Origin of the sequence: Streptomyces sp. NPDC015532, assembly GCF_043078065.1 — a bacterium.
Classification (GTDB): Bacteria; Actinomycetota; Actinomycetes; order Streptomycetales; family Streptomycetaceae; genus Streptomyces.
In genome coordinates this window covers 995,118-1,052,788 of the sequence record NZ_JBIBSY010000002.1, presented here as the reverse complement: position 1 = coordinate 1,052,788, position 57,671 = coordinate 995,118, and the positions used below count along the sequence as shown (strand labels likewise).

The following is a 57,671-nucleotide window of genomic DNA, read 5'->3' as shown; positions in this document are numbered from 1 at the left end:
CGCGTCAAGATCCGCACCGCCGAACCCCTCCCCCTGGACTCCTACGCCGACTCCCGCCGCACCGGCGCGTTCATCCTCATCGACCCCGCCGACGGCACCACCCTCACCGCAGGCATGGCGGGGCCGGGGACCACGACACCACCGCACCGCCCTCCGACGAGCTCAACCGGACTGTGAGGAAAGGGAATCGCCGTGCCAGCCCCTCTCGCCCCGCGCTCCGCCGGACGACGTCACCCGGTCGTCGCGTTCTCCGTACTGTCCGTGCTCTCCTTGCTCGGCGCCACGGGCTGCGGATACGGCTCCCAGGCCAAGGACATGGGCCGGCCGGCCGTCCTCGCCACCGGAGCGAAGACCGGCGGAGTGGACCAGGTCCGGATCGGATACTTCCCCAACATCACCCACGCCACGGCACTGGTCGGCCTGCAAGAGGGCTTCTTCCAGAAGGAGCTGGGCGGGACGAAGATCCGGACACAGGCGTTCAACGCCGGCCCGGCCGAGATCGAGGCGCTGAACGGGGGCGCGATCGACATCGGCTGGATCGGCCCCTCGCCGTCGATCAACGGCTACACGAAGTCCGACGGGACCAACCTGCGCATCATCTCGGGCTCCGCCTCGGGCGGTGTCTCCCTGGTGGTGAATCCGGGGAAGATCGGTTCCCCGGCCGCGCTGAAGGGCCGGACGATCGCCTCGCCGCAGCTCGGCAACACCCAGGACGTCGCCCTCCTCGACTACCTCGCGCGACAGGGCTACAAGGTCGACGCCAGGAGCGGGCGGGGCGACGTGAAGGTCCAGCGCGTCGACAACAAGGAGATCCCCACCCTCTTCGAGCGCGGTGATCTCGACGGGGCCTGGGTGCCCGAGCCCACGGCGGCCCGGCTGGTCGCGGCCGGCGGCAAGGTCCTGGTGGACGAGAAGAAGCTCTGGAAGGACGGGCGGTTCGTCATCACGAACATGATCGTGTCCCAGCGGTTCCTGAAGAAGCACCCGGATGTCGTCGAGGCCCTGCTGCGCGGCTCCGTACGGACGAACGCCTGGATCAACGCCCATCCCCGGCAGGCGAAGGCCTCCGTCGACCGGAAACTGCGGGCCGACTCCGGAACCCGACTGCCGCCGAAGGTCCTGGACATGGCCTTCGCCCACGTCCAGGTCCTCGATGATCCGCTCGCCGCGACCCTGCGCGACGAGGCGGCCCACGCGGTCGCTGCCGGTCTGCTCCAGGACCCGCTGCTCGACCGCATCTACGACCTCCGGCCTCTCAACAAGGTCCTCCAAGCCGCGGGACGGCCCGCGGTCGACGACGCCGGCCTCGGCGCCGACTGACCGGAAGGCGACAGTCATGGCCACCCACCTCGTCCGACGGACCCCCGAATCCGCCCGGGACGCGACGCCGCCCGCCGCGCGGCTCGACCGCGTCTCGAAGTCGTTCGGCCGTCCGGCGGACCGCCCCGTGCTCGACGACATCACCCTCGACGTGGCGACCGGCGAGTTCGTCACCCTGCTCGGCGCCTCCGGGTGCGGCAAGTCGACGCTCCTCAACCTCGTCGCGGGGCTCGACGAGCCGACCCTCGGGACGATCGACGTGCCCGGCGGCCGCCCGGCCCTGATGTTCCAGGAACACGCCCTGTTTCCCTGGCTGACCGCGGGCAAGAACATCGAACTGGCCCTGCGCATGCGCGGGATGACCAGGGCGGAGCGCCGCCCCGAGGCGGAGCGGCTGCTCGAACTCGTCCGGCTGAAGGGCGCGTACGGCAAGCGGGTGCACGAACTGTCCGGCGGCATGCGCCAGCGCGTGGCGCTCGCCCGGGCGCTCGCCCAGGACAGCCGCCTGCTGCTCATGGACGAGCCGTTCGCGGCACTGGACGCGATCACCCGGGACGTGCTGCACGACGAACTGACCCGCGTCTGGGCGGAGACGGGACTGTCCGTCCTCTTCGTCACCCACAACGTCCGCGAGGCCGTGCGGCTCGCCCAGCGCGTGGTCCTGCTCACCTCCCGTCCCGGGCGCATCGCCCGCGAATGGACCGTGGACATCCCGCAGCCGCGCCGCATCGAGGACGCCGCCGTCGCCGAACTCTCCGTGGAGATCACCGAGGAACTGCGAGGGGAGATCCGCCGCCATGGCAGGCAGTGACACCGAGGACACGAGCGATCTGGCCGGGCTCGAAGCCGGACTCGACGCGCTGGAGAGGCCGGCCGCCGCGGCCCGGACGTCCTTCGCGCGCCGCGTCCTGGCCACGGTGCTGCCGCCGCTGTGCACCGTCGTTCTGATCGTCGGCGCCTGGCAGCTCGCCGCGGCCCTGGACCTGAAGCCCGATCACGTCCTGCCCGGACCACTCGACGTGGCCCGGTCCATCCGGCGGATGTGGCTGGAGGGCACCCTTCTCGGCTATGTGTGGACCAGCGTCTCCCGCGGCGCGTTCGGCTTCTGCCTGTCGATCGTCATCGGGACGCCACTGGGTCTGGCGGTCGCGCGGATCAGAGCCGTCCGGGCGGCGATCGGGCCGATCCTGTCCGGGCTCCAGTCGCTGCCGTCGGTGGCCTGGGTGCCGGCCGCGATGATCTGGTTCGGGCTCACCGACACGACCGTGTACGCGGTCGTCCTGCTCGGCGCGGTGCCCTCCATCGCCAACGGCCTGGTCGCGGGCGTCGATCAGACCCCGCCGCTGTACCTGCGCGCGGGCCGGGTCGTCGGTGCCACCGGGCTGGCCTCGGTCCGGCACGTGCTGCTGCCCGCCGCGCTCCCCGGCTTCCTCGCCGGACTCAAACAGGGCTGGGCGTTCGCCTGGCGCTCCTTGATGGCGGCCGAACTCATCGCCAGCTCACCCGATCTCGGCACCGGGCTCGGCCAGTTGCTGGAGAACTTCCGCACCTACAGCGACATGCCGGGAGTGCTGGCCACGATCATTCTCATCCTGCTCGTCGGCATCGGCATCGACGTGCTGGTCTTCTCCCCGCTGGAGCGGCGCGTCCTGCGCAGCCGCGGCCTGGCCGAGCGGGCGGGGTGACACCGATGCCACCGGTGCTGCTCGCCGTGGCGCACGGCAGTCGCGATCCCCGGCACGCCCGGACCCTGCGTGCCCTGGTACGACGGGTGCGCGCACGGCGGCCGCGACTGCGGGTGGAGATCGGGTTCCTGGACTTCACCGCCCCCTCGGTGCCCGGGGTACTGGCGGAGCTGGCGGCGGACGTACGGCGCGGGGGGGCACGGGGGCCGGAGGAGGTTCGTGAGGTCGTCGCCGTACCCCTGCTGCTGAGCCGTGCCATCCACGCCAGGGCGGACATCCCGGCGCTGCTGCGCCAGGCGCCGCCGGAGCTGCGGATCGAGCGCGCCGGCGTCCTCGGACCCGCGCCGCTGCTGTCGCGGGCCCTGGAACGCCGGCTGTACGAGGCCGGGCTGGTGCCCGGCGACCTGTCCTCGACCGGGGTCGTCCTGGCCTCGGCGGGAACCTCCGATCCGGAGGCGAACGCGGTGATCGCGGACATCGCGCGGGAGTGGCGGCACACCGGCTGGTGCGCCGTGCGGCCCGCGTTCGCCTCCTTGCCCCCCGATGAGGCGCCGGCCGGTGGCGGTGCCCGTCCGGCCGTGTCCGGTACGGCCTGGGCCGTTCGCCGGCTGCGCGCCTCGGGCTGTGCCCGGGTGGCCGTCGCCTCGTACGTCCTCGCCCCCGGATTCCTGGCCGACCGCATCGTGCGGGGTGCCGCACGGGCGGACGTCGTCGCGCCGGTTCTCGGTGATGCCCCCGAGGTGGCGGACCTCGTGCTCCACCGTTTCGATCAGGCCTGTTCACGTCTGCGCGTCACGGTGACCTTGCCGTGACGCGGCGTGGCTCACATCCCCATCCGGCCGCCGTGTCCCACGGGTTCGCGGAGCAGCTCGGGGTCGTGAGTGAGGATGGCCTTCTCGTACCGGCGCAGCGTGGGCGTGGGTTCGACTCCCAGGTCGTCGACCAGGGTCCGCCGGCACTTCCGGTAGACGTCGAGCGCGTCGCGCTGGCGCCCGCAGCGGTAGAGCGCCCCCATGAGGAGCATGCAGAGCTTCTCGTTCGTGGGGTTCTGCTCGTAGGCCTCCGCGAGTTCCGGAAGGATGCGGTCGGGCGGGCCGGTCCTCAGCTCCAGCTCGAAGAGCAGGGTGAGTGCGGCGTTCCTGGCCTCCACGTACCGGGCCGCGACGGCCTGGCACAGCGGTCCGACGCGAAGACCGCCGAACACCGGGCCGCTCCAGAAGGACAGTGCCCTGCGCAGTTCACGGATGTCGTGGGCCGGGTCGGCCTGCGTACCGTCCGCGGCGGTGCGGCGGACACGGTCGACGGTGTCCATGAAGACATGCGCGTCGAGTTCCTGCCTGGTGACCGAGAACAGATAGCCCGAGGGCGTCGTGATCACCCGTGATCCGGGCCGTTCGGGTTCGAGCAGCGCCAGACTCCTGCGGACCCGGCTCACCTGTGCCTGGAGCGCGTTCTGCACTTTGGACGGCGGTTCGCCGCCCCACAGTTCGAGAATGAGTGAGTCGACGGTGACGAGTTCTCCTCTGGAGACGAGAAGCGCCGCGAGCAACAGCTGCTGCATGGCGCCGGCGAGCTGGAACACCCGGTCACGGGCCCGTACTTCGACGTGTCCTAGCACGGAGAAAAACAACACGGAATGCCCCTCGCCGCGAAAAAGCTGCTGCCTGCGACCTGCCCGCAGATCAATGGACGGACATACCTGTGTTTGTCTTCCGGGAATTCTCCCGAAATTGAATGTGCCGGATGAATTCCGGCAGCCTCGATCACTGATACCACGATTCCCCCGTTTGAGCAGTGACGTTCGATTGTCACGGAAAGGGGCCGGATCGACCCGGATTGCGAGACTTGCAGATCAATCGACCTCTAACCGAACTTCTGAACGATGATATTTAGCCACTGTTTGGCACGTCAACGGAGCAGGAGAACTTGGCGAGTTATGGCACCCGGCGCCCTCCGATTGTGAGGGTCGGCGCGTTCCCACGCGTATTGAAGCCGCAGGGTTCTTCTTCCCGGGGCCCGGCGTCCCGGCGCGGGAGAGGGCCGACAGAATGGTGAACAGTGCCAAGTCGTTGAATGGGCGAGTAATCCCGCGTCAGGATGCGTGGGCTGTGCACGGGAGCGCGCCGCTCGTTGTCCGGGGCGGGACACCGGGCATGCCACGCGTCCCGGGGAGCCCGCCGGGCGCTTCCGTGCCCGCCGCCGCGGCGGCGTGAGCCTCCGGACGGTCGCGGCACGGTGAATCCCAGGTGAAGCGATGGCGTACAACCATTCGCCTCGCGTGCGGGTCTTGTGGGGCACCGGGCGTCGCGACGCCCGTCGCGCGATCACCGTCCTTAAGGGGTATGCCTTGTCCTCGCGAAAGCTCCGCCTGCCGGTGGCCGCAGCGGCCGCCGTCGTCCTGTCCGCCACGGGCGCCGCCCCCGTCGTGGCCTCCCCCCAGAACGCCTCCTCGGGCGCCCCCGCCGCCGCCGTACCGGGGTCGGTGCGGGCCGACTTCGACGGTGACGGATACCCCGACGTGGCGATCGGCGCCCCCGGCGGCACCGTCAACGGACGGGCCGGCGCGGGATACTTCACCGTCATCTACGGCATGGGCAACGGCCCCGACGGTGTCAAGCGCCAGGTGATCAGCCAGAACCGCTACGGAATCCCCGGTACGGCGGAGACCGGCGACCGCTTCGGCAGCGACCTCACCGCGGCGGACCTGGACGGTGACGGTTACACCGACCTCGTCGTCGGATCTCCCGGCGAGGACGTCGGCAGCGCCCGTGACGTCGGACGGCGGACCGTGCTGTGGGGCAGCGTGGGCGGACTCATCGCCGCCGCCGTCGTCGGCGAGGGCCGGGCGGCGACCCGGGCCGGTGACTTCGACGGGGACGGCCACCTGGACCTCGCGACGGCGTACGAGACGCGGTACGGGCCCATCAGCCGTACCGGCGTCCCGGCCCGCACCGGCCCCCTCGTGGACCTGGACGTCCGTGTCTACGCGATGGCGGCGGGCGACGTGGACGGCGACGGCAGGACCGACCTCGTCGTCAGCAGCGGATCGTGGGACTCCGACGACGGAGGAGCGCTCCCGCCGCCCCGTCTGCAACTGCTGCGGGGTACCAGGGACGGTCTCGTGGCGGGCCCGCTCATCGCCGCCGCCGACACCGTGTCCGCGGACAGCATCGCCCTCGGGGACGTCGACAACGACGGACGCCAGGACGTCGTCTTCGGCCGCAGCACGGCCGCCGGCGGCGGGCTCGTCGGTGTCGTACGGGGCACGGCGGACGGATTCGCGGCGCGGGCCACCCTGATCGGCCAGGACACTCCCGGCGTCCCCGGCACGGGCGAGAGCGGCGACCGGTTCGGCACCGACGTCTCCGTCGGCGACGTCACCGGTGACGGCTACGCCGACGTCGTCGCCGGGCTGCCCGGCGAGGACCACGCCGGGCGGACCGACGCCGGCACCTTCGCCGTCCTGCGCGGGAGCCGGACAGGCCTCTCGGGCAGCGCGGTCCAGGTCTTCAGCCAGAACACCGCCGGGGTGCCCGGCACGGCGGAGAACGGCGACGCGTTCGGCGGCCGCACCGCCGTCGTCGGCGGCCACGTGGTCGTGTCGGCGCCCAAGGAGAACAGCGGTTCCGGGGGCGTCTGGGTCTTCGCGGGCACCGCCTCGGGCATCACCGCGACCGGCTCGGTGAGTTACGGACCGCGCACGCTCGCCGCGCCCGAGAGCGGCGCACAGCTGGGGGCCGCCTTCCAGCGCTGATCGCGGCCCGCGACCTTCTGGCCCCCACCGGCGTCACCCCGCCGCGTCCCCGTAAGCGGCCCTGCTGGCCTCGATCTCGCCGATGTGCTCGATCGCCCAGCCGGCCAGCGCGAGGGCCGGCGGGATGAGGCTCTCTCCGGTGGGGGTCAGCGCGTACTCGACGCGGGGCGGGACCTCCGCGTACACCGTCCTCGACACCAGGCCGTCGCGCTCGAGGTTGCGCAGGGTCAGCGTCAGCATCCGCTGCGAGATGCCGGGAATCTGCCGCTGCAGATCCGTGAAGCGCAGCCGGCCCTGATCGAGGGTCGTCACGATCAGCAGCGTCCACTTGTCGCAGATCCGGTCGAGGACGGTGCGGATCGTCCGGCCGCCGTCCCCGCGGATCATGCAGGTGTGCTCGTACTGCGACACGACAGCTCCCTGTGGGTAGCGCACATCCATGTGCCTTTTGCGGGCCCCCCGACGGTGACTCATCATGGGGCAACTTACGCCTGGTAACCATTGTGCGAGGAGCCGTCATGAATGTCGCCTACTGGATCGTCGCAGGGCTGCTGGCGGCCTTCTACCTCTATGCCGGAGGCATCAAGACGGTGCGGAGCCAGCAGCGGTTGCGGCCCATGATGGGATGGGTCGACCGCATTCCCATGCCGGTGGTCAGGCTCATCGGGACGCTGGAGGTCCTCGGCGCGGCAGGGCTGATCCTGCCGCCGCTCACCGGGATCGCGCCCGGGCTCGCCGTCGCCGCCGCCACCGGTCTCGTCCTGATCCAGGTCGGCGGGATATCCGTCCACCTCTCGCGCGGCGAGGCACGGCTGATCGGACTCAACATCGTCCTGCTGGCCGCCGCGGCGGCGGCCGTCTGGCTGGGGACCACCTGGCTCTGACCGGACCGGACCTGGCCGTGGACCTGACCGGACAGGTCCGCCGTGGGCGACACCCGCCGAACGCAAAGGGCGGGAGCCCGGCACGTGGTGCCGGCTCCCGCCCCAGGAACGCGACCGCTCAGGTGCGGTAGGCGTAGTACGCGGCGTTCGGGTACGACGCGATGATGCTCGCCAACGACCGGTTGTAGGTGTTGGTGGAGTGGTACGACAGGTACGGCACACCCTGCGGGCTGCGGTACGTGACGATCATCGTGTGGTCCTTGGACCCGTCCTTGTTGAAGTCCATCTGGACGACGTCACCGACGTCGGCCTGATAGACGTTCGCGAGGCTGGTGACCCGCTTCGAGGACAGGGCGAACCACGAGAACTCGTTGACGCCGACGAACGAGTCCGACTGGATGTCGGCGTTGCCGAACCACTTGTGGAAGTCGTACACGTAACCGGGAACGTGCTTCCAGCCGCCCGCCTTCAGGGACTGGCTGACGAAGTTCGTGCAGTCCCCGCCGGCGCCCTCCCCGTTGAAGTCCGGGTACGCCGAGTTGTAGTTCTTCCAGTACTTCGCGGCGTACGCGGCCATGGCCTTGTAGTCGTAGCCGGTGGCCGAGAAGTTCTTCGGCTTGGCCGGCGCCGGCTGCGTGATGGCGGCACGGGTCGCCGAGGGCGGCGTGCTGTCACCGGTCATGGGCGTGGCGACGAACGTCGTGGCCTCGACCTGGTTGACCGCGACCCCGTCGTCCGTGTCACGGACGCCCGTGAGCTGCCAGTCGCCTTCGCGGTCGGCCTTGAACGTCAGCGTGTGGTGCGCCTCGAAGCCGGTGGTCTTCGGCTCGGTGCCCGTGGCCTTGTCGTAGGCCAGCGTCGTCGTCTCGGTGACGTCGACCGTGGCGTGACGGCCCTTCACCCGCGTACGGTCCAGCGACACCGTGGTGTTGGCCGAACGGTACTTCTCGCCGAGCTCCGCCAGACGGGCCTTGCGGCTCTCCAGCTTCGTCAGCGCGGACTTCTCGGCACGCGACTGGGCCGAGGACAGACGGACCTCGCCGGAGAACCGCGACGTCTTCTGCTTCGTTCCGTCGTCGCCCACCAGGGCGTCCGTGCGGTCGGTGAAGACCGCGTCCGCCAGGCGCTGGAACGTCGCCTTGGTGGCGGCGTCCACCTTGGGGTCGGCGACACTCGCCGCGCCCGCGGACCAGTTGGGCAGCAGGGCTGCGCCGGCGACGACCGAGGCGGCCGCCGCCGTGACTATGGTTGCGCGTTGCCGCTTACGGCTCAGTTTCCTTGATTTCAATGGGGATCCCCTCTACACCGGTATTCGCTACCGGAGCCGCATCCTCGCACGGCGTGTGTGTCTCCTGTGAAGGGGGTTGCCGAAGCGATATCGAGCCGCCGAGACGGAAAGCCGCAGCTCCGCGCTCGCGCGGGCAATCCCGGCGGCCCACCGGTCCTGCCGACGGCCGTCGGCCGCCCACGGGACTGCGGGACCGTGGCGACGGACTTACGCCGGTTGTGGTGGTGGGGCGTCACATACGGGTGTGAGAAGGCGTACTGGAGGGGCCCGCGCGCGAGCGATCCCGACGCAACGGCCCACGAGACCGAACCGCGCGAACGGCTCGCGTGTCCGAACCGCGTGAACGGCCCGCACAACGGCTCGCGTGACCGAACCGCGTGCACAGGCCCGTACAACGGCCTGCGTGACGGAAGGCGCGAACGGCCCGCGTGAACGAACCGCCTGAACGGCCCGCGTGAACGAACCGGGCGAGCACGTCGAGCGGGCGGGAACCGCCGGCTCACGTACCCTTTTCACCGTGCCGGCATCCCCCTTGCATCGCGTCGCCGTTCTCGTGCTCGAGGGTGCCAAACCACTCGATGTCGGTATTGCCGCGCAGGTGTTCACCACCCGGGCGAGCATGCCGTACGAGGTGAGGGTGTGCGGCGCGGAACCCGGCCTCGTGACCGGCGGCGACGGCCTGTCGTACCACGTCGCCCACGGCCTCGAACAACTCGCGTGGGCCGAACTCGTCTTCGTCCCCGGCTACCGGTCACCGGACCGCGAGGACCCGCCACCCGCCGTCGTCGACGCGCTGATCGGGGCCCATGAGCGGGGCGCCCGGCTCGCGGCCATCTCGACGGGCGCGTTCGCACTCGCCGCCACCGGACTGCTCGACGGCAGGCGGGCCACGACGCACTGGCACTACACGCGGGCGCTCGCGGCGAAACACCCGCTCATCAACGTCGACGAGAACGTCCTGTTCGTCGACGAGGGCAGTGTCCTCACGTCGGCCGGCGCCGCCTCCGGGATCGACCTGTGCCTCCACATCCTGCGCGGCGACCTCGGAGTGGCCGCGTCGAACCACGCGGCCCGCCGTCTGGTCGCGGCCCCCTACCGCAGCGGCGGCCAGGCACAGTACGTCCCGCGCAGCGTCCCCGAACCGCTGGGCGAACGGTTTGCCGCCACCCGCGAATGGGCGCTGCACCGGCTCGGTGAGCCCCTCTCCCTGGAGACCCTCGCGGAGCACGCGGCCGTCTCGCCGCGCACCTTCTCGCGGCGCTTCGCGCAGGACACCGGATACACGCCGATGCAATGGGTCATGCGTGCCCGCATCGACATGGCCCGCGAACTCCTGGAGCGCTCGCAATGGAGTGTCGAACAGATCGCCGCGGGCGTGGGCCTGGGCACCGGCGCCAATCTGCGCCTGCACTTCCACCGGATCCTCGGCACCTCCCCGAGTGAGTACCGGCGCACCTTCACCCAGGGCGAATAGTCCGCCGCGGACCGTCCGCGGAGGGTTGGCGCGATCCTTGCGGACCATGGCGATCTCGCCGCTGTCAGTGCCCCGCACGGCGCGCGAACCTTGAAGGGAGCCGAAGGGACACCACTCATGACTCGTATCGCCATCAATGGATTTGGCCGCATCGGACGCAACGTTCTGCGCGCACTGCTCGAACGCGACACGGACCTGGAAGTCGTCGCGGTGAACGATCTGACGGAGCCCGCCACCCTCGCGCGGCTGCTCGCCTACGACTCGACGTCCGGCCGGCTCGGCCGCCCGGTGACCGTCGACGGGGACACCCTGGTCGTGGACGGCAAGCGCATCAAGGTGTTGGCCGAGCGTGAACCGGGGCAGCTGCCCTGGGCCGAGCTCGCGGTCGACGTCGTACTGGAGGCCACCGGTCGTTTCACCTCGGCCAAGGCGGCCGGGGCGCACCTCGACGCCGGTGCGAGGAAGGTGCTCGTCAGCGCGCCGGCGGAGGGCGCCGACGTGACGCTCGCGTTCGGTGTCAACAACGACGCCTATGACCCGGCCCTGCACACGATCGTCTCGAACGCGTCGTGCACGACCAACGCGCTCGCTCCGCTGGCCGCCGTGCTCGACGACCTCGCCGGCATCGAGCACGGCTTCATGACGACGGTGCACGCGTACACCCAGGAGCAGAACCTTCAGGACGGCCCGCACCGCGACGCCCGCCGGGCCCGTGCCGCCGCCGTCAACATCGTGCCGACCACGACCGGTGCCGCCAAGGCCATCGGCCTGGTGCTGCCGAACCTCGAAGGCAAGCTGTCGGGCGACTCGATCCGGGTGCCGGTGCCGGTGGGCTCGATCGTCGAGCTCAACACCACCGTGGCCCGCGACGTGACGCGCGACGAGGTCCTCGCGGCGTACCGCGCCGCGGCCGAGGGCCCGCTCGCCGGTGTCCTCGAATACTCGGAGGACGCGCTCGTCTCGTCCGACATCACGGGCAACCCGGCCTCGTCGATCTTCGACTCGGCCCTCACCCGCGTCGACGGCCGCCACATCAAGGTGGTCGCCTGGTACGACAACGAGTGGGGCTTCTCCAACCGCGTCATCGACACGCTCGGGCTTCTCACGGCCCGCTGAGCCGGAGCCGGGTCGAGGGGCCGTCCGATCGGGGCACCGGGCGGCCCCTGAACCGTGCGCCGACCGTGGTGCGGCAGGATGGGGGCATGAGCGTAGTCAAGATCAACGTCCTGACCGTCCCCGTCGAACAGCGGGAAACCCTCGAAAAGCGCTTCGCCTCCCGCGCCGGTGCCGTGGAGAGCGCCGACGGCTTCGAGTGGTTCGAGCTTCTCCGCCCCGTCGAGGGCACCGAGGATTACCTGGTGTACACGCGCTGGCGTGACGAGGCGTCGTTCCAGGCGTGGATGGAGGGCCCCATGAAGGCGGCCCACCAGGGCGGCGGCGACCGCCCGAAGCCCGCCGCGAGCGGATCCTCGGTCTGGTCGTTCGAGGTCGTGCAGCAGGCGGCGCCCAAGAACGCCTGACACCCGCCACGGCGAACGCGCCCCGCACCGACGTTCCGGTGCGGGGCGCGTTCCGTCAGGGGATGCCGACCTCGAACAGGACGTACCCGGCGTAGGAGCCCGAGGCGAGTGCCGCGATCGTGAGGACCGCGCACAGGACCGGAGTGCTGAGCCGGCGCATGGCGGTGGCGCAGGGGATGAGGAGCGGGAAGGCCGGGAGCAGGTAGCGGGACACGTTGCCGAAGATCTGCTGGCTTCCCAGGACGAGCGCCATGGTCAGCAGGGTGCTGACGGTCAGCACGAGCGGTGGGCGCAGCCGGAACAGCAGCGGCAGGATGATCAGGGCCATCAGGACGGTGCCGGCGGCGATGACGTCTTCGTGGGGGAAGGCGTACAGGTAGTCGTAGTGGCCGACCATGAGGGACGAGAGCACCTTGACGGTGTGCCGGCCGTAGTCGAACGAGTGCGCCCAGGCCCCGTCCTGCAGCGTGAAGTAGCCGCCGTAGTCGCCCATTTGGTGCCCCACCCAGCCGAGGTAGCCGGCCAGGCCGATGGGGGCGATCAGGACGGCCGCCACCGGGCGCAGGACCGCGCCCCGGTGCCGTGCCCAGTGTGGGGCGGGGCGGTCCCCCTGGCGGCGCAGCGCGCGCCGGTGCCGGACCAGGTCCACGAGCGCGACGAGCGCGAGTGCGGCGATCAGTGCGGTGGCCGTCGGCCGGGTGAGGCCCGCGGCGCAGGTCAGCAGGCCCGCGGTGAGCCAGTTGCGGCGCATGACGGCGTAGCAGGCCCAGGCGGCGAGGGCGACGTAGAGGGACTCCGAGTATCCGGACCACTCGACACCGGAGCCGGGCCACACGGCCCACAGTCCGGCGGCGGCCAGCCCGGCGCGCCGGCCGCTGACGTGGGCGGTCACGGCGTAGATGGCCAGGGCGGCCACGAACGAGGCGGCGATGGAGACCACCAAACCCGCGCCGAGCAGACCGAGCCCGGTGCAGGAGGAGACGAGGCGCATCAGGGCCGGGTACAGGGGGAAGAACGCGGCGGAGTTGCCTTCGAGGGTGATCAGGCCGGTGGCACCGCGCACCGGTACGAGGGCGGGGTGGTAGCCGTGCGCGGCGATCTGCTGGTACCACCAGCCGTCCCAGGTGGCCAGGACGTCCCAGGTGTGGGCGCCGCCCCCGAAGCGGGGGTTCTTCCGGCGGAAGTCGCCGGAGGAGTCGAGCAGGTACATGAAGACGCAGAAGCCGACGAGCTTCATCGTGCCGTACAGGGCGAGGACCGGGCCGTGCCGCTTCGCCGCCCGGTACAGCCGCCGCCGCGGGGCGGGGCCGCCGTCCGGGCCGGTACCGCGCCGGTTCGTGGTGCCCGGGTTCGTCGTGCCCGGGTTCGTGCTGTCCGGGTTCGTCGTGCCCGGGTTCGTGCTGTCCGGGTTCGTGTCGTCCGGCCGTGTGATCGTGGGCCAGCGGACGGCGTTCCGGGGCCTGTCGCCCCGGGGTGCCGAGGTGGCCGTGAGTCCGGACCCGTTCATCGGGACCCTTTTCGCGTGCCGTCACCCTGGGCGGCGGTGGCGAACACCCAGGTCCGCAGGAGCAGGAACCGCAGCAGTGTCGCCGCCAGGTTGGCGGTGACGAGGACCACGATCTCGGTGGAGCGTCCCGGTGTGTGCGTCCAGCGGTGCAGCGCGGTCAGTGAGCCGCTGGTGAGCGCGAGTCCGAGGCCGAAGACGGCCAGTCCCCTGGCCTGGTGGCGCAGTGCTCCGCCCCGGCCGTGCAGCCCGAAGGTGAGCCGGCGGTTGGCGGCCGTGTTGGCCACGGCGCAGACCAGCAGCGCCCAGGCGTTGGCGGCCTGAGGGCCCGTCACCGGGCGCAGAGCCGCGTACAGGAGGACGTACATGACCGTGCTGACCACGCCCACCGCGCCGAACCGCAGCAGCTGAGCCGTCAGGGAGGTCCGCGGCGCGCTCTCGGAGGCGCGCCCGAGCCGCGCCATGGGCAGCGTGCCACGGGCCAGCGCACGGCCGATCCTCGCGATGCCCCGCAGGTCCGCGACGGCGGTGGAGATGAGATCGACCCGGCTGTCGGGGTCGTCCACCCAGTCGACGGGTACCTCGTGGATACGCAGCCCGGCGCGCTCGGCGATCACCAGCAGCTCGGTGTCGAAGAACCAGCCCGAGTCCTCCACCAGCGGCAGCAGACGCTCGGCGACGTCGCGGCGGACGGCCTTGAAGCCGCACTGGGCGTCGGAGAAGCCGACGGCGAGGGCGGAGCGCAACAGGGCGTTGTAGCAACGGGAGATGATCTCGCGCCGGGGTCCGCGGGTCACCCGGGAACCGCGGGCCAGCCGGGTGCCGATGGCGATGTCGGAGTGCCCGGATATCAGCGGGGCGACGAGGGGCAGGAGCGCGTTCAGCTCGGTGGACAGGTCGACGTCCAGATAGGCGAGCACCGGCGCGTTCGAGCCCGACCACGCGACGCGCAGAGCCCGGCCGCGTCCTTTCTCGTCGAGTCGTATCCACGTCGCCTCGGGCAGGTCGGCGGCCAGCCGGGCGGCTATCCGCGGGGTGGCGTCGGTGCTCGCGTTGTCGGCGACGGTGATGCGGAACGGGTACGGGAACGTCTCGCGCAGATGGGCGTGCAGGCGGCGCACGCTCGGTTCCAGGTCGGTCTCCTCGTTGAACACGGGCACGACCACGTCGAGAACGGGTTCGGTGTGGCCGGCCGGCAGGGGGAGCCGGACGGGCAGGCGGTCCACGAGCGCGCGGTCGGCGGGCCTGCGGTCCAGGGGAGGCCCGTCCGCGGGCCTTCGTTCGCCCGGCCGTCGTTCCCAGGGCGGCCCGCTGTCGTGGTCCCCGAAGTTCCCCACGTTCTCGCGGCCTTCGGGATCCGCCGAGCTCTGGAGGCCCGTAGGGGCGGACGGCAATACCTTCGTCATGGTGTGTCCTGTTCTGTGCGCTGTCGTGAGGCAGGCCGGAAGCGCTCTCGGCCGAACCGTGTCGGCGGGGTGCGGACGGGGGATCTGTGCGGCCGGGGACGGCGCCGGCGGAACCGGTGCCGGGCCTATCCGGTGTTCGTCTCGGCCGACGACGAGGGTTCGAGGTACGACGGGGGCGGCGAGGACGCCGGGGTCCGGCTCGGCGTCGCCGGTTCGGTGGCGGGCGCACGGGTCGTGGCGGTGGCCGTGTCGCCGGGGTCGGAGGCGACCGAGGTCGCACTCTCGGTCGTGGTGGGCGTTTCGGGAGGACCGGAGGTCCCGGTGGTGTTCTCGGGCGTCCCGGTGGCCGACTCGCCGGCCGTCCCGCTCGGCGACGGGGTCGGTGACGGGGTGACGTACGGGGAGGTCGGGGTGGAGGTGGGTCGTGGCACGGGGCCCAGGGGGCGGTCGCGGTCCGGGGCGTGCGGCAGCAGGAACAGGCCGAGGCTGATCCCGGCGGCGGCCAGGACGCAGCTCGCCGCCTTCTGTGCCGCGCGGATCCGGCGGCGGACGCGGACGCCCTCCCGGAGGCTGTTCTGCTGTGCGGGTTCGAAGGGGGTGTGTTCCTGGGAGTCGCGCATCATCCGCGCCAACTCCCGCTCGAATCGGTCCATTCTTCTCTTCACCCCACCGGCTCGATGACATCCGCCAGGATCTGGCGCAGTCGCGCCACACCGCGTGACGCGTGGGAACGGGCGGTGCCCAGCGGGCAGCCCAGGACCTCCGCGACCTGTTTCTCGGGCAGGTCCTGGTAGTAGCGCAGCACCACGGCCGCCCTTTGCCGGGGCGGTAGTTGGGCCAGGGCCGCTTCGAGGCGCGAGCGCTCCACCACGGCCGCGGACTCGTCGCCGGTGTGCGCGATGTCCGGCAGCGCCTCCACGGGGCGTTCGCCCCACCACCGCCGCCGTGCGGAGCGCGCGGCGGCGCGGGCCAGGATCTTGCGTACGTACGCCTCGGGCGCCTCGTCGGCCACCTTCGGCCAGGCGAACCAGAGTTTGACCAGGGCCTCCTGGAGCAGATCCTCGGCGCGGTGCCGGTCGCCGGCGCAGAGCAGGCGCGCGAGGTGGAACAACGCCGACCAACGGGCCGCGACGAATCCGTCGAAGCCGTCGGTCCCTTCGGCTCTTGCCTGTTCCATCCGCACCGTCCCCGCACTTGCCGGCTCGTACACCTGAGGAAAGACGTCGGCAGGCGCCTCACTATGCACAGATGCCACGTGATCTGGATCACGCGGGGGGAGCCGGCGTCGTGTGCGGGCGCGCCGGACTCACCGGCCGTCGGCCATGCCCCGTCGGGCCGGGGCGTGGGCTGCTTCGCCCGGGGCGCTCTCAGCGGCCGGTGGTTCGCCGACGGACCCGGGCGGCACCCCTGCGCCGTTCCGTCCGCAGCTCCCGGAGGTAGGCCTGGGCGTCCACCTGGATGGTGTGCCGGGTCGAGGTGACGTAGCGGTGCGCCAGCCTCGCGCGGTAGGCGCCGGCCTCCTGGCGCATCCGCTCGGGTCCGGGCAGGGCGCAGCGGCCCTGAAGGAGATCGGCCACCCAGTGCGCCTGCGCCTCCGCGAGCGGCATGATCGCGCCGAGGGGCTGGACCAGCCCGATGAAGTAGAGGCCGGGACGGTCCGGGGCGACCACCCGGTGGTAGAGCTCGATGTCGTTGCCGGACGGATCGATCACCTCGTCCCCGAGGAACGGGAACGCGATGTCGTAGCCCGTGCAGTAGACGATCGCGTCGATCACCTCCTGGCTTCCGTCCTCGAACGTGACCCGGTCGCCCTCCAGTCGCACGGGAGCGGGTCTCACGGTGAGGTCGCCGTGGCCGAGGCGCGAGAGCAGGTCGTCGGAGATGGTCGGATGGGCGCCCAGCACCCTGTGCCGGGGGGTCGGCAGCCCGTAGTCCTTCAGCCGGCCCCGGCTGAGCCGCAGCAGAAGCCGCAGGCCCAGTTCCTGAAGGGACAGCGGGGCCCGTGACAGCCAGGAGCCGGTGAGATGGTCGGTGGGCACGCCGAACAGGTACTTGGGCAGGATGTGCGCGCCGCGGCGCATGGCGAGGACCGTGCGCCGGGACACCCGTGAGGTCTCCACCGCGATGTCGCAGGCCGAGTTGCCGATGCCGAGGACGAGAACGCGCTTGTCGGCGAAGGTCTCCGGTGTCCGGTAGTCGTGCGAGTGCGTCTGCGAGCCGGTGAACTCCTCGGCTCCCGGAAGGGACGGCCGGGGCCAACGGGCCTTCCAGTGATGGCCGTTGGCGACCAGGACGGCGTCGTAGACCCGTTCGGCGGTCTCGCCCGAGTCCAGACGGCGGGTCGTGACACCCCACTTTCCGCCGGGCAGGGGTTCGGCGCGGACCACCTCGGTGCGGAACGCGATCGACGCCCGCAGCCCGAAGTGGTCCACGAAGCTGTCGAAGTACCGGGCGATGTGGAAGTGGCTGGGATAGACCGGACAGTCCTCCGGCATGGGGAAGCTCGCGTACTCCATGATCTGGCGCGAGGTGTTGATGTGCAGCGAGCGGTAGGCGGACGACATCCCGTTGTCGTTCAGGTAGCGCCAGTTGCCGCCGACCTCCGAGCCGGTCTCGTAGCAGTCGTACGCGATTCCGCGCTCCGCCAGCACCTGGCAGGCGGCGATCCCGGACGAGCCCGCCCCGATCACACAGACCCGTTCCATGCCCGCCCCTCTCCGAACCCACGCCGGTGACCACCCGGTCACATGACCGGGCGGTCACAGGCTGCGGTTCGCCGGCCCGCCGTGTCAATGACTGTGACATGAGAGGGCGTTCGGCAAGGTGACGGCCCAACGGAGTCGGACGCCGGGACTGTTGCCCGTCGGCTCCGTTTTCCGCCGGACTCGTTGACAGGGCGCGTCCATCGCGCCGACGATGACCGGGCGGTCACATGACCGCCCGGTCATCCGCAGGAGCACGCATGCCCACTTCCACCTGGACCCGACTGTCACCGGCGCGGCGCGAACGGGTCCTGGTCGCCGCGATGGACGAGTTCGGCACCCACGGCTACTCCACCGGAAGCCTCAACGTCATCGCCCGCGAGGCCGGCGTGGCCAAGGGCTCGCTCTTCCAGTACTTCGAGGGCAAGCTCGACCTGTTCGCCTACGTGGCCGAGCAGACCTCCCTGCGCGTCTACGCCGCCATGCGGCCCTGGCTCGACGGATACGACGGCTCCACGGAGTTCTCCCGCCATCTCACCGACGCCCTGGAGGCGTGGTTCGACTACTTCGCCGCCCACCCGCTGGAACGCGGGGTCACCGCGGCCACCAACATGGAGCTCGACCCCGCCGTCCGAAACGCCGTGCGCGCTCCGGTGCAGGACATGTACCTCGCCGGTCTGCGCCCCCTGGTCGAGAGGGCGGTCGAGACCGGCGACCTGCGCAAGGGGGCCGACATCGACGCCCTGCTGTCCCTGCTGCTCGTTCTCCTGCCGCACCTGGCGCTCGCCGCCCACACCCTGGGCCTCGAAGGACCGGTACGCCTCACGGGCGAACACCCGGAAGTCCGCCGGGCGAACATCGCCCGCCTGATCGGCCCGGTCCTCGCCGACTTCGTACCGAAGGGGCCCTGATGGACACACCCGACTACGACGTCCTCGTCATCGGCTCCGGATTCGGCGGCAGCGTCACCGCACTGCGCCTCACCGAGAAGGGGTACCGCGTCGGGATCCTGGAGGCCGGACGCCGCTTCGCCGACGGCGACTTCCCCCGTACCTCCTGGCGTGTGCGCGACTACCTCTTCGCCCCCCGCCTCGGCTGCACGGGCATCCTGCGCATGACCCTGCTCGGCGACGTCCTCGTCCTCACCGGCGCGGGCGTCGGCGGCGGCTCCCTCGGCTACGCCAACACGCTGTACGAGCCGCCCGCGGCCTTCTACCAGGGCTCGCCGTGGGCCGACATCACCGACTGGCGCGGCGAACTCGCGCCCTACTACGCCCAGGCCCGCCGCATGCTCGGTGTCACCGCCAACCCCCTGTTCACCGACGCCGACCGGCTCCTGAAGGACACCGCGGACGACCTCGGCCGCGCGGACACCTTCAGGGCCGTGCCGGTCGGCGTGCACTTCGGGCCGCCCGGCACGGCACCCGGCGCCCGTATCGCGGACCCCTACTTCGGCGGCGCGGGGCCGGACCGCAACGCCTGTCTGCACTGCGGCGCGTGCATGACGGGCTGCCGGCACAACGCGAAGAACACCCTGCCCAAGAACTATCTGGGCCTGGCCGAACGCGCCGGCGCCGAGGTGCTGGCCCTGCGCACGGTCACCGACGTCACCCCGCACGGCGAGGGCTGGGCCGTCACCTCGGTCCGCACCGGCTCGGGCCCGCCGCGCCGCAAGCGCACCCTGACCGCCCGGCACGTCGTCTTCGCGGCGGGCGCCCTCGGCACCCAGCGGCTGCTGCACCGGCTGCGGGAGGGCGGCTCCCTGCCGCGGGTCTCGCCCCGTCTCGGCCGGCTGACCCGCACCAACTCCGAGGCCATCCTCGGCGTCCGGTCGAGGGACAAGACCGCGGACTTCAGCCACGGCGTCGCCATCACCTCCTCCGTGCACCTCGACGAGAACACCCACGTCGAGGCCGTCCGCTACGGCCGCGGGAGCAATCTGCTCGGGCTGCTCGGCGCCCTGCTCGTCGACCCCGTCCGCGGCCGCTCCCGGCTGCTCACCGGACTGGTCGCGATGGCGCGCAACCTGCGCGACCTGCCCAGCCTGCACAACCCGCGCCGCTGGTCCCAGCAGACCGTCGTCCTGCTGGTCATGCAGTCGCTCGACAACTCCGTGACGACGTACCTCCGTCGCACCCTCACCGGGCGCAGGCGGCTGACCAGCCGCCCCGGCGAGGGCACCCCCAGCCCGTCCTGGATACCCGCCGGACACCGGGCGGCCCGCGCGGCGGCCGAGCGCATCGGCGGCCAGGCCTGCGGCACCTGGGGCGATCTGTTCGACATCCCCACCACCGGACACCTCATCGGCGGATGCACCGTCGGGGAGAACCCCGAGACCGGTGTCGTCGACCCGTACCACCGGCTGCACGGACATCCGGGCCTGCACGTCGTCGACGGCTCCACGATCTCGGCGAACCTCGGTGTGAACCCCTCCCTCACCATCACCGCCCTGGCCGAGCGGGCCGTCGCCCTGTGGCCCAACCAGGGGCAGGAGGACCCCCGGCCCGAACCCGGTCTGCCATACCGCCGGGTGCGGCCGGTACTGCCGAGGCACCCCGCCGTGCCCGCGGGCGCACCGGCGGCCCTGCTGCTGGAACCTCCCACCGGAAAGGACACCCCGTGACGCCCTACCCCGAGGAACCCTGGCACCTGGCGGGCCGGATGTATCTGTCGCTGTGGCTGGTCCCGGCACGCGAACTGCCCCCGGTGGCGGACGGCACCCGGCCGGTCACCATCGCCGGGCGCGGTGCGGTCGGCGCCGCCTGGGTCGTCTACGAGAACGACAGCGTCCTGCACTACAACGAACTGCTCCGGGCCGTCCTCGTACGGGACGGCCGCCGCCCGCGGGTCTGCGTCACCGACATCTGGGTGGACAGCGCCGCCTCGATGGCCGGCGGCAGGGAACTGTGGGGCATCCCCAAGGAGATGGCGGACTTCGACATCGACCGGACCACCGGTGTCCGGGCCCGCGCGGCGACGGACCAGGGCGCCCTGGCGACCGCGGCCTTCGAACCCGGCCGCCGGATGCCGGGCCGCTGGCCCCTCACCTACCGCGTCACGCAGACCCTCGGCGGCGCCTTGAAGACCAGCTCCGTCCGCTCGCGCTCCGCCGTCCGGCCGGCACGGGCCCGCTGGACCGTGCGACAGGACGGCCCACTGGGGGAGTTGGGCCGTCGGCCACCCCTGTTCAGCCTGGCCCTGGACGACTTCACCATCCGGTTCGGCGACGCCGCCCCCGGCGCGTCCGCGCGGCAGGCGCCCACGCCGTAGGCCGGGGGACCGGGCCCACGCACACCGTCGCCCAACGTCACCCCGTGCTCATCGAGCGTACCCACGGACACCGAACCGGTGCGCGGGGGACGAGAGTTGGACAAGTGGAGGGCGATCAACCCCTGTTCCGGCGGCCTACCGGCCGGTATACAGACCAGGTTGGGTCTGCCGGGCAGGAGCCGTCCGGCCTGCCACGGCGCCGCGAAACCCGTGCGCCGCGGGAAGCCGGTACCCGTTCGCAGGCTGTCATGGCATCAGGGGAGGGGCACGATGAACGATCACACGCGTCCGGAAAACGCCGGTCCCAGGCGACGGGGCGCCCTGGCGCTCGGGGCGGCGCTGAGCAGCTGCGCGCTCGTCGCGGGCGTCGCGGCGGCGGCCCCCGCCGAAGCGGGCGAAGGGCACTCGGCGCACGGCGTGGACTACGTCGCGCTCGGCGACTCGTACACGTCCGGGCCCCTGATCCCTCAGCAGATCGACGCGAACTGCGCGCGGTCCGACCACAACTACCCCTCGATCACCGCGGCCGCCCGCAAGGTCGCCTCGTTCACGGACGTCAGCTGCTCCGGCGCGAAGACCGACGAGATGTGGAAGGCGCAGGGGACCAACGGACCCCAGCTCGACGCGGTGAAGCACGGCACCGACCTGGTGACCCTCCAGATCGGCGGCAACGACATGGGGTTCGGCCCGATCATCTCCACCTGCGCCGGGCTCAGTTCGAAGGATCTCGCGGGCAACCCCTGTCAGCAGTACTACGGCGCCGCGGGCTACGACCAGCTCACCGTGAACATCCTCCAGACGGCTCCCAAGGTCGCCCGGGTACTGCGCGAGATACACGCCAGGGCGCCGCACGCCCGCGTGGTCGTCGTCGGCTACCCCGACCTCCTGCCCGACGACGGCAGCGGCTGCTACCCGACGGTGCCCTTCGCCGCGAAGGACTTCCCCTATCTGCGGGACACCGGCAAGCGGCTCAACCTGATGCTCCGCACCGTGGCCTTCCTCAACCGGGCCGAGTACGTGGACACCTACAGGCCCACCGTGGGCCACGACATGTGCAAGGCGCCCGCCGACCGCTGGATCGAGCCGCTGCGCCCGACCGCGCCCGCGGCTCCGGCCCACCCCAACGCCAAGGGCCAGGAGGCCATGGCGCGCGCGGTGCTGGCCGGGCTGGGCCGGGGAGCGGGCCACCGCGGCTGACCGGTTCCGGCCGGCGCACCCGCCGTGTGAACGTCCCTGTCGGCGAGCGCCCGTGCGCTCGCCGACAGGCCTTCGGACCGGCCGCGTCAGGGAGCCGGCACCTCGTCCACGAACCCGGTTCCGGCACCGCGGTAGGCGGCCACCTTCGCGGCCACCTGGGCCGGGGTGAGGACCTGGTCCTTGACGTGCAGGACGTAGTCGACCTGTTCGTTGTACGCGCGGGCCCCGGTCGCGGTCTGCCCGGCGAGGTCGATCAGCCACTGGTTGAAGTTGATCGACATCGGCCGCTCGGGCAGGTACTGGGCGTCGTGGGTGCCGAACAGCTGCCCGTCGATGAAGTACTTGATGCTGCCGCTGTCGATGGTGAGGACCAGGTCGTGCCAGCCGGCGTAGCTCTGGCGCGCCTCGGTGTGCTGGTTGACGGCCTGCCAGGGATCGGGGTTGTACGTCTCCCAGGAGGTCGTGTAGAGGATGTTGCCCGGCTCGCCCCAGCCGCCGTTGGGCAGGTACTCGAAGTCGTACTCGGCGTAGTCGTCGGCCATCGGTGCCGTGAGGTCGTTGATGGTGAAGAACGTCTGCACCAGGTGATCGCCGTCGGGGCCGGACTCCGGAGCGTCGGCGAACCTCACCCGCGCCGCGTAGGTGCCGTTCTTGAACTTCGTGCTCCTGGAGACGACCTCGGTCTGCCGGGTGGACTCGGCGGTCCCCGAGGTGGACGTCTGGAGGTTCATCACCTTGTTGCCCGACACGACGGGGAACGTCACCTTGGAGGGGTCCCAGGTCGCGCCGGGAACCCCGGGGCCGCCGGAGTTCGAGCGGACGTTCCAGCCGTGCGCGGAGATCGCGGGGTCGGTGTACGACGCGTAGGTGAAGTCGTCGAACAGCGCCTGGCCGCCGCCGGGCGGGTCGGTCGGATCGGTGGGGTCGGTCGGATCCGTGGGGTCGTTGCCCGCGGGCGCCGTGCCCCACACGGTGGTTCCGGCGAGCTGGGCCGTGACCTTGTTCCAGTCCGCGTACGAGGTCTGCGCCCCGTTGAACGAGTAGTCGTCCGCCTGGTTCAGGGTCTGCCAGCTGGACTGGTAGAAGCGCAGCTGCATGTCACCGGTGTCGGCGCCCGGTGCCAGCGCGCCGGCCGTGGAGGTGAAGCCGATCTCCAGGTACCTGTCCGCGGTCGCGGTGGGGTGAGCCAGCGTGCCGAACGTGCCGGTGACGTTCGCGCATCCCTTGACGGCCCAGGAACAGGCGAAGCGGTAGCCGGCGCTCGCCGAGTCCGCCTTGAAGTAGTAGCGGATCCTCACCTGGCTCAACTGCACCGACGCCGAGCCGGTGTTGCGCACCTTGAACCAGGGCTCGCTCTGGTCGGCGGTGGCACCGCTCGCGCTGGTGCGGTACTGGACGGCGAGGCCTCCGGCCGCCGCGGCGGGGGCGGACATCGGAACGGCCACCAGGGCGGTGCCGCCCAGGAGGGCCGACAGGGCGAGGGCCACGCGGCGGCGGCCTGTGGGAGGGCGGTTGCTCATGTGAGTTCCTTCCGGTGGGCTCCCGCGGGGGCGGGAAGTGGGGGTGCTCAGGAACACGTGGAGACTTGCCGTGCTTGACCAGTTGGCCGATCGGCCTTACCAGTTGACGTCGCCTGAAAAGTGGCATAGACCAATGCGTCCGTCAACCCCCTTGTCTTCAAGGGCAGTTGGCTGTGGAGGGCGGTGTGCGTCACCGTTGGGTCAAGCGAGCCGTAAGCAATTCCCCGGATTCGGCAGACCAGTTAGGGTCAGGGGCCATACCAGTTGTCCGGCACCGACGACGAGCGAGGGTGTCCAGCATGGAGATCGATTCCGCCGCCTCCCGCGCCGTACTCAAGCGGGAAAGGGTCCGGGACACGATCCTCGAACTCATCGAGGAACGCCGTCCCGGCGACGCCATCCCCTCCGAGCGCACGCTCTGCGCACAACTCGGGGTGTCCCGGCCGACCTTGCGGGCGGCCGTGGATCAACTCGTTCTGGCCGGGCTCCTGGTGCGCGAGCACGGACGGGGCATGTTCGTGGCCGCCGAGAAGATCACGCAGGAACTCGTCCCGGACCGGCGGACGTTCAGCCTGCCCCGGGCCGCGGGCACGTGGACCAGCAGGCTCCTGGAGTTCAGCACGGTGTCCGCCGGCGCCCGGGTGGGCCGCAGGCTGCGCGTCTCTCCCGCTGCCGACATCCGCTACGTGGCACGGCTCCGCCTGGTCGACGGCTCACCCATGGCCATCGAGTACCTGCACGTTCCCGCGGACCTCGTGCCCGACCTGACGAGTGACGAACTGGAGAACGGCGACCTGTACGAGCACCTCGGCGAACGGCACGGGATCCAGGTCAGCGAGGCGGTCCAGTCGATCGAACCCACGGTCCTGACCCGCGACGAGGCGGGCCTGCTCGACGTGCCGGAGCTGTCCCCGGCCCTGCTGTTCGAGCGCCTCACCTCGGACGCCTCGGGCCGGCCGGTGGAGTACGTCCACTCGATCTACCGGGGTGACCGCTACCGCATCGTCTCCCGGCTGGCCCTCGGCCCCCGCTCCGGGCACCCGTCACCCCGCGACGGACACCACCCGGGGATCCCGCCGGGAGACTTCCTGCCGGGCGAGCCCGTCACCTTCTCCACCCGGGGCGTGGTGGCGGGCGACCTCTTCGGGCACGGCGGGCGACGGGGCGGGGCCGGACCGGCAACGTGACGGCGCACGGTCCCGCCCGCCCCCCGTCAGGGCGCCTTCGATGGCACTCTCACCGGCTCCAGGCCGGCGGGCGCTTCTCGGTGAACGCCTGGGCTCCCTCGGTGGCGGCGCCGGTGGTGAAGACCGGCGCGCTCAGCGGGTCCTGGACGGTGTAGGCGGTGTGATCGTCGAGGCCGCGCGTGTCCTGGACGATCCGCTTCGTGATGTGGACGGCCTCGCGGGAGTGGGCCTGGACGCGATCGGCCAGGGTGAGCGCCGCGTCGACGGCCAGGCCTTCGCCGGTGAGCCGGTTGACGAGTCCGTACCGGGCGGCGTCCGGGGCGGGCAGAGGAGCCGCGGTCAGCAGCATCTCCATCGCCACGTGGTACGGGAGTCGGCCGGGCAGGCGGACGGCTCCGCCTTCGGCAGCGACGAGTCCGCGGGCGACCTCGGGCAGGGCGAAGAACGCGGTGTCGGACGCGGTGACGAGGTCGCAGGCGAGGGCGAGTTCGAAGCCGCCCGCGACGGCCGCGCCCTCGACGGCGGCGATGAGCGGCTTGCGGACGCGGGCGCGGGTCAGTCCACCGAGTCCGCGGTCGGCGACGACCGGGACGCCTTCGGTGGGAAAGGCCTTGAGATCCATTCCCGAACAGAAGTGGCCGCCCGCCCCGGTGAGGATGCCGACGGACAGGGACGGGTCGGACTCCAGGCGGGTGAGCGCCGAGTCCAGGGCGTCGGCCAGCGCCTGGTCGACGGCATTGCGGACGTGGGGTCTGTTGAGGGTGATGAGCAGGACGCCCGGGCGTGGTTCGGTCGTCATCACTACGGTCTCGCGGCTGTCCATGGGAGGGCTCCTGGTCGGGGGACGTACGGCATGCGGACATGCTGGAGGGGAGGAACGCGGGAGGAGAGGGCCGTGCCGGTGTGCGGACCTGCGGGCGAGGGGGCCGTGCGGGCAGGCGGTGCGGGCGAGGTCAGATACGTACGACCGGCAGGGCCGCCAGTCCGCGCATCACCCGGGCGGGCCGCCAGGGGAGTTCGTCGGCGGGCTTGGCCAGCTGCACCCTGCCCAGGCGCCGGAGCAACAGGGGGAAGGCCACGGCGCCTTCGAGTCGGGCCAGGGCGGCGCCGATGCAGAAGTGGGGACCGTGACCGAAGGCGAGATGGTCATTGGGTGTCCGGCCCAGATCGAGCCGGTCCGCGTCCGGGAAGCGGGCGTCGTCCCGGTTGGCGGAGCCGATCAGGAGGCTGACGATGTCTCCCTCGCCGATCAGCTGACCGTGCAGGCTGATCGGTGCGGTGGCGCACCGGAAGGTGGCGTCGCGCACGGGGGAGTCGTAGCGGAGCAGCTCCTCGACCGCCGTGCCGACAAGCTCCGGGCCCGCTCCGGGTCCGGTCAGCCGGGTGGCCTGGTCCGGGTTCCGGAGCAGGGCGAGCATGCCGTTGCCGATGAGGTTCATGGTGGTGTCGTGGCCCACCAGCAGCAGGAGGTAGGCGGTCGAGCGCAGTTCTTCCTCGCTCATCGACCCAGTGGTGTCGCCCGCCCGTACGAGAGCGCCCAGCAGGTCCACTCCACCGGGCTCGCCCCCGGCGCGCTTGCCGGCGATCAGGGTGTCGAGGAGGGTGTGCAGATCCGCTTCCGCCCGGGCCGGATCCCGGCCCGGATCGGGGGCGATCGTGGCCATCAGCGTGTCCCGGGTCGACGCGTCGTCGAGCTCCTCGGGGACGCCGAGGATCGCGCAGATCATCCGGAAGGTGAGGGGTGCCGCGAACGTCGCGATCACATCCACGTGGGTGTCGTGCTCGATGCCGTCCAGCAGGCGGTTCGCGGTGTCCGCGATGAAGGGTTCCAGCCGGGCGATGCGACGGGGGACGAACGCCGCGTTCACCAGGGTCCGCAGCCGGGTGTGGTCCGGGGGATCGGCGTGGACCAGATGCCGGTTCAGTCCGGCCGGCCCCGGAACATAGCCGGGCACCCGGCCGGGGTCCTTGCTCAGCCGCCCGTCGGTCAGCAGTGCCCGGACGTCCGCGTAGCGGGAGATCTGCCACACGGTGGGCCGGCCGGGTCTGCGGTCCGCGTGAGCGGGCGCATGCCGGCGCAGCCAGGCGAAGTAGGGATACGGGTCCTGCACCCGTGCGGCCAGCAGGCCAGGGGGCGGGGACGGTACTCGGGGAACGGGCACGCCGGCTCCGGACTCGGTGATCGATTCGGTCACCGCGCCAACGCCCGGGCGCGACCGGAGGATACGGAATCCGGCGAACCGCGCGCGCCGGGACCAGCAAGATCGCTCCGACGGGTCAGTGCTTCCGCGGCCTCGGAGGCGGCGCCTGCCCGGCGCGCCGAGGGGAGGTCCCTCGGCTAGAGTAATGCGGACGACGTGCCCATTCCGGTCATTCTGTGCTGCCGGCCCCTCCGTCGCCCCCGTGCGTCCGCCCCTTGTCCGTGGCGTGGCAGTCGGCGTTCACAGCCCGGCGCGGGCACCGAATCGCGTGAAGCGTGGAATTCCGTACCAGTTGGAGAGGAACCACACATGCCCTTCGCCACCGCCGAGGACGGCACGCAGATCTTCTACAAGGACTGGGGATCGGGTCAGCCGGTCGTCTTCTCGCACGGCTGGCCGCTGACCGCGGACGCCTGGGACGCCCAGATGAAGGTGATGGCGGACAACGGCTTCCGGGCCATCGCCCACGACCGGCGCGGGGGCGGACGCTCCGGCCAGCCCTGGGACGGCAACAACCTCGACACCTACGCCGACGACCTGGCGGCGGTCATCGAGACACTCGACCTCCAAGACGTCATCCTGGTCGGTCATTCGACCGGCGGTGGCGAGGTCACCCGCTACATCGGCCGGCACGGCTCCCGCCGGGTGGCCAAGGCGGTCCTGGTCGGCGCGATCCCTCCGCTCATGCTCAAGACGGCGGAGAACCCCGAAGGCCTGCCGATCGACGTGTTCGACGAGATCCGCAAGGGTGTCGAGACCGACCGGTCGCAGTTCTACCGGGACCTCAGCGCCCCGTTCTACGGCGCCAACCGTGACGGATCGACCGTCACCCAGGGGACACGGGACGAGTTCTGGCTGTGGGGAATGAGCGTGGGCATCAAGGGCGCCTACGACTGCGTCAAGGCGTTCTCCGAGACCGATCTCACCGAAGACCTCAAGAAGATCGACGTCCCCACCCTCATCGTGCACGGCGACGACGACCAGATCGTTCCCATCGTGGCCTCCGGGGACAAGTCCTCGAAGCTGGTCAAGGACGCGGTCTACAAGGTGTACCCGGGCGCTCCCCACGGCCTCGCCATGGTGCCGAAGTTCGCCGAGGTGTTCAACGCCGACCTGCTGGACTTCGCGCGCGGTTGACCGCACGGCATCCGTAGTCGCCCCCGTGGCGCGGCCGATGGGCTGCCCACGGGGGCGACACGTGTGCGTAGGGGGTGCGTTCAGAGGTCTCGCCGACCGTCGTCCGGAGCCGAGGCGGTCCGGCGCCTCAGGACGCAGGGCCGGCGGACCCGGGGGGCCCGACATCGTCCGCCCGGTCCTCGTCCGCCGGTTCCTCCGTGCCCGGAAGGGTCTGCTCGGTCCAGATGGCTTTGCCCTCAGGGGTGTAGCGGCTGCCCCAGCGCTCGCAGAGGGCGTTGATGAGCTGGAGCCCGCGGCCTCCCTCGTCGGTGTCCGTGGCACGCCGGATACGGGGCATCGTCAGACTCGCGTCGGACACCTCGCAGACGAGCGTTCCGCTGCACAGCAGACGAAGACCGATGGGGCCGCTGGCGTGCCGGATGACGTTCCCGACGAGCTCGCTGGCCAGCAGTTCCGTCGTCATGACCAGGTCTTCCAGGTGCCATTGGGCGAGCTGCTCCCGTACGTGGCGACGGGCCTCGCCCGCGGCCTCCGGGCCCTCCGGCAGCGCCCAGGAAGCCACCTGCCGGTCGGCCACGTGGTGCAGGCGCGCGATCAGCAGGGCGGCGTCGTCGGCCGTGGGCCCGCCCGGGAGCAGCCCCGCGGTCACGGAGTCGCACAGGACCTCCAGATCGGGAGAGCCGGCCTCACCCCCGAGCAGACCGGCGAGCTGGGTCATGCCCTGGTCGATCTCCCGCTGCGGTGACTCCACGAGCCCGTCGGTGTAGAGGACCAGAAGGCTCTCCGCCGGCAGGTGCAGTTCCGTCGTCTCGAACGGCGGGAACGCGGCGCCGAGGGGCGGGTTGACGGCGACCTCGGGGAAGTGGGCGCTTCCGTCCGGACGGACGACGAGCGGCGGCGGATGGCCCGCCCGCACCATGACGCACGATCCGTCGGTGGAGTCGTACAACGCGTACAGGCAGGTCGCGTACGCGTGTTCGCCGAGGCCGCCCACGATGTCGTTGAGGTGGCCCATGATCTCGTCGGGAGGCAGTTCCAGGGCCGCGAGCGTGTGCAGCGCGGTGCGCAGGCGTCCCATGGTCGCGGCCTCGGACAGCCCGTGGCCCATCACGTCACCGACGACCAGGGCCACCTGCCCGGCGGACAGCGGGATCAGGTCGTACCAGTCCCCGCCCACGTCGGAGGTCCCCCCGGCGGGCAGATAACGCGCCGTCACGGTCGCCTCGGGCACGGTGGGGAGCTCCCGGGGCAGCAGGGCCTGCTGGAGTTCCTCGGACCGGGTGAGCTCGGCCTCGTAGAGCCGGGCCCGCTCCAGCGCGTGCGCCACCAGGGCGCTGATGGTGATGAGGAGCGTGCGTTCCTCGGCCGTGAGGTGCCGGGCGGTGTCGAAGGCGATGACACACACGCCGAAGGTGTGGCCGGTGGCCGTCAGGGGGAGGAACGCCCAGGCCTCCTTGTCGGTCGGCGGCAGGGTGTCGGCGTCGGGGAAGGCCGTGGCCCATTCCTCGCGCGACGAGCAGAAGCAGGGTTCGCCGGTCAGGATCGCCTGCCCGGCGGCACCGGCGTCCGACAGGTCCCTGCCGTGCGCTCCCTGCATGTGCTGAAGGAAGGAACTCGGATAGCCGACGGATCCGATGTGCACCAGCCTCTGGTCCTCGAGGACGAGAACGAGCAGGCCCTGGGCGCCGAACGGGGGCAGGACACGCTCGGCGACGGCCCTCACCACGTCCTCGGAGGTGGTCGCCGCCGCGAGCTGTGTGGTCAGCTCCGCCGTCCGGCTCGCGCGCTCGGCGGCGGCTCGGATCGCCGCCGCCGCCTCGGCCTCACGGCGGCGGCGATCGGTGACGTCGGTGAAGTACACCGTGAGGCCGCCGGGAACGGGGACGATCCGCAGGTCGTAGCAGCGTCCGGTGTCGGCCAGCGTGATGTCGAAGCCGGCTGCCGTCGACTGGGCGGCGCCGCGCCGGCACCGCTCCTCCAGGTCGGGGACATGGCGCAGGGCGGGCAGGTGCCACAGGTTCCGGCCGAAGAGCTGCTCGTCGGCCGAACCGAGAATGCGTTCCGCCTCCAGGTTGGCGAAGGTGATCCGCCAGTCGTCGTCCACGGACAGGAAGGCGTCGCTCATGTGCCGCAGGGCACGGCTGAGCGTGTCCCGGGTGGAGCGCGCGGCGTCGCTCGCCCAGCCCTTGCCGACGACGCGCGTGACCTGGCCCTCGTCGTCGAGCACGACGTGACCGGACGCGCGGGTCCAGGTGTAGCCCCCGTCGCCGCGCCGGACCCGGTACTCGGCCTCGAACGGCGTGTGGGTGCGGATGGTGCGTTCGACGGCGGCCAGCGTGGTCGCGAGGTCGTCGGGGTGCACCACCTTCATCCAGGTCTCGACACCGGGCACGAACTCGCCGGGCTCGGTCTGGTAGACCTTCATGGCCACCTGGTCCCACTTCAGCTCGCCGGTGCGCACGTCCCACTCCCAGGAGCCGACCGGGGTGGCGTCGAGGTCGGTGCGCAGGCGCTCGGGCGCCGGCATCTTCTTCAGCCGGTTCGTGGTCCATTCGGCCACCGAGGTGAGGAAGGTCCACTGCTCGGACGTGGGCTCCTCGTTGTCACCCGTGAGACAGGTGATCGCACCGATGACACGGCCCTCGTAGGCCAGGGGTACGGAGAACCAGCCGGACCGCGACAGCAGCGGCGCGCTGGGTTCGGCCAGGTCGGCGGGGAGCGCGGCCACCCACACGTGTTCACCGGAGCGCACCGCGCGGGCGGTCGCCGTGGGCCCGTCCTGGTCGACGATCTCCCATGCGCGCGTGACCGACGACGGCAGTCCGGTGGAGGACACCAGACGCAGGGCCGACATGGGGCCCCGCAGGTAGACGGCCCCGCCGACGCAGCCCAGCTCCGCGATGGAGTGCTGAAGGGCGAGCCGGAAGACCTCGCTTTCCGTGATGCCGTCGTCAGCGGTGTCGAGTAGGTCCAGCCGCCTGATCACAGACCCAATATAGGGCGCGATGTCGCAAATGACATTAAAGGGATGACGTCCTGGCGGGAGTGCCCCGGCCGGAGCCGACGGGTGCCCGGCCGGGCCGCCGCCGGCTCCGGAAGTGCTGGGAAGTACGGCGTGGTCGGCTCCGGAGGTACGGCGCCGTCGGTGCGGCGGTGGCGGCCGAGGACCGGGTGTTTTTCGGGTTGCGGGGTGCGGTGCACGACACCACGCTGGCCAGGACGCCCGCGTGATCGACGGCCCGGGACCGCTCGCCCGCTTCCCCGAGGTCGTGCGGCGGTCCGCGTCCGGCAGCGGGGCGGGTGGGCGCGACGACAGGAGGACGGTGGCACACAGGTGAACGCCGGATCGCGTCGTCCTCGCCGGCGGCCTGGCGAGCCCGGCACGGGCCGCGGCGGGCGCCGGACGCGTTATGTCGTGGGGAACCGTTCCTCCCGTGGCGTCTGGACGGTCACGCGCGCCCGTACGGCCGGTGCGTACGGGCGGCACGGCACCGGAGACCACCAGGACGCCGTGGTGCGTCACGGGCTGCGGGTGGCCGCGGCCTACGCGTGGCGGCTGCTCGTCGTCGGTGTGGTCGCCTATACGGTGTTCGCCCTCCTGGGCAGGCTCCAGCTGGTCGCCGTGGCCCTGTTCCTCGCGCTCGTCGTGACGGCGGTCCTGCGTCCCCTCGCCGACCTGCTGGCGCGGCGCATGCCGAGGACCCTGGCGGTGATCGTCAGCATCCTGGGAAGCGTCCTGCTGGTGCTCGGCGTGATGGCACTGGTCGGCCGCGTCGTGGCGGGCGAGTCCGGCAAGCTGGGCCACGAGTTCGCCGGGGGCCTGGGGCGGATCGAACGCTGGCTGGAGGGTTCACCGTTCCATCTGAGCCACGCGGTGATGTCGAATCTCCAGGGCAAGGTGGCCACCTTCGTCTCCGAGCACCGTTCCGTACTGATCAGCAGCGCCCTCAGCGGCGCCGGCCGCGCGGTGGAGTTCGTCACCGGCCTGGTGCTCGCGCTGTTCTGCTCCCTGTTCTTCATCCGTTCCGGGGACCGGTTCTGGCGCTGGTTCCAGGAGCTGATGCCGGAGAGCGCGCGCGACCCGTGGGACCGCGGCGGGCGTGCGGCCTGGCGGACCTTCGCCGGCTACACGCGCGGCATCATCATCGTGGCCGCGACCAACGCCGTCCTCGTCGGCATCGCCCTCTACGTCCTGGGCGTCCCCCTCGCGCTGCCGCTCACGCTGCTGGAGTTCTTCGCCGCGTTCATCCCCCTGGTGGGCTCGCCCGTCGCGCTCGCCGTGGCCACGGTCGTCGCGCTGGCCACCCGGGGGCCGGTCGTCGCGCTCGTCGTGCTCGCCCTGATCGTCGTCATCGGCCAGTTGGAGGGGCACGTCCTGCACCCGCTCGTCCTGAGCTGGGCCGTCCGGCTCCACCCCGTGGTCGTGGCCCTCTCCGTCATCGCGGGGAGCATCCTCGCCGGTGTGACCGGCGCCGTCGTGGCGGTACCGATGGTGTCTGTCGCCTGGTCCGTGATCACCGAGCTGCGGGCACGCCCCGAGCCGGAACCCACGGGACGCTCGCCGGGCCACCGGTCCGCCCCGGACGAGCGGCGTTCGGGGCCGACGGGGGATGCCGGGGCCGGGAAACCGTACTGACGGGACCTCGTGGAGAGCCCCGGCGAGCCCCCGGTCGGCGGCGACGGCGGGGGCTTGGCGGCGCCGGATCAGCGGTGCCGCTTCGTCGTAGCCCGGTACTCCTCTGGCCCGGTACTCCTCTGGCCCGGTACTCCTCGGGCCCGGTGGCCCTCTGGTCCCGTCTCCTCGGCTTCCCGTAGTCCTCAGGAGGCCTCGGCGGCCGCCTTGATCCGCCGGCCGAAGGCGTCCGCGTCCTTGCGGGCCGCGCTCAGCGCGAAGCCCACCAGGAGTTTGCCGATGCCATGGCCCTCAAGGACGTTGAAGATCCGTACACGGGTGGTCCCGGGGCCGGTCGACTCCAGGTCGTAGCCGCCCTCCTTCGCCATGACGATGTTCTTCGAGACCTCGGCCCAGCGGATCCGGCGGGACGGCTCGAACTCGGTGATGCGGAACTTCCGGCCCGTCTTCATGCCCGCGTCCTTGACGGTGCTGGTGAAGACGGTGCCCACGGCCGTCGGGCCCTCCGGAGTCTTCGTGATCGCCTGCACCCTGGGGCTGAACTGGGGGTCGTTCGTGCCGGCGGCGAGGTAGGCGAAGACCTCCTCGACGGGGCGGTTGATCTCGGTTGTCGCCTCGAACTGACCGGACACGGTTCCTCCTGTGCTGCGATCACGGACCGCCCGCTGAGGGCGCGCGGCCTCGCCGCGCCCGATCAGCCTAGGGCTCAGGAGCGCTGCGGGCGCGTCGCACGGGCCTGCTCAGTGGCCGAAACTGTCGGCCAGGCGCACGGTGTAGCCGTCCTCCTCCATCAGGACGACGGTGACGCCGAAAGGGTTGGGATGGTCCAGCTCCATCGGGGTGAACGCGTACGCGACGGCGGCCTTGACCGGCGGCGGAAGTTCGCCGTCGGGTCGTGGCGCGGGGGCCTGATCCCAGCCGAGGGCGGTCGCGGACTCCTCCGCGTCCCCGGCGCCGACGGAGGCGGACAAGGGCTCCTCGGTGTAGGGGAACTGGTGCAGCACGTGCCCGTCCGGGGTGGCGTGGACCATGTTCAGACACGGGGAGGGGCCGGCGACGGGCAGCTCACAGGCGGCGGCGACCTCCTGGGTCTCCCAGGCCAGGACGACCTCGTCCGCGCCGGCCGCCGCGGCGATGTTCGACAACGCCGCGATGCCGGTGAGCGCGTCGGCCCCGGGCTCGGTCGGGCGGACCCAGACCAGCCCGATCAGCTCGCCCCGCACCAGCGGCATGATGACCGGCCGGGGTACCGCGCCCTCGCGCACTCCCTTGACGTAGGCGCTTTTCATCGAGCCGACCAGCGTGTCCCACGTTCGCGTGTCCACGGAAGCCCCTTTGCCGCTGTTGTCTTCGATCACCGCCGACCCTGTCACGCGGGATGTCCCCGTGTCAGCGGGATGTCCGGCACACGACCCCTTCGATGCCCTTGCCCGTACGAGGCCGCGGCCCCTGCCCCTACGACGCCGCGGCCCCTTGCCCGTACGACGCCGCGGCCCCCGCACGGACGTCACCTAGGCTCGATGAGATGGGCCGTGTGGAAGTCCTTCAGCTGCTGGTCTCCGCCGTGCACCGGTTCGAGGGCCGCCCGAGCGGCGGAGTGCCCCCGCTGCCGGACGAGGAACTGGTGACGAGCGCCCAGGTGCGCGCCGGACTCGGGATCGTCGGCGACCGCTACTTCAACCATCCGGCCCATCGCAACGCGTCGATCACCCTCATGGCGGCCGAGCGCTTTCCGCAGGGGGCGGCCACGGAGGCGGACCTCCGGCTGACCCGGCGCAACGTCCTGCTCCGGGGGGTGGACATCGACGCCTGTGTCGGCGCGACGATCTCCCTGGACTGCGGCACCGGGCCCGTCCTGCTCGCCGTACGCGGCGCGGCCAGGCCCTGCGCCTGGATGGACACCACGCTCGGCCCCGGCGCGCGACGGGCGCTGCGCGACGGCGGGGGAATCCGCTGCCGCCCGCTGACCGACGGCACGCTCGTGGTCGGGCCCGCCGAGTTCACGGTCGTGGAGCCGGCGCCCGCGAAGGACTGACCCAAGGGCGGAGCGCCGTCGGCGATCGCGAGGGTCCGGCTCGTGGGCGCGTCAGGGCCGACGGCCGCGCAGCACCGCCCCGACCCGTCGCGGCGTACCCAACCAGTTGGTTGACCAAGGCGGGAACCGGGCATAAGGTTATTCAACCAACTGGTTGATTACGTGAGGTGAGAGGTGTCCGACGAACGGCTGTCCCGGGTGTTCTCGGCCCTGGCCGACCCGACCCGGCGCGACATCGTGGCCCGGCTGGCCGCGGGGGACGCCACGGTCAACGAACTGGCCGAGCCCTACGACGTGACGGTGCAGGCCGTGTCCAAGCACATCCGGGTGCTGGAGGACGCCGGTCTGGTCAGCCGCAGCAGAGACGCCCAGCGCCGCCCCTGTCATCTCGAAGGCGAGGTGTTCGACCTGATGACGCGATGGATCGAACGCTACCGCCGCGAGGCGGACGACCGTTTCCGCCGGCTCGACGCCGTCCTCGAACGGATGGGCGACCAGCCGGGGGAAGAGACCTCCGGCAACGAGGAGGCATCATGAGCACCGCGAACCGGAGCGACCGGCACGAGACGCGGATCGTGGCCGACCCGGCCCTGCCCACCATCCTCATCACCCGGGAGTTCGACGCCCCCGCGGAACGTGTGTTCAGGGCGTACACCGATCCCGAACTCGTCGTGCAGTGGCTCGGCCCGCGTCGGCTGACCATGCGGATCGACGTGTACGAGGCGCGCACCGGTGGCTCGTACCGCTACGTGCATCGCGAGGAGGACGGGACCGAGTACGGCTTCCGCGGCGTGTTCCACGAGGTGCGCCGTGCCGAGCGCATCGTGCAGACCTTCGCCTACGACGGCTTCCCGGACGGCGTCAGCCTGGAGACCACCCTCTTCGAGGACCTCGGCGGCCGGACCCGGGTCACCACCACCTCGCTCATGGCGTCCATCGAGTCCCGCGACGCGATGATCAGAAGCGGTATGCGAGGCGGTGTCCGCGAGGGCCATGAGCGCCTCGACGAACTGCTCGGCGGCGCCGGAGCGGGAACGCCTGAACAAGAACCGAGACGGAAGGCTTGAGATCATGACGAGCGCAGCCGACGAGCACCGCACTGTCGCCGGGGTCTTCACGGAACGGGTGCGCGCAGTGCGCCCCGGGGCATGGGAGAACCCCGCGCCGTGCGACGGCTGGGTCGCGCGGGACGTGGTGCGTCACCTGGTCGAGTGGTTCCCCGACTTCCTGAAGGCGGGCGCCGGGGTCGAACTGCCGAAGGGGCCGCCGGTGGACGACGACCCGGTGAAGGCCTGGACGGTGCACAGCGACGGAGTGCAGGCACTCCTCGACGATCCGGCCACGGCGCACCGGACGCTGTCGAACCCGCACATCGGCGAGGTCCCGCTGGATCAGGCGGTCGACCGCTTCTACACCGCCGACGTCTTCATGCACACCTGGGACCTGGCACGCGCCAGCGGCCAGGACGAGCACCTCGACCCCGGCAGATGCGCCCGGCTGCTCGACGGCATGCTGCCGCTCGACGACGTGCTGCGCGGGAGCGGGCAGTACGGGCCGCGGGTGGAGGTCCCGGAGACCGCCGACGTACAGACCCGCCTGCTCGCCTTCATCGGACGCAACCCCTGAGGAACCCTCCGGGAAGGATCACCATCTCTTCCCGGAAGGGGTGCCACCCCCTCCAGGAAGGGGCACGGTCCCGGCAGGGGAACGGTCCCGAAAGGGTCGCCGTCCCCCTGCCGAAAGGGTCGCCGTCCCGGGTCGCCGTTCCGGCCGTGGTCACTTTCAGCTTCCGGCGCCGTCACCCTCCCGTGCCGGCCGTGGCGTCGCGGGCCGCCGCCTCCGGTCGCGTTCCGTCGCCTCGGACCGGAGGCGGCGGCTCGTCCGGACGGCTCCCGCCGATCGCCGTCAGCTCCGCCGCGAGAGTCCGCAGCCAGGTGTCGATGTCGACCAGTGCGGGCAGGACGGGCGCCGGGGCGGCGGAGACGACCTCGTGCGGAAGGGGCAGCGGCGCCGCCCGGACACCACCGGGCGGGAAGGCGGCCGCCCTGTCCATCGCCGAGGCCAGTCGCCCCGCGGACTCCCGCGCCCACCGGACCGCTTCGGGCGGCGCCGGGCCGTACGTCTGCCGGGGCAGCCAATGGGATCCGATCACCGCGTGGGAGACGCAGTTGAGCGCCAGGTGCCAGTCCGGTCCGCTGTCCACGGCGTCCGCGCCGCCCTCGGTCCGGTACTGCGCGTAGGCGCCCTCGGCGATGCGGAGCCGGTGCCGGGTCAGCCGGAGCGCCTCATCGGTGCCGCCGTGCCGAGGCCGCGGATCGCCGGAGGTCCCGGAAACCTCGGGTGTGCCGGACGCGCGGACCACGGCGGACACGGTGACCCGCACCAGGGGCCCCGCGGAACGCAGCACGTCCGCGACCCCGCGCCGGACCTCGGCGTGGGCTCCCGCGGGCCAGGCGACCACGCCGCACACCAGCCCGATCGTGCAGCCCGCCAGGACGTCGAGCAGCCGTGTCCCCGCCAGCCGCCAGTCGGCCGGGGCGAGCTGGCTGAACGCGGCGGCGACGACCAGGGTGAACAGACCCTGCGCCCAGGCCGGTCCCGCGATCGGCCCCACCGAGAACGCCACGAACATGGCCGGCACCAGCACGGCGGCGTACACCTCGACGGTGCCGCCGGCCTCGAAGATCAGTACCCCGGCGGCCAGCGCGCCCACCAGCGTGCCGACCGCCGCCGAGCGCACCGTGGACCAGGTCGCTCCCGCGGTCGTGCGCCCCAGCGTCAGCACGGCCAGCAGCACCCAGAAACCGTGCGAGAGGTCCAGGGCCCCGGCCACCAGACGGGCGGCGCCGAGGCCCAGGGCCGTGCGTACGGCGTTCTGGAACAGGACCGAGCGCAGCGTGAGATTGCCGGTCAGACGCAGCGCCAGGAGCCGCGCCGTGGAGGGCCCCGCGTACCAGAACTGTTCGGGCGGCAGCCCGGCCGCGTCGCGGCGCCCGCCGATCGCCACGGCCACCGCCGCCTGGACGGTCAGGGCCGAGGCGGCCATGACCAGCAGGTCGGACCGGCACTCCAGCAGCCGCTGTGATGCCCTGGCATCCGTGTCGAGCCCGCTTCCGGACGGACGTCCGCGGACGGCGACGAAGCCGGCGACCATCTCTTCCAGGGCCTCGGGCCCCGGGACGGCGCGGGCACCGCGCAGAGCGTCCGCCGTCGCGGTGCAGCCGGCCGCGACACCGCGCAGCAGTTCCTCGGAGGACGGATCGGCGGCCGTGGCGGAGTCCGGCCGCTCGGCCATCCGGGCGAGCTGGTCCAGGACCCGCCGCGTCGCGGCTCCGGCCTGCGCCAGCCCGCGGTCGGTGCGGCCCGCCCCCGTCGGACGTGAGCCCGGTGGTGCCTTGGACAGTCGCAGCGCCAGGCCTTCCTCGCGCAGACGCCGGGCCCGCCCGGGAGAGCGGCGGTGGCCCTGGGCGGACGCGAGCGCCGAAGCGGCCGCGAGATCGAGGGCGGCGGCGATCCGTGCCCGATACGGCTGGACGGACGGCGCGGGCAGGAGCAGCAGCTCGCACAGGACCAGCAGGGCGACACCGGCCAGCAGGCCGCCGAGGCGCTGCGGGAGGGTGTCCGGCGCGTAGGGCGGGAAGCACGCGAGGACGTAGAAGAGCAGCAGCCCGGGGACCGCGCCCGCCGCGGCCGGACCGTACGCGGAGGCGAAGGAGAGGGCGAAGCCGAGCACCAGCATCCCCGCGACGGCGGATGCCGTCGTCACGGCGAGAGCGGTGCCGAGGGCCGTCAGCGCCACGGCCGGCGGCAGCACGAACAGCATGGTCCGCGCCCGGTCCCGGCCACCGCCCGGGATCGGGGAGAGGATGCCGAGCGCGATCGGCGCGAACAGGGCGTAGACGGCGACGACCGGCTGGTCCAGCACGTAGAGGGCCGAGTAGAAGCCCGCTGCGGACGCGACCGTGACCCGTGCGGACTGCCGCGCGGCCCGTACGCGAGCGGGGGAGGAGGGCCGCTTGGGCATGGACGTTCCTTCCCCGGCGCCTCCCCGGGTCCGTCCCCGCCGTACGCCCATTGTCGACCGGGACCGGGTGGGAGGCGCGGGCAGCGTCACCGCCACGGGCCCGGATCCACGCGGGGGCGGGACCCGGTCGGCGGTCCGCCCGAGCAGGTCGGGCGAGCGCCGGCGGCGAGGTGCGGTGGCTCGCCGCCGACCTCGGCGGTGAGGTGACGCTCACCGGACGGCGTCCGGGCGCCGACCGGTTCGCCGCGACGCGGCGGAGCCGGGACTCCACCGCCCGGATCCGGAGCCAGGATCTCGCCGCGGAGCCGGCCTGTCGACGCGGCCGCGTCCTCAAAGACCCGGGACGACCGGCAGCCGGCTCGACCGACCCCGGGCGCTTCTCCGGGGTGATCGCCGGCGGCTTCAGGCGAGCCGGCCGCCGGTTCGGCTCACGGCGGCCGGCGGACGGTTCGAAGCCGGCTTCCGCCTTCGCCCGAGGCTGCCTTCCGCCTTCGTCCGAGGCCGGCTTTCGGCCTCGCCTCGGCCGTCCGGCGGATCCGATCCGCGCGGACCGGAACCCCGGGGGGCGACAGCATCAACAGGGTTTCTTCGTAAGGCAGTTGAAGGGATCGACGTTCACGGGCGGGCGGCCGGTGTCCGGGCCCGCGCCACCGTCCGCATGCGTCTCGTCACCCGGCGGTCGGGAGCGCGCCGTCTGATCAGGGGTTTCTCTACCCAGGAGGCGGGTGAGCGCATAACATCCGGACGGGAAGTCACCCGGAAGGCATGTCGGGGCAACCTGCTGGGACGCGGGCCCGCCCCCGACCCGCCCCCGACCACCCGTCACATCTCCGCCTGCGCACCTGTTCAGTCCCGCACGAAGGAACCATCAGTGAGCGAATCCGGATCCTCCGGAAGAGTCCAGCCGGCTCAGGCCGGCGATCCCTCCCGAATAGGTCCGTACCGGATCGTCGGTCGTCTCGGTGCCGGTGGCATGGGTACCGTCCACGCTGGAGTGGCCTCCGACGGAACGCGTGTGGCGGTGAAGGTGATTCAGCCCTCGCAGGCCCAAGATCCGGAATTCAGGGCACGTTTCAGGCGCGAGGTCGACATGTCCTCCCGTGTCACCGGCCCGTACCTGGTCCCGCTGCTCACCGCCGACGCGAACGCCGCACAGCCGTGGCTCGCCACCGAGTACGTCGCCGGGCCCACGCTGAACGAGCATGTGCTCGCGAAAGGACGGGTCACCGGCCCCAGTCTGTACGCCTTCGCGGCAGCCACCGCACAGGCGTTGGCCGCCGTCCACGCCGTCGGCGTGGTGCACCGCGATGTGAAACCGCAGAACGTCATCCTCACGCCCTCCGGTCCCCGCGTCCTGGACTTCGGCATCGCGCACGCCGACGACGACACCCGAGTCACCCGTCCCGGAGCCACGACCGGCACCCCGGGCTGGATCGGTCCCGAGCAGTACCGGACGGGAGCCGCGGGCTCCGAGAGCGACGTGTTCGCCTGGGGAGCGCTGGTGGCCTACGCGGCCACCGGGAAGTCCCCGTTCGGGACGGGCGCGCCCGACGTGGTCGCGTTCCGCGTGATGTCGGGTGAACCCGACCTGGGCGGTGTCCCCACGCCCCTGCGCGAGATCGTGCGACGGGCACTGGCCAAGGAACCGGGGGAGCGTCCCTCGGCCGCCGACGCCGCCGAGGAGTGCTTCGAACTCCTGGCCGCGCAGCTCATCCAGGCGATGCGGGCCGACACGCTGTTCACGCGGGCGGAGGACATGATCACCGCGGTCTGGGACATGCCTCCCGCGGACGATCCGGCGTGGCCACGTCCGGCGAGGCGCGGACGAAGGCCATGGGCGGGCATGCTCGTCGTCGCGGCGGCGGTCATCGGGGGCCTGGCGGGCGGAGTGGTCGCCCTGATGCCCGGCAAGCCGGAGGGCGCCCGCCACGCGACCTCGAACGCCTCCTCCGTCCCCGCTTCCTCCGCTCCCGTCGCCTCCGCCCCCGTTTCCCCGGTGCCCGCCTCCTCCCCGGCCGACATCCCGCGGCCGTCCGGGACGAGCACCGGGACGAGCACCGGGGCGAGCACCAGGGCGAGCACGACGGACAAGCGTGAGCAGACCACGAGCGGCCGTCCGGCGAGTGCGGAGAGCTGGGCCGAGGCGAGGCCGGCACGGGGCGCGGGCGAGCACGACGTGGCCCGTGCCGTCCTGCGCGACCAGGGTGTTCTCGTCCGGGAACTCGGCGACGCCGTCGAACTCGTCCCGAGCACCGTGAGGTTCCACGCGTCGCGCGGCGAGGTCTACCTCTCGTACCGGCTCACCTCCGACGAGGCGGGAACGCTGTACGCGGAGACGGAGGTCGCCGGGCTGATGTGCCGGACGCTGCGGGACGCCGTTCTGCGGCTGCACCCGGAACTGCCGTACCGCGCCTTCGTCATGGTGAGGGAATCGGCCGGCCATGACCCGACGGTGACCTGGGACGACGATTTCCTCACCGACGCCCGATGCGCGTCGGCCGACGACGACTTGAGCCCCGTCGGCGCCGGGCCGGGCTGGGAGCCGGACGAACAGGGCCTCGGCCAGGCCATGATTCCCAGCACCGACCGCGACGAGGTCCGCGTCGCGGACCGCGCCACCCGGAGGATCATCAAGCGGACCAACGGGATGCGTACGGCGCTCGGTACGGATCGTGTGCTTGGCAACGCGGAGCTCAAGATGGGCTTCGATCCGAGTCGCTCGGCGATGTATGTGTGGTCGGACTACGGAACCTGGAATCAGCGGCAGACCGCGGCCTGGGCGGACATGGCGGCGGGCGAGGCGTGCCGGGCTCTGGTGCGGCAGCGGGACAGCGCGGGCGACGCGTGGCCGTACTCCCGTTACGCGGTGGCGGCGAGAGGCGGCTCCGGCCATCTGATGATCCGTTGGGGCACGGCCAGGACCCTGGCCGACTGTCCGGCCTGACCTCATCCCGGACCCGGCCGGGGCAACCGGGCATGAACGGGGTTGACCCTCGACATGGTCGAGGGCGCAGGGTCGTGGGTGTGGAGAGCGAGATGCGCAGCATTGGCGAGATGGCCCGGGACAGCGGACTGAGCGCGAGCGCCCTGCGGTTCTACGACCGTGGCGGTGTGCTGGTCCCCGCCTGGGTGGATCCGGTGAGCGGCTACCGCTGGTACGGCCCAGGGCAGTTGGACGAGGCACGGTTGCTGGCCCGGTTGCGCCGGGCCGCCATGCCGTTGGCGGACATCCGTCTGGTGCTGGCGGGCTGGTCCAGCGCGGACACCGGTCTGGTACGCAAGCTGCTCCAGGCGCATGTGCGCCGCCTCGAGACGGGTCTGGCCGATGCCCGCGACGAGTTCTCCACGCTCCGAGCACTTCTCGAAAGCAGGGAGAAACCCATGACACCGCCCCGTACAGCCGTCGTCCGTCTGTCCGTCGCCGCGCCCGAACTCGCCGGCGCCCTGGACGCCGTCCGCTTCGCCGCGGGCCGGGACCCGGAGCTGCCGATGCTCGCCGGTGTCCTGTTCGACATCGAGGGCGAGACGCTCGACGTCGTGGCCACGGACCGCTACCGGATGGCCGTCGCGCGGACGGGCACCAGCGGCCACGCCGACGCCCGTGCGCAGGTCATCGTTCCGACCCCGCTCGTGGACGCGATGCGGGCCTTGCTGAGCGGCGAGGAGCCGGTCCGGCTCGCCGTCGACGGTGACCGTGTGACGCTGGAGAGCGGAGACGGGCAGACGGCCGGCCCTTGCCTCGACCACGACTTCCCCGACTATCGCCGTCTCGTCCGAGCGCCGGACGGCCGGCGGGCCGTGGTCGATACCGGGACCTTCCGCGAAGCGGTGGAGACCGGTCCCGTCGTGACGAGCGAGGCGAGCGGACCGGGCGGGACCCCCGCCGACCTCACCCTGCTCAAGGTGACGGGCGACGGAGCGGTGACCGTCGGCGAAGACCGCTGGAACGACGGGAACCACGTCGCCGTCAACCGTGAGTACCTGCTGAACGCGCTCGACGCGGCGGCACGCGACCGGCTGACCCTGGAGATCGGCGCCCCCACCACGCCGATCGCGATCCGGCGGCCCGACGACGAGCACACGTTCTCCATGCTGATGCCGGTCCGTCTGGAGGACTGATCGCGAGGGGGGTCTCGCGCGCGGCGAAGGCCGGTCCCCCGTGGAGGAGTGCCAAGGCACACCGGGAACGCCTTCGCGCCGGGCCGGTGTGTCGTGCCGCGGGGATGCGACACGTGGCTCCGTGCCCGGATCGGACCGGAGGGGTGTTACTCACTTTCGGGTGACCTGGGGGTGGCCTGTACTGACGGACGACATGACCCGATACGCCCTAGTTGTTTTCTGTGTAAGGGAGTTGGTGATAGCAGTCCATCACTTTTCAGCTTTCCGTAGTTAAAGGCCATATACAGACGCCTGTAACTGAAATGTCCGCAATTCGTAACAGGCGCCGGGTGTAGACCGTCCTGAGGGGAGATGTGCAGCAACTTATGAGTCCTCGGCCACCGGGCCGGGACTCGCACAGGGTCGCACCGTGCGGGTTCCCCGAGAGGGGCACCCGCACGGGGTGTGCCGGCTCTCGAACCTTGAGGAGCATTCATGTCCGTTTCCACGTCTGTCACTGCCCGCCGCGTGGCGGCCGCGGTCATCGCGGCCGGCGCGCTGGTCGGCTCGGCGTCCGTGTCGGCCTCGGCCGCCGCCCCGCGCGACCGCTCGCACGTCGCCATCAGCAGGGTGCAGAGCGACGCCCCGGGCTTTGACGACCGCTCCGCGCGTTCCCTGAACGCGGAGTGGGTGGAAATCACCAACTCCGGTCGCCACGGGGTGAACCTGAACGGGTGGACGCTGTCGGACGAGGACGGCAACCGCTACAGCTTCAGGCACTACACCCTGGCCGGCCGTTCCACCGTCCGTGTCCACACCGGTTACGGCCGTGACACCAGCCGTGACCTCTTCCAGGACCGCCGCAACGAGGTGTGGGACAACCGTTCCGACGAGGCCACGCTGCGGACCGACCGCGGCCGCTTCGTCGACAGCGTCTCCTGGGACCGGCGCTACGACCGCGGCCACGGCCGTGACGACCACCGCGGCCACGGCCGTGACGACCACCGCGGCCACGGCGACCACCGCGGCCACGGCGACAACCGCGGCCACGGCGACCACCGTGGGCACGGCGACCACCGGGGCCACGTGCAGGGCCAGCAGGGTCCGCGTCAGGGGCAGCAGGGTCAGCAGGGTCCGCGCCAGGGCCAGCAGGGTCAGCAGGGTCCGCGTCAGGGGCAGCAGGGTCAGCAGGGTCCGCGCCAGGGCCAGCAGGGTCAGCAGGGTCCGCGCCAGGGTCAGCAGGGTCAGCAGGGCCAGCAGGGGCAGCAGGGTCAGCAGGGTCCGCGTCAGGGCCAGCAGGGTCAGGGGCTGGGCCACCTCCTCGGTCACTGAACGGCGACCGCAGGCACACCCACCCGGGGTGTACGCGGGTGCCATCCGGTCATTACGTGGAGATGACCGGCTGTAGTCCGGGTCCGGCCGGACCCGATGAGGCACGAACCCGCGGTACGGCATCACCGCAGAGGACCCGCACCGACCGGTGCGGGTCCTCTGTTTCCCCACCGGCCGGTGCGGCCCTCACAGCACCCGGCGTCTGCGTCCGAGCCAGGTCTGCGCGATGACGACGACCGCGAGGAAGGCACCGCTGACGACCTGTTGGTAGGCGGAGTCCAGGGAGCCGATCTGGTTGATGACGTTCTGAATGACCTTCAGGAGCAGCACTCCCACGAGTGAGCCGCTGATGAACCCGAACCCGCCGGTGAGCAGGGTGCCGCCGATGACGACCGCGGAGATCGCCTCCAGCTCCATGCCCGAGCCGAGGATCGTGACGCCCGACGCGAGCCAGGCCGCGTTGAGCGCTCCGGCGAGTCCCGCGCACAACCCGGACAGCGTGTAGACGGAGATCTTCGTACGGGCCACGGGGGCGCCCATCAGCGCCGCCGCGTCCTCGTTCCCTCCGACGGCGTACACGTACTGCCCGAACCGGGTGCGCCGCAGGACCACCGCGCCGAGGACGAACAGCGCGACGGTGATCCACACGGGCACGCCGACGCCGAGCAGCGAGCCTTGTCCGAGCTCCGCGAAGAACGACCCCTTGCCCACGAGATACGTCTTCGAGCCCTCGTCGGTGACGGAGAGCAGAATGCCCCGGGCTCCCAGCATCGAGGCCAGCGTGACGATGAACGGGGCGAGGCGCGAACGGGCGATCAGCAGTCCGTTGACGAGGCCGATCAGTCCGCAGACGGCCAGGGGCAGCAGCAGCGCGACGACCGCTCCGTACCGGGATCCCCAGGCCGCGAGCACGCCCCCGAGCGCGAACAGAGAGCCCACCGACAGATCGATGCCGCCGGTGATGATGACGAAGGTCATTCCGAGCGCGACCACGGCGAGGAACGCCGAGGAGAGCGCCATGTTCTCCAGGTTGTCGCCGGTCAGGAAGGTGTCGAAACTGAGGGACGCCGCGGTCATCGCGATGATCAGCGTGACGAGCGCGCCGTGCTGCTGGGCGAGGGCGCTGAGCCGTTCGGAGCGGCCGGCGCCGGTCGGTTCCTCCTCGGCCGTGTTCTTCGCGCGCACCGGAATGTCCACGTCGGTCGTCATCGCTTTCCTCGTTCCCGGGCCGCGTAGACGGCGAGGACGATCACCACGGCCTGGGCGATCTGGGTCCACGACGGCGGCAGATCGTGCTTGATGAGCGTGGTGGTGAGCAACTGGATGAGGACGGCGCCGGCGACCGTGCCGCCGATCCGGATACGGCCACCGCTCAGCGGTGTACCGCCGACCACGACCGCGGTGATGGCGGACAGTTCCATCAGGTTGCCGAGCGAGGACGGGTCGCTCGCGGTGAGGCGGGCGGTGGCCAGGACGCCCGCGACGGCCGCGAGGACGCCCGAGCACACGTACACGAGGACGAGGACGCGGCGCACCGGCAGTCCGGCGAGGCGGGCCGCGGGGCGGCTGTCCCCGATGGCGAGGAGGCTGCGGCCGAAGGTCGTACGGCGTACGACGAAGCCGACGAGCAGGGCGAGGGCCGCGGCGATCAGGACGACGTACGGGACGCCCAGGACGTCGCCGGAGCCGAGTCGCGCCATGGCCGGGTCGTGGACGTCCTTGAGCTGGGGGAGGAGCACCAGGGCCAGCCCGCGCCCGGCGACCATCAGGGCGAGTGTCGCCACGATCGGCTGGACACCGACGAACGCGATGAGCGATCCGTTCGCGACCCCGATCACGGCGCCGCCGACCAGCGCGATCAGGACGGCCATCCCGGGGCCGTAGCCGAGATAGAGGGACAGGAGCGAGGTGGACAGGGCCATCACCGAGCCCACCGCCAGGTCGACACCCTCGCTGCCGATCGCCAGCGCCATGCCGAGCGCCACGATGAGGACCGGCGCGACCTGCACGGCCTGGGTGCGGAAGTTCTCCGTGGACAGGAAGTGCGGGGTGAGGACGGTGTTCACGAGGAAGAGGACCACGACGCCCAGGTAGACGCCGTACTCCTGGAGCAGGGCCAGCAGACGGTCGCGGTCGGCGGTGATCCGGCCGAGGGTCAGGTCAGTCATCGTGGCCTCCCGGTCCGGTGCCCTTGTCGGTGGCCGCGGCCGTGACCGCGGGGGCGGCGGGTGCGGTGGCGATGGCGCGCATCAGCCGGTCCTCGGTGACGGCGTCGCCCGTCAGTTCCTCCACGACCGCGCCGTCCTTGAGGACGATCACCCGGTCGCTGCCCTCGATCAGTTCCTCGGGGTCGGAGGAGATGAGCAGGACGCCCAGCCCGTCGCCGGCCAGTTCGTCGATCAGTTTCTGCACCTCCGCCTTGGCGCCGACGTCGATGCCCCGGGTCGGCTCGTCGAGCAGCAGGACCTTGGGCTGCATGGCCAGCCAGCGGGCCAGCAGCACCTTCTGCTGGTTGCCGCCGGACAGTTCGCCCACCTTCTGATGGGGGCTCGCGGCCTTGATCCGCAGCCGCTTCATGAACGTCTCCACGATCCGGTCGATGCGTGCCTCGTCGACCAGACCGAAGCGGGAGAGACCCGGCAGCGCGGCGAGCGCGATGTTCTCGCGGACCGAGAGGCCCGGCACGATCCCCTCGGCCTTGCGGTCCTCGGGCAGCAGGCTGATGCCGGCCCGGATCGCGGCGGGCGTCGATCCCGTCCGTACGCGCACACCCGCCACCACGACCCGCCCGGAGTCGGTGGGGAGCGCGCCCGCGATGGCCTTGGCGGTCTCGGTGCGCCCCGAACCGAGCAGCCCGCCGAGTCCCACCACCTCCCCGGGCCGCACGGAGACGGACACGTTGTGCAGACGGTGACGTACGGTCAGTTCCCTTGCCTCCAGGACGGGTTCGGAGTCGGTCTCGTGGCCGCCCGCGAACTTGGTCAGGCCCTCCTGCCGTACGTCCGCGATCTCCCGCCCCAGCATCAGCGCCACGAGCCTGAGCCGGTCGAGTTCGGCGATCCGGCCCGTGTGGACGACCTTGCCGTCGCGCAGCACGGTGACCGCGTCGCAGATCTCGTACAACTCGTCGAGCCGGTGGCTGACGTAGATCACCGCGATGCCCCGCTCGCGCAGCATCCGGATCACGCCGAACAGGGTCCGCACCTCGCGTGGTTCGAGCGAGGAGGTCGGTTCGTCCATGACGACCACACGGGCGTCGACCGAGACGGCTCGGGCGAGGGCCACCATCTGCTGTGCGCCGACGCCCAGTTCACGCAGTGGCCGGCGTACGTCGACGCGCAGGCCCAGGTCGCGCAGTGCCTCCTCGGCCTGCCGGTGCATGCTCCGGAAGTCGATCAGGCCGAGGCGGCCGCGGGGTTCGCGGCCGAGGAAGAGGTTGCGGGCCACGCTCATCAGCGGGACCAGGTTGACCTCCTGGTAGATGGTGGAGATTCCCGCGTGCTGCGCCTGGAGCGGGGTGGCGAAGCGGACCGGGGCACCGTCGTACGTCACCTCGCCCTCGTCGGCCTGGTAGACGCCGGTGAGCACCTTGATGAGCGTCGACTTGCCCGCGCCGTTCTCACCGATGAGGGCGTGCACCTCCCCGGCGCGGGCCGTGAAGTCCACGAGGGACAGGGCCTTCACGCCGGGGAAGGTCTTCGACAGGCCGGTCACTGACAACATGTCAGAAGGCCTTGCCCAGGTCGGTCTTGGCGTTGTCCTTGGTGTACGCGCTGTCCTGGATGACGATGTCCTGGGAGACCTTCTCGCCCTTGGTGAAGCTGTCCAGGGTCTGGAAGGCGAGCGGCCCGAAGCGCGGGTTGGACTCGATGACGCCGTCGATCCAGCCGTCGACGATGCCCTGGACGGCGTTGCGGGTGCCGTCGATCGTCACGATCTTCACCGCGCCGGGCTGCTTGCCGGCCCCCTTGAGGGCGTTCACCGCGCCGAGGCCCATCTCGTCGTTCTCGGCGTAGATCCCGGTGATGCCGGGCTTGGACTGGATGAGGTTCTCGGTGACCGACTGGCCCTTCTCCCGGGCGAATTCACCGGTCTGCTTGAAGACGATCTTGAGACCGGGCGCCTTCTCCTTGATGCGGTCCTCGAAGCCCTGGGTGCGTTCCGTGGTCACGTTGTTGCCCGCGGCGCCGAGCAGGATGGCGATCTCGCCCTTGCCGCCCGTCGATTCGATCATCTGGTCCGCGGCCCGCTTGCCCTGCTCCACGAAGTCGGAGCCGATGAAGCTCACATAGTCCTTGCAGGCGGTGGCGTTGATCTTGCGGTCGATGGTGATGATCGGGATGTGCTTGGCGGACGCCGAGCGCAGGACCGGTTCCCAGCCGTCGGAGTTGAGCGGCGCGATCACGAGGAGGTCGGCGCCCTTGGCGATGAGGTCCTGGACATCGCTGATCTGCTTGGAGAACTGCGACTGGGCGTTGGACGTCAGCAGTTTCACGCCCAGCTTGTCCGCCTCGGCCTTGATCGACGCGGTCTCGGCGATCCGGAAGGGGTTGGCCTCCTTCTCGGACTGGGAGAAGCCGACGGTGGCCGACTTCAGGTCGATCTTCTTGGCCCCGTAGGCGTCGATGGCGCAGGTCGGTCCCGAGCCCGTGGACGGTGAGGCGACGACCTGGCCCTGGTCGCTCTGCCCGGCGGAACTTTTGTCCTTGCCTGTGCTGTCGTCCTCGGACTTCGCGCATCCGGAGACGAGCGCGAGGCTCGTGATGAGGCCGGTGGCGAGGAGGGTCCTGGCGGAGGTGCGGTGACGTGGTGCGAGCGGCTTCATGGAGTCCCCAAACGGCGCGGCCCCGGCGCTGAGAGCGCTCCCGGGGAAGATCGGCTCTTGCGGTCAACTCGGTGTACTCGTCGTTCCGGGGAGGTTTTTACATCGTTGGAAGAAGCCTGTAAAGCCCTCCGTCCGAAATCCCGTCAGCGTCGCCCCAGCGTGCTCTCGCGCTCGACCAGCCTGAAATCGGCGGTCAGTTCACGTCCGCCGGGTTCGGTCCGGCCCGACAGACTGCGCAGCAGGGAGGCCACCGCCATCCGCGCGATGGCCTGCTTGTCCGGCGAGATCGTCGTCAGGGTGACCGCCCCGAACCGCCCCTCCTCGATGTCGTCGAAACCCACCACCGCCACGTCCCACGGCACCCGCAGACCCCGTTCGTGCAGCACCCGCATCGCACCGATCGCGACCAGGTCGTTGTACGCGAAGACGGCGTCCGGACGCACCCCGGAGTCCAGCAGCCAGGCCATCGCCCGCGCACCCTCGTCGCGGTCCCAGCCACCGACCGGAACCACGAGTTCGTCGGGCGCCGGCACCCCGGCCTCCGTCAACTCCGCGCGCCAGCCCGCCAGTCGCAGATGCGCGGGCCGGTTGGCCGAATCCGTGCGGGCCCCCAGGTAGGCGATCCGCGAGCGTCCGCGGCTCAGCAGATGGCGTACCGCACTGCGCGCGGCCGACACGTTGTCGATCGCGATGTGGTCGTAGGGCAGTTCGTACTGCCGCTCACCGAGCAGCACGAGCGGTACGTCGTCGGTCCGGGAGCGCAGGTCCTCGTCCTCGAGCTCCAGCGGGCTGAGGATCAGACCGTCGATGACATTGGCCCGGAAACCCTGGCTCACCAGCACTTCCTGCTCCCGGTCGCCGCGGGTGTGGTCCAGCAGGACGGTGAACTCGTGCTCGGCGGCCGCGTCGATGACGGCTCCCGCCAGCTCCGCGAAGTACGGGTTGCCCAGCTCGGGGACGGCGAGGGCGATGATGCCCGTGCGTCCTTTGCGCAGGTGGCGTGCCGTGAGGTTCGGCCGGTAGCCCAGCTCGTCGATGGCCTCCTGGACCCGGGCCCGCATGGCCGGAGTGACGTGCGGATAGTTGTTCACGACGTTCGAAACCGTCTTGATCGAGACGCCGGCGTGCTCCGCGACGTCTTTCAGGCTGACCCGCAAGGGATCTCCTCTTCATCGATGTGCGCCTCTGTCACCTGGGCATTTGTCATGACCCTGGACAGAGATCGGGACCCGTGCTGTGATGCCCACTCCCGCTACTTCCAACGTTGTACAGACTGAAGCAACGAGCCGCCACCCTTCCTCAGCCAAGGAGGATCCGTGCGCAACAGCAGACTCCGAACCCACATGGCACTCTTACTCGCCGCGGTTCTCGGCCTCGCGGGACTCACCGCGGCCCCGGCCGCCACCGCGGCCGACGACCCCGTGGAAGTCCACGGCCTGAAGGGCGAGTACTACACGCAGTCCGCCCCCGGCGCCTTCGACTTCCACGAGCTCAAAGCCACTGGACTGGACACCAATCTCGACTTCGACAACCTGGAGCCCCGACTCGCCTTCGCCACCGGGCGGTCGGACGACGTGAACGTCCGCTGGACCGGCCGCATCGTCCCCGAGAAGACCGGCCCGCACACGTTCTCGATCATCGGGGACAACGGCTTCAGGCTGTGGATCGACGGACACCTCGCCATCGACCACTGGGTCGACGACTGGGACCGCGAACAGACCGCACAGCCCATCGACCTGACCGCCGGACAGGCGTACGACATCAAGGTCGAGTACTTCGAGCACTTCGGCGGCTCCAACCTCCATCTGCGCTGGACCCCGCCGGGCGGCACCAAGACGGCCGTCCCGCGGTCGGCACTCCGGCTGCCCGACGGATACGCCTACGACGGCGCCATCGCGACCACGGTCCAGGGCGACGGCCGCAGCCTGCGCCTCGACTTCGCCCAGCCGCTGACCGCACCCCCGGCGGGCCTGACCGACCACGTCGAAGCCGTCATCGGTGGCGCCAAGTGGCCATTGACCACAGCCACATTGGACCCCGCCGACCCCAAGTCCCTGATCGTCGGCCTGAAGGAACCCGTCGTCGGCAACAAGACCGGTACGGCCAAGGGCACCGCCGACCTGCGCTACGACGGCAAGGGCGGCCTCTCCGGGACGAACGGCAACGTTGTCAGCGCCTTCTGGAGCAGCGGACCCAACCACTCCACCCACGAGCTGCGGACGAAGTGGGCCGACGACGTCGACGCCGGCAAGGCCCGCACCGAGTACCCCCGGCCCCAGCTCACCCGGGCCGACTGGCGTGATCTGAACGGCTCCTGGCAGTTCGCCTCCGCCAAGGCCGGCGAACAGCCCCCGGTCGGCAAGCAGCTCGCCGAGAAGATCCGCGTGCCCTATCCGGTGGAGTCCCAGCTCTCCGGCATCGAACGGCACGAGGACCGCATGTGGTACCGCCGCACCTTCACGGTGCCCTCCGGCTGGAAGGTCGGCTCCGGCAAGCGCCTCCAGCTCAACTTCGGCGCCGTCGACTGGCGGGCCGAGGTCTACGTCAACGGCACCAAGGTCGCCGAACACCAGGGCGGCTACGACAAGTTCAGCGCCGACATCACCGCCGCGCTGAAGCCCGGCCGCACCCAGGAACTGATCGTCGGCGTCTACGACCCGACCGACGCGCAGGGCGGCGAGAACCCGCCGGTCGGCAAGCAGCGCCTGGACCCCAGCGGCATCTGGTACACCCCGTCCTCCGGTATCTGGCAGACGGTGTGGATGGAGCCCGTGGCCTCCGACCACGTCGACTCCCTCAAGCTGACACCCGACGTCGGGAACAGCCGGCTCACCCTCGAACCGAAGGGCGTCCGCGACGGAGTGCCGGTCACCGCGACCGCGTACGCCGGACACCGCAAGGTCGCCACCGTCAAGGGCCGTACCGGGCAGCCGCTCGTCCTGAAGATCACCGACCCGCACCTGTGGTCACCTGACGACCCCTTCCTCTACGACCTGAAGGTGAGCGTCGGCGCCGACCGCGTCGCCAGCTACTTCGGCATGCGGTCGATCGCCGTGGAGCAGGTGGACGGAACCCCCCGCACCGTCCTCAACGGCAAACCTGTCTTCATGATGGCCACCCTCGACCAGGGCTTCTGGCCCGACGGCCTGCACACCGCACCCACGGACGAAGCCCTCGCGTACGACCTGAAGATGCACAAGGAGATGGGCTTCAACGCGGTCCGCAAGCACATCAAGGTGGAACCCGACCGCTGGTTCTACTGGGCCGACCGCCTCGGCCTGATGGTCTGGCAGGACATGCCCGCCATGACGGCCGGGGTCAACCCGAGCGCCGCGTCCCGCGCCGAGTACGAGCGCGAGATGAAGCAGATGATCGACGAGCACATCAGCAGCCCGTCGGTCGTCATGTGGGTGACCTTCAACGAGGGCTGGGGCCAGTACGACGAGGCCCGCATCGCCGACCAGGCCAAGGCCTGGGACCCGACGCGCCTCGTCAACTCCATGTCGGGCATCAACCTCGGCGTGGACGGCGGCACGGGCGACATCATCGACGAACACGGCTACCCGAGCCCCGCGCTGCCACCGAATCCGGACGGAAAACGGGCCCTGGTCAGCGGCGAGTACGGCGGGCTCGGACTCGCGGTGCCCGGACACGCCTGGTCCGTGCAGCAGTCCTACGTCGACGTCGACCCCTCGGCCTACACCGACGACTACCTGGCCCGCCTCGCCGAAGTGCATCAGCTCGCCTGCAAGGGCGGCAACGGCGCCGTCTACACCCAGATCTCGGACGTGGAAGGAGAACTGAACGGCCTGATCACCTACGACCGCACGGTGGTCAAGCCCGACGTGGCCCGGCTGAAGGCCGCCCACGACGCGCTGATCCACGACGCGTCACAGGCGACACCGGCCGGCTGCTCCTGACGACGAGGCGCCCGGCACACGCCTCCCCGCGGCTCCGGGCGCGCATCGCACCGGCCCCCTGACGGGCCGTCGGGGCGGGGGGGGCCCCCCCCCCCCCGGGGGGGGGGGCGCCCCCCCCCCCCCCCCCCCCCCCCCCGCCCCCCCCCCCCCCACGGCCGTACCCCTCACCCATGAGGAACGAGCATCCGGGGAACGCGGGTACCGCTCCACGGCCTCCACCGGTTTTGTCCGGCGGCACGTCGGGCCGGATCGCGGCGGACACGACGCTACTGTCGGCGGTATGGACGGTGATCGCCGAGGGTGGCGCCAGTGTTTGCTCAGCGGGGCGGTGTTCGCCGTCTGCATGGCCGGCACCACGCTGCCGACCCCCCTCTACGGCCTCTACCAGGAGAAGTTCGGATTCTCCGAGCTGACCGTCACCATCGTGTACGCCGTGTACGCCTTCGGGGTCATGGGCGTGCTGCTGCTCGCGGGCAACGCCTCGGACACGGTCGGCCGGCGTCCCGTGCTCCTGTGGGGCCTCGGCTTCGCGGCGGCGAGCGCCGTCTGCTTCCTGGCCGCCACCGGTCTGGGCTGGCTGTACGTGGGACGGCTGATGTCGGGCCTGTCCGCGGGCCTGTTCACCGGGGCCGCCACCGCCTACGTGATGGAGCTGGCACCGCCGGGAGGCGCCGCCCGGGCCACCTTCGTCGCCACGGCCGCCAACATGGGCGGACTCGGCTGCGGTCCGCTGCTCGCCGGCCTCCTCGCGCAGTACGCCCCCTGGCCGCTGTACCTGCCGTTCGCCGTCCACCTCGCCCTGGTGGCACTCTCCGCCGCCGTGGTGCTGTGGCTGCCGGAGACCGTCCGCGAACGCCGCCCGCTGAACACCGTACGACCGCAGCGGCCCGGACTGCCCCCGCAGGTCCGGCCCGTGTTCACGCCACCCGCGATCGCCGCGTTCGTGGGGTTCGCCCTGTTCGGGGTGTTCACCTCCGTCAGCCCCGCGTTCCTCGCCGAGTCCCTGGACGTCACCAACCATGCGGTGAGCGGACTGGTCGTCGCCCTCGCCTTCTTCGCCTCGACCGCCGGGCAGCTCGCCGTCGGTCGGGTCGGAGCGGGGCGGTCCCTGCCCCTGGGCTGCGCCGCACTCCTCGGCGGCCTCGCCCTGCTCGCGGGCGCGCTGCGTTGGGACCTGTTGGTCCTGGTGGTGCTGAGCGCGATCGTCGGCGGAGCCGGTCAGGGCCTCGCGTTCCGCGGCGCCCTGACCACCGTCGCCAAAGCCTCGCCCGAACATCAGCGAGCGGCGGTGATCTCCACCCTGTTCGTGGTCGCGTACGCGGGCATCTCGGTGCCGGTGATCGGAGTGGGCGTACTGGTGGGTCCCATCGGCCTGGAGGGCGCCGGGCTGGTGTTCATCGCGTGCATGGCCGTACTGGTGTCGGTCGCGGGCGTCTACCTCCTCCGGCGGCCGGCTCCCCATCCGCGTTGACGGTGGCTGGACTGCACTGACGTGTGGCTGGATTCATGATGCCGGAGACGCTTTGCCGTATTCCGTCATTCTTTTTATTGGCGCTTTGCCTATTCGTTTCGGTGCCTGCCCGACTGGACCGGAAAGGGTGCAGCGGGCAGAGGGGATTGTCCGTCCCGTCTGTGCTTTTAATTTCACGGTCGTTCCGACCCCGCGATCGAATTTTTTGGCGCGCCCGGAACATATACAGGCATACCGGAAGAGTCCATTTCGGCACGTAATGAGTCCACGGCTTTTCCGTTACTCTGACGGCCGACAGCTGTGGCACACGCCGGTCGAGGAATTCTCCCGGCGTGCGATGCCGTCAGGCGTGGAGGGGCGTCAGAGCAATATGAACAAGCGAAGAGTGTGGGTCGCTGTCGCCGTCGTGACAGCGGGGGTCAGCGGCGTCGGTGTCCTCTGCGGCTTTTCAGGGGGCTCCGGGGGAAGCGGCAGCGGTCAGGACAAGCCCGTCGCGGGGCCGGTGCGGACTCATGTGCGCTCCGCCGCGTTAGAGGTCGACGGCGACCACGCCGAGATCCCCCAACGCGACACCCAGCCCTTCAGTCTGGTGGGCCTGTCGTGGACGAAGCCGGCCGCGGATCTGCCCGGCTCGGTCGAGGTCCGTGCCCGCAGCGCCGGCAGCGGTGACTGGGGAGCGTGGAAGTCTTTGGACGTCGGCGGCCGCGGCGCCGCGGCCGAGGAGAGTCGGCGTGGCGCCACCGAACCGGCTTGGGTGGGCTCGTCGGACGGCGTGCAGGTGCGTGTCGACGGCCGGGGCTCCACTCTTCCGGCCGGACTCCGGCTGGAGATGGTCGATCCGGGCAAGGGCGCCGCCGCTGCCGCTCCCGAGCCGGCGGCCTACGCCGTCGACGCGGAGCCCAGTGACGAGGTGACCGCGACTCCGTCCGACACGGTGACCACCGCACCGGAGGAGGGCGAATCCACGTCCCCGCCACCGGCGGACGACTCCGCGTCGCCTTCGCCCGGCGAGAGCACTTCGAGCAGCGCTCCGGCGGCGACGACCACGCCCAGCGCGTCGTCCAGTGTGTCGTCCAGCGCTTCACCTGACGCGACGGTGCCGCCGGCGCCGACGTCCACGGCTCCGAAGCCCGTCATCGTGACCCGGGCCCAGTGGGGAGCCGACGAGTCGCTGAACGATGAAGCGCCCGGCTACGGCACGGAGATCAAGGTCGTCTTCGTCCATCACACCGTGGACGCCAACACCTACACCTGTGCCGAGTCGGCCGCTCTGGTCCGCGCCATCCGCGCTTACCACATCAAGAGCAACGGCTGGAAGGACATCGGCTACAACTTCCTCGTGGACAAGTGCGGCACCATTTTCGAGGGCCGCAAGGGCGGTGTGGACCAGTCGGTGATCGGGGCCCACAATCCGGGCTTCAACACCAACTCCGCGGGCATTGCCGTCCTCGGTGAGTACTCCTCGATCGACGCGTCCGCTGCCGCCAAGTCCTCGGTCGCGCAGATCGCCGCGTGGAAGCTCGGCCAGTACCGCCACGACCCGGCGGGCAAGGTCGATCTGACGGCGAGTATGGACAACGGCAAGTTCAAGCTCGGCCAGACCGCGTCGTTCTATCGCATATCAGGCCACCGTGACGGCTACTTCACCGAGTGCCCCGGCAACAAGCTGTACGCCTCCGTGCCCGAGATCCGCGCCCTGGCCGGAGGTCCCGTCACCGGGCTCGCCCTCAAGCCCTTCACCGGTGCCGGTCTTTCCGGTACCACCGCGTACACCAAGGGCTCCCTCACGGTGAACTGGACGACGACGACGGCGTCCGCCTTCATCCGGCGCTTCGACGTTCTCGTGGACGGGGAGGTCGCCACGACGGGCGGTCCGACGGCCACGTCGGCCCCCCTGACCCTCACCCCGGGCAGTCACACCCTCGCCGTGCGCGTCACCCACATCTCGGGGAAGACCACGGTCACGCCCGACACGACCGTCGTCGCCGAGACCACCGCGCCGACCTTCTCCACCAAGCCGTCGCTGTCCCTGCGTACCGGAACCGTCGACACCACCGCCGTCCCGGTGACGCTGGGCTGGAAGGGTGCCGACAACAGCACCTTGAAGGAGGTCCGCCTCACCAAGCCGTCCGCGCACACGTACGGGCCGACCGTCACCAGCGCGGCGCTGACGGCGAACTCCGGTACGGCCGGCACCTGGTCGATGACCGCGTACGACTACGCCGGAAACACTGCTTCCGCCTCCCTGACCGCCACCCCGACGATCCTCCAGGAGACGTCCGCGACCCGGACCGGTACCTGGGCGACGAAGGCCTCCAGCAGCTACCTGGGCGGCAAGTCGTACAGCAGCACCGCCAAGAACGCCTCGCTGACCTGGACGTTCACCGGCCGCTCGGCGGCCTGGGTGGTCTCCCGCGCCGCCGGCTCCGGCCAGGCGGACATCTACGTCGACGGCGTCAAGGCCACCACGGTGGACATGAAGTCGGCCACCACCTCGTATCGCACGGTGCAATGGACCAAGACCTGGTCGGCGAGCGGCGCCCACACGGTGAAGATCGTGGTCACCGGCACCCCGGGACGCCCGACCGTCACGACCGACGGGCTTGTCTACCTCAAGTAGGACCTCGCGATCCTGTGCCGGGCGGTGCTTCACGCGCCGCCCGGCAGTTTTTATGCCGTCCGACGGAAGGACGGCCGAACACAGGAGGGCTCGATCGCAAGTCCCCCTGAAAACGTTGTGCCGATACAGGCACCTTCCATTTCACCCCCTTCTCGCACCATGCCTGGTGAGTGCGGTGGGCATGCCTCACCCAGCTCCAGCGCTTCGTACTCCATGAAGATCTGAGTTTCGATGGCGGCCTTGCAGCGGTGTCATTTATTGCGTTGAGGCAGTGGCTTGTTTTCTCTAAGGGTGGCTGAATCAAATATGGCGGGGGCGTTTTGTTGCCATTCCGTCCTTCTTTTTGTCAATGCTTTGCCCGTTCATTTTGGAGCCAAGTGATCTTGGTGCCCTCGTGGGCATTTTGTCCACTTTTTGGCTCGGCTAGCTTTGCGGCTGCCCTGTTGATCTATGGGGCTTCTGTGAACGTGGGAGCTTGAATGGGTAAGAGAGCGGGAGCCAGACGCAGGCCTGGCTTGCTGAAGCCCGGGCGTGCGTGGAGCCGGGGGATAGCCGGTTCGCTGGCGTTAGCCCTTGCTGTGACGGCGCTTGCCGAGGCGGAGCCGGCGCTGGCCGCGGGTTCGGCTGTGCATGTGGGCAAGGTGTCGTCCCGGTCCAAGGCGAA

Annotated in this window: 47 protein-coding genes and 1 pseudogene (2 of these 48 cut by a window edge); 28 read left to right on the top strand and 20 right to left on the bottom strand. The window is 71.2% G+C overall.

Features of this window, described 5'->3' with window-relative positions; genetic code table 11:
• From ACF07B_RS11350 to ACF07B_RS11330, 5 genes and pseudogenes are all read left to right on the top strand, one after another.
• Positions 1 to 177 (top strand): annotated as a pseudogene (locus ACF07B_RS11350) (hypothetical protein); its annotated part reaches 351 nt to the left of the window's first position; the annotation flags it as partial.
• 15 nt (positions 178 to 192) lie between these two features.
• On the top strand, positions 193 to 1,320 hold the full coding sequence (locus ACF07B_RS11345) for an aliphatic sulfonate ABC transporter substrate-binding protein (protein WP_392178718.1): 1,128 nt from the start codon (positions 193 to 195) through the stop codon (positions 1,318 to 1,320).
• 16 nt (positions 1,321 to 1,336) lie between these two features.
• Entirely contained in the window at positions 1,337 to 2,131 is a 795-nt protein-coding gene (locus ACF07B_RS11340; RefSeq protein ID WP_362396460.1) for an ABC transporter ATP-binding protein, read from the top strand.
• On the top strand, positions 2,118 to 3,005 hold the full coding sequence (locus tag ACF07B_RS11335; RefSeq protein WP_392178717.1) for an ABC transporter permease: 888 nt from the start codon (positions 2,118 to 2,120) through the stop codon (positions 3,003 to 3,005). The genes ACF07B_RS11340 and ACF07B_RS11335 overlap by 14 nt, the downstream gene beginning before the upstream one ends.
• A gap of 5 nt (positions 3,006 to 3,010) precedes the next feature.
• Positions 3,011 to 3,817, top strand: coding sequence for a sirohydrochlorin chelatase (locus ACF07B_RS11330; protein ID WP_392178716.1), 807 nt, complete (start codon positions 3,011 to 3,013; stop codon positions 3,815 to 3,817).
• A gap of 11 nt (positions 3,818 to 3,828) precedes the next feature.
• On the opposite strand, the gene ACF07B_RS11325 is transcribed toward ACF07B_RS11330, so the two are convergent.
• Positions 3,829 to 4,623, bottom strand: coding sequence for a BTAD domain-containing putative transcriptional regulator (locus tag ACF07B_RS11325; protein WP_369486324.1), 795 nt, complete (start codon positions 4,621 to 4,623; stop codon positions 3,829 to 3,831).
• A 729-nt stretch (positions 4,624 to 5,352) separates the two neighbouring features.
• On the opposite strand from ACF07B_RS11325, the gene ACF07B_RS11320 reads away from it, so the two are divergent.
• Positions 5,353 to 6,759 carry an FG-GAP-like repeat-containing protein gene (locus ACF07B_RS11320; RefSeq protein WP_392178715.1) on the top strand — a complete coding sequence of 469 codons (1,407 nt, stop codon included), beginning with the start codon at positions 5,353 to 5,355 and terminating at the stop codon, positions 6,757 to 6,759.
• A gap of 33 nt (positions 6,760 to 6,792) precedes the next feature.
• Here the strand turns inward: ACF07B_RS11320 and ACF07B_RS11315 are convergent, their stop codons facing one another.
• Positions 6,793 to 7,170, bottom strand: a complete 378-nt coding sequence (locus ACF07B_RS11315; protein ID WP_362396448.1) for a helix-turn-helix domain-containing protein — start codon at positions 7,168 to 7,170, stop codon at positions 6,793 to 6,795.
• Positions 7,171 to 7,277: 107 nt separating this feature from the next.
• Here ACF07B_RS11315 and ACF07B_RS11310 point away from each other — a divergent pair, with 107 nt between their 5' ends.
• Positions 7,278 to 7,643, top strand: a complete 366-nt coding sequence (locus tag ACF07B_RS11310; RefSeq protein WP_392178714.1) for a DoxX family protein — start codon at positions 7,278 to 7,280, stop codon at positions 7,641 to 7,643.
• A gap of 118 nt (positions 7,644 to 7,761) precedes the next feature.
• Here ACF07B_RS11310 and ACF07B_RS11305 read toward each other — a convergent pair whose 3' ends face one another.
• Positions 7,762 to 8,931: an amidase domain-containing protein gene (locus ACF07B_RS11305; protein WP_392178713.1), complete on the bottom strand. Its 1,170-nt coding sequence runs from the start codon at positions 8,929 to 8,931 to the stop codon at positions 7,762 to 7,764.
• A 517-nt stretch (positions 8,932 to 9,448) separates the two neighbouring features.
• Here ACF07B_RS11305 and ACF07B_RS11300 point away from each other — a divergent pair.
• From ACF07B_RS11300 to ACF07B_RS11290, 3 genes are all read left to right on the top strand, one after another.
• A complete protein-coding gene (locus tag ACF07B_RS11300; RefSeq protein ID WP_362396439.1) occupies positions 9,449 to 10,405 on the top strand; it encodes a helix-turn-helix domain-containing protein in 957 nt (318 codons plus the stop codon).
• 117 nt (positions 10,406 to 10,522) lie between these two features.
• Complete coding sequence (gap, locus tag ACF07B_RS11295; protein ID WP_369486319.1) at positions 10,523 to 11,521, top strand: type I glyceraldehyde-3-phosphate dehydrogenase; 999 nt, start codon at positions 10,523 to 10,525, stop codon at positions 11,519 to 11,521.
• Positions 11,522 to 11,607: 86 nt separating this feature from the next.
• Positions 11,608 to 11,925: an antibiotic biosynthesis monooxygenase family protein gene (locus tag ACF07B_RS11290; protein WP_392178712.1), complete on the top strand. Its 318-nt coding sequence runs from the start codon at positions 11,608 to 11,610 to the stop codon at positions 11,923 to 11,925.
• A 55-nt stretch (positions 11,926 to 11,980) separates the two neighbouring features.
• Here the strand turns inward: ACF07B_RS11290 and ACF07B_RS11285 are convergent, their stop codons facing one another.
• The 5 genes from ACF07B_RS11285 to ACF07B_RS11265 form a co-directional block, all read right to left on the bottom strand.
• Positions 11,981 to 13,162 (bottom strand): hypothetical protein, encoded by a 1,182-nt coding sequence (locus ACF07B_RS11285; RefSeq protein ID WP_392178766.1) that lies wholly within the window; start codon positions 13,160 to 13,162, stop codon positions 11,981 to 11,983.
• Between the two features lie 266 nt (positions 13,163 to 13,428).
• Positions 13,429 to 14,655 carry a glycosyltransferase gene (locus ACF07B_RS11280; RefSeq protein ID WP_392178765.1) on the bottom strand — a complete coding sequence of 409 codons (1,227 nt, stop codon included), beginning with the start codon at positions 14,653 to 14,655 and terminating at the stop codon, positions 13,429 to 13,431.
• A gap of 305 nt (positions 14,656 to 14,960) precedes the next feature.
• Positions 14,961 to 15,488: a hypothetical protein gene (locus ACF07B_RS11275; protein ID WP_392178711.1), complete on the bottom strand. Its 528-nt coding sequence runs from the start codon at positions 15,486 to 15,488 to the stop codon at positions 14,961 to 14,963.
• An 8-nt stretch (positions 15,489 to 15,496) separates the two neighbouring features.
• On the bottom strand, positions 15,497 to 16,012 hold the full coding sequence (locus ACF07B_RS11270) for a SigE family RNA polymerase sigma factor (RefSeq protein ID WP_362396424.1): 516 nt from the start codon (positions 16,010 to 16,012) through the stop codon (positions 15,497 to 15,499).
• Between the two features lie 190 nt (positions 16,013 to 16,202).
• A complete protein-coding gene (locus ACF07B_RS11265) occupies positions 16,203 to 17,540 on the bottom strand; it encodes a flavin-containing monooxygenase (RefSeq protein WP_392178710.1) in 1,338 nt (445 codons plus the stop codon).
• 257 nt (positions 17,541 to 17,797) lie between these two features.
• Between ACF07B_RS11265 and ACF07B_RS11260 the strand changes: the two genes are divergently transcribed.
• The 4 genes from ACF07B_RS11260 (at position 17,798) to ACF07B_RS11245 (ending at position 22,004) form a co-directional block, all read left to right on the top strand.
• Positions 17,798 to 18,448: a TetR/AcrR family transcriptional regulator gene (locus ACF07B_RS11260; RefSeq protein ID WP_392178709.1), complete on the top strand. Its 651-nt coding sequence runs from the start codon at positions 17,798 to 17,800 to the stop codon at positions 18,446 to 18,448.
• Positions 18,448 to 20,160: a GMC oxidoreductase gene (locus tag ACF07B_RS11255; protein WP_392178708.1), complete on the top strand. Its 1,713-nt coding sequence runs from the start codon at positions 18,448 to 18,450 to the stop codon at positions 20,158 to 20,160. Before ACF07B_RS11260 ends, ACF07B_RS11255 begins: the two co-directional genes overlap by 1 nt.
• On the top strand, positions 20,157 to 20,807 hold the full coding sequence (locus tag ACF07B_RS11250; RefSeq protein WP_392178707.1) for an acetoacetate decarboxylase family protein: 651 nt from the start codon (positions 20,157 to 20,159) through the stop codon (positions 20,805 to 20,807). Before ACF07B_RS11255 ends, ACF07B_RS11250 begins: the two co-directional genes overlap by 4 nt.
• Positions 20,808 to 21,077: 270 nt before the next feature.
• Positions 21,078 to 22,004, top strand: coding sequence for an SGNH/GDSL hydrolase family protein (locus ACF07B_RS11245; RefSeq protein WP_392178706.1), 927 nt, complete (start codon positions 21,078 to 21,080; stop codon positions 22,002 to 22,004).
• An 86-nt stretch (positions 22,005 to 22,090) separates the two neighbouring features.
• Here ACF07B_RS11245 and ACF07B_RS11240 read toward each other — a convergent pair whose 3' ends face one another.
• Entirely contained in the window at positions 22,091 to 23,524 is a 1,434-nt protein-coding gene (locus ACF07B_RS11240; protein ID WP_392178705.1) for a cellulose binding domain-containing protein, read from the bottom strand.
• Positions 23,525 to 23,823: 299 nt separating this feature from the next.
• Here ACF07B_RS11240 and ACF07B_RS11235 point away from each other — a divergent pair, with 299 nt between their 5' ends.
• Positions 23,824 to 24,711, top strand: a complete 888-nt coding sequence (locus ACF07B_RS11235; RefSeq protein ID WP_392178704.1) for a GntR family transcriptional regulator — start codon at positions 23,824 to 23,826, stop codon at positions 24,709 to 24,711.
• A 49-nt stretch (positions 24,712 to 24,760) separates the two neighbouring features.
• Here ACF07B_RS11235 and ACF07B_RS11230 read toward each other — a convergent pair whose 3' ends face one another.
• The gene (locus ACF07B_RS11230) at positions 24,761 to 25,534 is read right to left on the bottom strand and encodes a crotonase/enoyl-CoA hydratase family protein (protein WP_392178703.1); all 774 of its coding nucleotides are present in this window, start codon (positions 25,532 to 25,534) and stop codon (positions 24,761 to 24,763) included.
• Positions 25,535 to 25,664: 130 nt separating this feature from the next.
• Complete coding sequence (locus ACF07B_RS11225; protein ID WP_392178702.1) at positions 25,665 to 26,906, bottom strand: cytochrome P450; 1,242 nt, start codon at positions 26,904 to 26,906, stop codon at positions 25,665 to 25,667.
• A gap of 315 nt (positions 26,907 to 27,221) precedes the next feature.
• Here ACF07B_RS11225 and ACF07B_RS11220 point away from each other — a divergent pair, with 315 nt between their 5' ends.
• Positions 27,222 to 28,049, top strand: coding sequence for an alpha/beta fold hydrolase (locus ACF07B_RS11220; RefSeq protein WP_392178701.1), 828 nt, complete (start codon positions 27,222 to 27,224; stop codon positions 28,047 to 28,049).
• 127 nt (positions 28,050 to 28,176) lie between these two features.
• Here the strand turns inward: ACF07B_RS11220 and ACF07B_RS11215 are convergent, their stop codons facing one another.
• On the bottom strand, positions 28,177 to 31,035 hold the full coding sequence (locus ACF07B_RS11215; RefSeq protein WP_392178700.1) for a SpoIIE family protein phosphatase: 2,859 nt from the start codon (positions 31,033 to 31,035) through the stop codon (positions 28,177 to 28,179).
• 429 nt (positions 31,036 to 31,464) lie between these two features.
• On the opposite strand from ACF07B_RS11215, the gene ACF07B_RS11210 reads away from it, so the two are divergent.
• Entirely contained in the window at positions 31,465 to 32,685 is a 1,221-nt protein-coding gene (locus tag ACF07B_RS11210; RefSeq protein WP_392178699.1) for an AI-2E family transporter, read from the top strand.
• A 182-nt stretch (positions 32,686 to 32,867) separates the two neighbouring features.
• Here the strand turns inward: ACF07B_RS11210 and ACF07B_RS11205 are convergent, their stop codons facing one another.
• The gene (locus ACF07B_RS11205) at positions 32,868 to 33,314 is read right to left on the bottom strand and encodes an SRPBCC family protein (RefSeq protein WP_369481779.1); all 447 of its coding nucleotides are present in this window, start codon (positions 33,312 to 33,314) and stop codon (positions 32,868 to 32,870) included.
• A 108-nt stretch (positions 33,315 to 33,422) separates the two neighbouring features.
• Entirely contained in the window at positions 33,423 to 34,007 is a 585-nt protein-coding gene (locus ACF07B_RS11200) for a hypothetical protein (RefSeq protein ID WP_392178698.1), read from the bottom strand.
• A gap of 200 nt (positions 34,008 to 34,207) precedes the next feature.
• Between ACF07B_RS11200 and ACF07B_RS11195 the strand changes: the two genes are divergently transcribed.
• From ACF07B_RS11195 to ACF07B_RS11180, 4 genes are all read left to right on the top strand, one after another.
• Positions 34,208 to 34,717: a molybdenum cofactor biosysynthesis protein gene (locus ACF07B_RS11195; protein ID WP_392178697.1), complete on the top strand. Its 510-nt coding sequence runs from the start codon at positions 34,208 to 34,210 to the stop codon at positions 34,715 to 34,717.
• Positions 34,718 to 34,891: 174 nt separating this feature from the next.
• Positions 34,892 to 35,254: a metalloregulator ArsR/SmtB family transcription factor gene (locus ACF07B_RS11190; RefSeq protein WP_362396380.1), complete on the top strand. Its 363-nt coding sequence runs from the start codon at positions 34,892 to 34,894 to the stop codon at positions 35,252 to 35,254.
• Complete coding sequence (locus tag ACF07B_RS11185) at positions 35,251 to 35,784, top strand: SRPBCC family protein (protein ID WP_392178696.1); 534 nt, start codon at positions 35,251 to 35,253, stop codon at positions 35,782 to 35,784. The genes ACF07B_RS11190 and ACF07B_RS11185 overlap by 4 nt, the downstream gene beginning before the upstream one ends.
• Positions 35,785 to 35,788: 4 nt before the next feature.
• Positions 35,789 to 36,343, top strand: a complete 555-nt coding sequence (locus ACF07B_RS11180; RefSeq protein WP_392178695.1) for a TIGR03086 family metal-binding protein — start codon at positions 35,789 to 35,791, stop codon at positions 36,341 to 36,343.
• Positions 36,344 to 36,515: 172 nt separating this feature from the next.
• On the opposite strand, the gene ACF07B_RS11175 is transcribed toward ACF07B_RS11180, so the two are convergent.
• Positions 36,516 to 38,741, bottom strand: coding sequence for an FUSC family protein (locus ACF07B_RS11175; RefSeq protein ID WP_392178694.1), 2,226 nt, complete (start codon positions 38,739 to 38,741; stop codon positions 36,516 to 36,518).
• 871 nt (positions 38,742 to 39,612) lie between these two features.
• Between ACF07B_RS11175 and ACF07B_RS11170 the strand changes: the two genes are divergently transcribed.
• From ACF07B_RS11170 to ACF07B_RS11160, 3 genes are all read left to right on the top strand, one after another.
• Positions 39,613 to 41,685, top strand: coding sequence for a protein kinase (locus ACF07B_RS11170; protein WP_392178693.1), 2,073 nt, complete (start codon positions 39,613 to 39,615; stop codon positions 41,683 to 41,685).
• A 92-nt stretch (positions 41,686 to 41,777) separates the two neighbouring features.
• Positions 41,778 to 42,860 (top strand): MerR family transcriptional regulator, encoded by a 1,083-nt coding sequence (locus tag ACF07B_RS11165; RefSeq protein ID WP_392178692.1) that lies wholly within the window; start codon positions 41,778 to 41,780, stop codon positions 42,858 to 42,860.
• A gap of 474 nt (positions 42,861 to 43,334) precedes the next feature.
• Positions 43,335 to 44,171, top strand: a complete 837-nt coding sequence (locus ACF07B_RS11160) for a lamin tail domain-containing protein (protein WP_392178691.1) — start codon at positions 43,335 to 43,337, stop codon at positions 44,169 to 44,171.
• A 186-nt stretch (positions 44,172 to 44,357) separates the two neighbouring features.
• Here ACF07B_RS11160 and ACF07B_RS11155 read toward each other — a convergent pair whose 3' ends face one another.
• The 5 genes from ACF07B_RS11155 to ACF07B_RS11135 form a co-directional block, all read right to left on the bottom strand.
• A complete protein-coding gene (locus tag ACF07B_RS11155) occupies positions 44,358 to 45,380 on the bottom strand; it encodes an ABC transporter permease (protein WP_392178690.1) in 1,023 nt (340 codons plus the stop codon).
• Positions 45,377 to 46,339, bottom strand: a complete 963-nt coding sequence (locus ACF07B_RS11150) for an ABC transporter permease (protein WP_392178689.1) — start codon at positions 46,337 to 46,339, stop codon at positions 45,377 to 45,379. Before ACF07B_RS11150 ends, ACF07B_RS11155 begins: the two co-directional genes overlap by 4 nt.
• Positions 46,332 to 47,894 (bottom strand): sugar ABC transporter ATP-binding protein, encoded by a 1,563-nt coding sequence (locus tag ACF07B_RS11145; RefSeq protein ID WP_392178688.1) that lies wholly within the window; start codon positions 47,892 to 47,894, stop codon positions 46,332 to 46,334. The genes ACF07B_RS11150 and ACF07B_RS11145 overlap by 8 nt, the downstream gene beginning before the upstream one ends.
• 1 nt (position 47,895) lies before the next feature.
• Positions 47,896 to 48,996 carry an ABC transporter substrate-binding protein gene (locus ACF07B_RS11140; protein ID WP_392178687.1) on the bottom strand — a complete coding sequence of 367 codons (1,101 nt, stop codon included), beginning with the start codon at positions 48,994 to 48,996 and terminating at the stop codon, positions 47,896 to 47,898.
• A 143-nt stretch (positions 48,997 to 49,139) separates the two neighbouring features.
• Positions 49,140 to 50,153 (bottom strand): LacI family DNA-binding transcriptional regulator, encoded by a 1,014-nt coding sequence (locus ACF07B_RS11135; RefSeq protein WP_362396347.1) that lies wholly within the window; start codon positions 50,151 to 50,153, stop codon positions 49,140 to 49,142.
• 159 nt (positions 50,154 to 50,312) lie between these two features.
• Between ACF07B_RS11135 and ACF07B_RS11130 the strand changes: the two genes are divergently transcribed.
• The 4 genes from ACF07B_RS11130 to ACF07B_RS11115 form a co-directional block, all read left to right on the top strand.
• Positions 50,313 to 52,916, top strand: coding sequence for a PA14 domain-containing protein (locus tag ACF07B_RS11130; protein WP_392178686.1), 2,604 nt, complete (start codon positions 50,313 to 50,315; stop codon positions 52,914 to 52,916).
• Between the two features lie 280 nt (positions 52,917 to 53,196).
• Entirely contained in the window at positions 53,197 to 54,387 is a 1,191-nt protein-coding gene (locus ACF07B_RS11125; RefSeq protein WP_392178685.1) for an MFS transporter, read from the top strand.
• Between the two features lie 370 nt (positions 54,388 to 54,757).
• Entirely contained in the window at positions 54,758 to 57,007 is a 2,250-nt protein-coding gene (locus tag ACF07B_RS11120; RefSeq protein WP_392178684.1) for an N-acetylmuramoyl-L-alanine amidase, read from the top strand.
• A gap of 578 nt (positions 57,008 to 57,585) precedes the next feature.
• Positions 57,586 to 57,671: the beginning of a DNRLRE domain-containing protein gene (locus ACF07B_RS11115; protein ID WP_392178683.1), read on the top strand. 6,091 nt of this gene lie beyond the right edge of the window; only the first 86 of its 6,177 coding nucleotides appear in the window; its start codon is at positions 57,586 to 57,588; the stop codon falls past the right edge of the window.

Coding starts and splice junctions, on each gene's coding strand:
- ACF07B_RS11290 (WP_392178712.1), top strand. CDS start 11,608: ATGAGCGTAGTCAAGATCAACGTCCTGACCGTCCCCGTCGAACAGCGG.
- ACF07B_RS11265 (WP_392178710.1), bottom strand. CDS start 17,540: ATGGAACGGGTCTGTGTGATCGGGGCGGGCTCGTCCGGGATCGCCGCC.
- ACF07B_RS11180 (WP_392178695.1), top strand. CDS start 35,789: ATGACGAGCGCAGCCGACGAGCACCGCACTGTCGCCGGGGTCTTCACG.
- ACF07B_RS11175 (WP_392178694.1), bottom strand. CDS start 38,741: ATGCCCAAGCGGCCCTCCTCCCCCGCTCGCGTACGGGCCGCGCGGCAG.
- ACF07B_RS11260 (WP_392178709.1), top strand. CDS start 17,798: ATGCCCACTTCCACCTGGACCCGACTGTCACCGGCGCGGCGCGAACGG.
- ACF07B_RS11195 (WP_392178697.1), top strand. CDS start 34,208: ATGGGCCGTGTGGAAGTCCTTCAGCTGCTGGTCTCCGCCGTGCACCGG.
- ACF07B_RS11165 (WP_392178692.1), top strand. CDS start 41,778: ATGCGCAGCATTGGCGAGATGGCCCGGGACAGCGGACTGAGCGCGAGC.
- ACF07B_RS11160 (WP_392178691.1), top strand. CDS start 43,335: ATGTCCGTTTCCACGTCTGTCACTGCCCGCCGCGTGGCGGCCGCGGTC.
- ACF07B_RS11220 (WP_392178701.1), top strand. CDS start 27,222: ATGCCCTTCGCCACCGCCGAGGACGGCACGCAGATCTTCTACAAGGAC.
- ACF07B_RS11270 (WP_362396424.1), bottom strand. CDS start 16,012: ATGGAACAGGCAAGAGCCGAAGGGACCGACGGCTTCGACGGATTCGTC.
- ACF07B_RS11245 (WP_392178706.1), top strand. CDS start 21,078: ATGAACGATCACACGCGTCCGGAAAACGCCGGTCCCAGGCGACGGGGC.
- ACF07B_RS11120 (WP_392178684.1), top strand. CDS start 54,758: ATGAACAAGCGAAGAGTGTGGGTCGCTGTCGCCGTCGTGACAGCGGGG.
- ACF07B_RS11255 (WP_392178708.1), top strand. CDS start 18,448: ATGGACACACCCGACTACGACGTCCTCGTCATCGGCTCCGGATTCGGC.
- ACF07B_RS11185 (WP_392178696.1), top strand. CDS start 35,251: ATGAGCACCGCGAACCGGAGCGACCGGCACGAGACGCGGATCGTGGCC.
- ACF07B_RS11275 (WP_392178711.1), bottom strand. CDS start 15,488: ATGGACCGATTCGAGCGGGAGTTGGCGCGGATGATGCGCGACTCCCAG.
- ACF07B_RS11330 (WP_392178716.1), top strand. CDS start 3,011: ATGCCACCGGTGCTGCTCGCCGTGGCGCACGGCAGTCGCGATCCCCGG.
- ACF07B_RS11140 (WP_392178687.1), bottom strand. CDS start 48,996: ATGAAGCCGCTCGCACCACGTCACCGCACCTCCGCCAGGACCCTCCTC.
- ACF07B_RS11150 (WP_392178689.1), bottom strand. CDS start 46,339: ATGACTGACCTGACCCTCGGCCGGATCACCGCCGACCGCGACCGTCTG.
- ACF07B_RS11125 (WP_392178685.1), top strand. CDS start 53,197: ATGGACGGTGATCGCCGAGGGTGGCGCCAGTGTTTGCTCAGCGGGGCG.
- ACF07B_RS11340 (WP_362396460.1), top strand. CDS start 1,337: ATGGCCACCCACCTCGTCCGACGGACCCCCGAATCCGCCCGGGACGCG.
- ACF07B_RS11335 (WP_392178717.1), top strand. CDS start 2,118: ATGGCAGGCAGTGACACCGAGGACACGAGCGATCTGGCCGGGCTCGAA.
- ACF07B_RS11230 (WP_392178703.1), bottom strand. CDS start 25,534: ATGGACAGCCGCGAGACCGTAGTGATGACGACCGAACCACGCCCGGGC.
- ACF07B_RS11285 (WP_392178766.1), bottom strand. CDS start 13,162: ATGAAGCTCGTCGGCTTCTGCGTCTTCATGTACCTGCTCGACTCCTCC.
- ACF07B_RS11240 (WP_392178705.1), bottom strand. CDS start 23,524: ATGAGCAACCGCCCTCCCACAGGCCGCCGCCGCGTGGCCCTCGCCCTG.
- ACF07B_RS11235 (WP_392178704.1), top strand. CDS start 23,824: ATGGAGATCGATTCCGCCGCCTCCCGCGCCGTACTCAAGCGGGAAAGG.
- ACF07B_RS11155 (WP_392178690.1), bottom strand. CDS start 45,380: ATGACGACCGACGTGGACATTCCGGTGCGCGCGAAGAACACGGCCGAG.
- ACF07B_RS11145 (WP_392178688.1), bottom strand. CDS start 47,894: ATGTTGTCAGTGACCGGCCTGTCGAAGACCTTCCCCGGCGTGAAGGCC.
- gap (WP_369486319.1), top strand. CDS start 10,523: ATGACTCGTATCGCCATCAATGGATTTGGCCGCATCGGACGCAACGTT.
- ACF07B_RS11310 (WP_392178714.1), top strand. CDS start 7,278: ATGAATGTCGCCTACTGGATCGTCGCAGGGCTGCTGGCGGCCTTCTAC.